The organism is Spirosoma endophyticum (assembly GCF_900112365.1).
In the GTDB taxonomy this organism is placed as follows: Bacteria; Bacteroidota; Bacteroidia; order Cytophagales; family Spirosomataceae; genus Spirosoma; species Spirosoma endophyticum.
In genome coordinates, this window is the sequence record NZ_FOLQ01000010.1 from 173,015 (window position 1) to 229,694 (window position 56,680).

Annotated in this window: 57 protein-coding genes (2 of these 57 cut by a window edge); 25 read left to right on the top strand and 32 right to left on the bottom strand. The window is 48.7% G+C overall.

Annotated features, from left to right (window positions below):
* The 4 genes from BM202_RS22800 to BM202_RS22815 all read right to left on the bottom strand — a co-directional run.
* Positions 1-314: the 5' end (the start) of a DUF1338 domain-containing protein gene (locus BM202_RS22800; RefSeq protein WP_093830451.1), read on the bottom strand. It extends 583 nt beyond the left edge of the window; only the first 314 of its 897 coding nucleotides appear in the window; it begins with the start codon at positions 312-314; its stop codon lies beyond the left edge, outside the window.
* A gap of 73 nt (positions 315-387) precedes the next feature.
* Positions 388-1,137, bottom strand: a complete 750-nt coding sequence (locus BM202_RS22805; RefSeq protein WP_093830453.1) for an acyl-[acyl-carrier-protein] thioesterase — start codon at positions 1,135-1,137, stop codon at positions 388-390.
* A gap of 94 nt (positions 1,138-1,231) precedes the next feature.
* Positions 1,232-3,424: a M28 family peptidase gene (locus BM202_RS22810; RefSeq protein ID WP_093830455.1), complete on the bottom strand. Its 2,193-nt coding sequence runs from the start codon at positions 3,422-3,424 to the stop codon at positions 1,232-1,234.
* Between the two features lie 133 nt (positions 3,425-3,557).
* Complete coding sequence (locus BM202_RS22815; protein WP_093830457.1) at positions 3,558-4,277, bottom strand: LolA family protein; 720 nt, start codon at positions 4,275-4,277, stop codon at positions 3,558-3,560.
* Positions 4,278-4,456: 179 nt separating this feature from the next.
* Between BM202_RS22815 and BM202_RS22820 the strand changes: the two genes are divergently transcribed.
* The 5 genes from BM202_RS22820 to BM202_RS22840 all read left to right on the top strand — a co-directional run bounded on the left by BM202_RS22820 (position 4,457) and on the right by BM202_RS22840 (position 9,406).
* Complete coding sequence (locus BM202_RS22820) at positions 4,457-5,677, top strand: nucleoside permease (RefSeq protein WP_093830459.1); 1,221 nt, start codon at positions 4,457-4,459, stop codon at positions 5,675-5,677.
* A 96-nt stretch (positions 5,678-5,773) separates the two neighbouring features.
* Positions 5,774-6,550, top strand: coding sequence for an exodeoxyribonuclease III (locus tag BM202_RS22825; RefSeq protein WP_093830461.1), 777 nt, complete (start codon positions 5,774-5,776; stop codon positions 6,548-6,550).
* 52 nt (positions 6,551-6,602) lie between these two features.
* Positions 6,603-7,181 carry a pseudouridine synthase gene (locus BM202_RS22830; RefSeq protein ID WP_093830463.1) on the top strand — a complete coding sequence of 193 codons (579 nt, stop codon included), beginning with the start codon at positions 6,603-6,605 and terminating at the stop codon, positions 7,179-7,181.
* Between the two features lie 120 nt (positions 7,182-7,301).
* Positions 7,302-8,351: a sensor histidine kinase gene (locus BM202_RS22835; protein ID WP_093830465.1), complete on the top strand. Its 1,050-nt coding sequence runs from the start codon at positions 7,302-7,304 to the stop codon at positions 8,349-8,351.
* The gene (locus BM202_RS22840) at positions 8,348-9,406 is read left to right on the top strand and encodes a sensor histidine kinase (protein WP_093830467.1); all 1,059 of its coding nucleotides are present in this window, start codon (positions 8,348-8,350) and stop codon (positions 9,404-9,406) included. The genes BM202_RS22835 and BM202_RS22840 overlap by 4 nt, the downstream gene beginning before the upstream one ends.
* Here the strand turns inward: BM202_RS22840 and BM202_RS22845 are convergent.
* From BM202_RS22845 to BM202_RS22860, 4 genes are all read right to left on the bottom strand, one after another.
* Positions 9,384-10,160, bottom strand: a complete 777-nt coding sequence (locus BM202_RS22845; protein ID WP_093830469.1) for a LytR/AlgR family response regulator transcription factor — start codon at positions 10,158-10,160, stop codon at positions 9,384-9,386. The genes BM202_RS22840 and BM202_RS22845 overlap by 23 nt on opposite strands.
* Positions 10,161-10,370: 210 nt before the next feature.
* Entirely contained in the window at positions 10,371-11,066 is a 696-nt protein-coding gene (gene radC / locus BM202_RS22850; protein ID WP_093830471.1) for a RadC family protein, read from the bottom strand.
* Between the two features lie 126 nt (positions 11,067-11,192).
* Positions 11,193-11,459, bottom strand: coding sequence for a 30S ribosomal protein S20 (rpsT, locus tag BM202_RS22855; RefSeq protein ID WP_093830473.1), 267 nt, complete (start codon positions 11,457-11,459; stop codon positions 11,193-11,195).
* Between the two features lie 104 nt (positions 11,460-11,563).
* Positions 11,564-11,962 carry a Dabb family protein gene (locus tag BM202_RS22860; RefSeq protein WP_093830475.1) on the bottom strand — a complete coding sequence of 133 codons (399 nt, stop codon included), beginning with the start codon at positions 11,960-11,962 and terminating at the stop codon, positions 11,564-11,566.
* 160 nt (positions 11,963-12,122) lie between these two features.
* On the opposite strand from BM202_RS22860, the gene BM202_RS22865 reads away from it, so the two are divergent.
* The gene (locus BM202_RS22865; RefSeq protein WP_394333802.1) at positions 12,123-13,169 is read left to right on the top strand and encodes a zinc dependent phospholipase C family protein; all 1,047 of its coding nucleotides are present in this window, start codon (positions 12,123-12,125) and stop codon (positions 13,167-13,169) included.
* 53 nt (positions 13,170-13,222) lie between these two features.
* On the opposite strand, the gene BM202_RS22870 is transcribed toward BM202_RS22865, so the two are convergent.
* A complete protein-coding gene (locus tag BM202_RS22870; protein WP_093830479.1) occupies positions 13,223-14,104 on the bottom strand; it encodes a sugar phosphate isomerase/epimerase family protein in 882 nt (293 codons plus the stop codon).
* Between the two features lie 169 nt (positions 14,105-14,273).
* On the opposite strand from BM202_RS22870, the gene BM202_RS22875 reads away from it, so the two are divergent.
* Together BM202_RS22875 and BM202_RS22880 are read left to right on the top strand one after the other, a co-directional pair.
* Complete coding sequence (locus BM202_RS22875; RefSeq protein ID WP_093830481.1) at positions 14,274-15,470, top strand: class I SAM-dependent rRNA methyltransferase; 1,197 nt, start codon at positions 14,274-14,276, stop codon at positions 15,468-15,470.
* Positions 15,471-15,691: 221 nt separating this feature from the next.
* A complete protein-coding gene (locus tag BM202_RS22880) occupies positions 15,692-17,440 on the top strand; it encodes a pyruvate dehydrogenase complex dihydrolipoamide acetyltransferase (protein WP_093830483.1) in 1,749 nt (582 codons plus the stop codon).
* 114 nt (positions 17,441-17,554) lie between these two features.
* Here BM202_RS22880 and trxA read toward each other — a convergent pair whose 3' ends face one another.
* A complete protein-coding gene (gene trxA / locus BM202_RS22885) occupies positions 17,555-17,899 on the bottom strand; it encodes a thioredoxin (protein WP_093830485.1) in 345 nt (114 codons plus the stop codon).
* Positions 17,900-18,176: 277 nt separating this feature from the next.
* On the opposite strand from trxA, the gene BM202_RS22890 reads away from it, so the two are divergent.
* Positions 18,177-18,668: a hypothetical protein gene (locus tag BM202_RS22890; RefSeq protein WP_093830487.1), complete on the top strand. Its 492-nt coding sequence runs from the start codon at positions 18,177-18,179 to the stop codon at positions 18,666-18,668.
* Positions 18,669-18,670: 2 nt separating this feature from the next.
* Here the strand turns inward: BM202_RS22890 and dnaE are convergent, their stop codons facing one another.
* Positions 18,671-22,306, bottom strand: a complete 3,636-nt coding sequence (gene dnaE / locus BM202_RS22895; protein WP_093830489.1) for a DNA polymerase III subunit alpha — start codon at positions 22,304-22,306, stop codon at positions 18,671-18,673.
* Positions 22,307-22,526: 220 nt separating this feature from the next.
* Between dnaE and BM202_RS22900 the strand changes: the two genes are divergently transcribed.
* Positions 22,527-23,039, top strand: coding sequence for a pyridoxamine 5'-phosphate oxidase family protein (locus BM202_RS22900; protein WP_093830491.1), 513 nt, complete (start codon positions 22,527-22,529; stop codon positions 23,037-23,039).
* 90 nt (positions 23,040-23,129) lie between these two features.
* On the opposite strand, the gene BM202_RS22905 is transcribed toward BM202_RS22900, so the two are convergent.
* From BM202_RS22905 to BM202_RS22915, 3 genes are all read right to left on the bottom strand, one after another.
* Entirely contained in the window at positions 23,130-24,422 is a 1,293-nt protein-coding gene (locus tag BM202_RS22905) for an NAD(P)/FAD-dependent oxidoreductase (RefSeq protein ID WP_093830493.1), read from the bottom strand.
* Positions 24,423-24,494: 72 nt separating this feature from the next.
* Positions 24,495-25,835 carry a TldD/PmbA family protein gene (locus BM202_RS22910; RefSeq protein ID WP_093830495.1) on the bottom strand — a complete coding sequence of 447 codons (1,341 nt, stop codon included), beginning with the start codon at positions 25,833-25,835 and terminating at the stop codon, positions 24,495-24,497.
* Between the two features lie 78 nt (positions 25,836-25,913).
* Entirely contained in the window at positions 25,914-27,554 is a 1,641-nt protein-coding gene (locus tag BM202_RS22915; protein ID WP_093830585.1) for a TldD/PmbA family protein, read from the bottom strand.
* Positions 27,555-27,996: 442 nt separating this feature from the next.
* On the opposite strand from BM202_RS22915, the gene BM202_RS22920 reads away from it, so the two are divergent.
* The 3 genes from BM202_RS22920 to BM202_RS22930 all read left to right on the top strand — a co-directional run bounded on the left by BM202_RS22920 (position 27,997) and on the right by BM202_RS22930 (position 31,208).
* On the top strand, positions 27,997-29,211 hold the full coding sequence (locus BM202_RS22920) for a PQQ-dependent sugar dehydrogenase (protein WP_093830497.1): 1,215 nt from the start codon (positions 27,997-27,999) through the stop codon (positions 29,209-29,211).
* A 146-nt stretch (positions 29,212-29,357) separates the two neighbouring features.
* Positions 29,358-29,867, top strand: coding sequence for a hypothetical protein (locus tag BM202_RS22925; protein ID WP_093830499.1), 510 nt, complete (start codon positions 29,358-29,360; stop codon positions 29,865-29,867).
* 36 nt (positions 29,868-29,903) lie between these two features.
* Complete coding sequence (locus BM202_RS22930) at positions 29,904-31,208, top strand: serine hydrolase domain-containing protein (RefSeq protein WP_093830501.1); 1,305 nt, start codon at positions 29,904-29,906, stop codon at positions 31,206-31,208.
* Positions 31,209-31,328: 120 nt separating this feature from the next.
* Here BM202_RS22930 and BM202_RS22935 read toward each other — a convergent pair whose 3' ends face one another.
* Positions 31,329-31,844 carry an acyl-CoA thioesterase gene (locus BM202_RS22935; protein WP_093830503.1) on the bottom strand — a complete coding sequence of 172 codons (516 nt, stop codon included), beginning with the start codon at positions 31,842-31,844 and terminating at the stop codon, positions 31,329-31,331.
* A gap of 246 nt (positions 31,845-32,090) precedes the next feature.
* On the opposite strand from BM202_RS22935, the gene BM202_RS22940 reads away from it, so the two are divergent.
* A complete protein-coding gene (locus BM202_RS22940) occupies positions 32,091-32,939 on the top strand; it encodes a sterol desaturase family protein (protein WP_093830505.1) in 849 nt (282 codons plus the stop codon).
* Here BM202_RS22940 and BM202_RS22945 read toward each other — a convergent pair.
* A complete protein-coding gene (locus tag BM202_RS22945) occupies positions 32,931-33,407 on the bottom strand; it encodes a hypothetical protein (RefSeq protein ID WP_093830507.1) in 477 nt (158 codons plus the stop codon). The two genes, BM202_RS22940 and BM202_RS22945, sit on opposite strands and share 9 nt — an antisense overlap.
* 204 nt (positions 33,408-33,611) lie before the next feature.
* Between BM202_RS22945 and BM202_RS22950 the strand changes: the two genes are divergently transcribed.
* Both BM202_RS22950 and polA read left to right on the top strand, forming a co-directional pair.
* Positions 33,612-34,643, top strand: coding sequence for a fasciclin domain-containing protein (locus BM202_RS22950; RefSeq protein ID WP_093830509.1), 1,032 nt, complete (start codon positions 33,612-33,614; stop codon positions 34,641-34,643).
* 213 nt (positions 34,644-34,856) lie between these two features.
* The gene (gene polA / locus BM202_RS22955; RefSeq protein ID WP_093830511.1) at positions 34,857-37,931 is read left to right on the top strand and encodes a DNA polymerase I; all 3,075 of its coding nucleotides are present in this window, start codon (positions 34,857-34,859) and stop codon (positions 37,929-37,931) included.
* 245 nt (positions 37,932-38,176) lie between these two features.
* Here the strand turns inward: polA and BM202_RS22960 are convergent, their stop codons facing one another.
* From BM202_RS22960 to BM202_RS22980, 6 genes are all read right to left on the bottom strand, one after another.
* Positions 38,177-38,770 carry a c-type cytochrome gene (locus BM202_RS22960; protein WP_093830513.1) on the bottom strand — a complete coding sequence of 198 codons (594 nt, stop codon included), beginning with the start codon at positions 38,768-38,770 and terminating at the stop codon, positions 38,177-38,179.
* Between the two features lie 135 nt (positions 38,771-38,905).
* A complete protein-coding gene (locus tag BM202_RS22965; protein ID WP_093830515.1) occupies positions 38,906-39,748 on the bottom strand; it encodes a helix-turn-helix transcriptional regulator in 843 nt (280 codons plus the stop codon).
* Between the two features lie 31 nt (positions 39,749-39,779).
* On the bottom strand, positions 39,780-40,451 hold the full coding sequence (locus tag BM202_RS22970; protein WP_093830517.1) for a hemerythrin domain-containing protein: 672 nt from the start codon (positions 40,449-40,451) through the stop codon (positions 39,780-39,782).
* Positions 40,432-40,629 (bottom strand): hypothetical protein, encoded by a 198-nt coding sequence (locus BM202_RS37340; protein ID WP_177236656.1) that lies wholly within the window; start codon positions 40,627-40,629, stop codon positions 40,432-40,434. Before BM202_RS37340 ends, BM202_RS22970 begins: the two co-directional genes overlap by 20 nt.
* Before the next feature lie 39 nt (positions 40,630-40,668).
* Positions 40,669-41,406, bottom strand: coding sequence for a VOC family protein (locus BM202_RS22975; protein WP_093830519.1), 738 nt, complete (start codon positions 41,404-41,406; stop codon positions 40,669-40,671).
* A gap of 187 nt (positions 41,407-41,593) precedes the next feature.
* Positions 41,594-41,992 carry a RidA family protein gene (locus BM202_RS22980; RefSeq protein ID WP_093830521.1) on the bottom strand — a complete coding sequence of 133 codons (399 nt, stop codon included), beginning with the start codon at positions 41,990-41,992 and terminating at the stop codon, positions 41,594-41,596.
* 195 nt (positions 41,993-42,187) lie between these two features.
* Here BM202_RS22980 and BM202_RS22985 point away from each other — a divergent pair, with 195 nt between their 5' ends.
* The 6 genes from BM202_RS22985 to BM202_RS23010 all read left to right on the top strand — a co-directional run bounded on the left by BM202_RS22985 (position 42,188) and on the right by BM202_RS23010 (position 48,086).
* On the top strand, positions 42,188-43,930 hold the full coding sequence (locus BM202_RS22985; RefSeq protein WP_093830523.1) for a serine hydrolase: 1,743 nt from the start codon (positions 42,188-42,190) through the stop codon (positions 43,928-43,930).
* Positions 43,931-44,042: 112 nt separating this feature from the next.
* Positions 44,043-44,393: a type II toxin-antitoxin system RelE/ParE family toxin gene (locus BM202_RS22990; protein ID WP_093830525.1), complete on the top strand. Its 351-nt coding sequence runs from the start codon at positions 44,043-44,045 to the stop codon at positions 44,391-44,393.
* Positions 44,374-44,679 (top strand): helix-turn-helix domain-containing protein, encoded by a 306-nt coding sequence (locus BM202_RS22995; RefSeq protein WP_093830527.1) that lies wholly within the window; start codon positions 44,374-44,376, stop codon positions 44,677-44,679. Before BM202_RS22990 ends, BM202_RS22995 begins: the two co-directional genes overlap by 20 nt.
* Positions 44,680-44,965: 286 nt before the next feature.
* Complete coding sequence (locus BM202_RS23000; RefSeq protein ID WP_093830529.1) at positions 44,966-46,180, top strand: MFS transporter; 1,215 nt, start codon at positions 44,966-44,968, stop codon at positions 46,178-46,180.
* Positions 46,181-46,266: 86 nt separating this feature from the next.
* On the top strand, positions 46,267-47,238 hold the full coding sequence (locus BM202_RS23005) for an SPFH domain-containing protein (RefSeq protein WP_093830531.1): 972 nt from the start codon (positions 46,267-46,269) through the stop codon (positions 47,236-47,238).
* Between the two features lie 119 nt (positions 47,239-47,357).
* Positions 47,358-48,086 (top strand): universal stress protein, encoded by a 729-nt coding sequence (locus BM202_RS23010; RefSeq protein WP_093830533.1) that lies wholly within the window; start codon positions 47,358-47,360, stop codon positions 48,084-48,086.
* 65 nt (positions 48,087-48,151) lie between these two features.
* Here BM202_RS23010 and BM202_RS23015 read toward each other — a convergent pair whose 3' ends face one another.
* The 4 genes from BM202_RS23015 to BM202_RS23030 are packed head-to-tail and all read right to left on the bottom strand — an operon-like array spanning position 48,152 to position 50,192.
* The gene (locus BM202_RS23015) at positions 48,152-48,637 is read right to left on the bottom strand and encodes an OsmC family protein (protein ID WP_093830535.1); all 486 of its coding nucleotides are present in this window, start codon (positions 48,635-48,637) and stop codon (positions 48,152-48,154) included.
* 12 nt (positions 48,638-48,649) lie between these two features.
* Positions 48,650-49,282 carry an FMN-binding negative transcriptional regulator gene (locus BM202_RS23020; RefSeq protein WP_093830537.1) on the bottom strand — a complete coding sequence of 211 codons (633 nt, stop codon included), beginning with the start codon at positions 49,280-49,282 and terminating at the stop codon, positions 48,650-48,652.
* Between the two features lie 28 nt (positions 49,283-49,310).
* Positions 49,311-49,535 (bottom strand): hypothetical protein, encoded by a 225-nt coding sequence (locus tag BM202_RS23025; RefSeq protein WP_177236657.1) that lies wholly within the window; start codon positions 49,533-49,535, stop codon positions 49,311-49,313.
* A gap of 24 nt (positions 49,536-49,559) precedes the next feature.
* The gene (locus BM202_RS23030) at positions 49,560-50,192 is read right to left on the bottom strand and encodes a pyridoxamine 5'-phosphate oxidase family protein (protein WP_093830539.1); all 633 of its coding nucleotides are present in this window, start codon (positions 50,190-50,192) and stop codon (positions 49,560-49,562) included.
* 86 nt (positions 50,193-50,278) lie between these two features.
* Here BM202_RS23030 and BM202_RS23035 point away from each other — a divergent pair, with 86 nt between their 5' ends.
* The gene (locus tag BM202_RS23035) at positions 50,279-51,769 is read left to right on the top strand and encodes an aminotransferase-like domain-containing protein (protein ID WP_093830541.1); all 1,491 of its coding nucleotides are present in this window, start codon (positions 50,279-50,281) and stop codon (positions 51,767-51,769) included.
* A gap of 56 nt (positions 51,770-51,825) precedes the next feature.
* Here BM202_RS23035 and BM202_RS23040 read toward each other — a convergent pair whose 3' ends face one another.
* From BM202_RS23040 to BM202_RS23055, 4 genes are all read right to left on the bottom strand, one after another.
* The gene (locus BM202_RS23040; protein ID WP_245776749.1) at positions 51,826-52,455 is read right to left on the bottom strand and encodes a Uma2 family endonuclease; all 630 of its coding nucleotides are present in this window, start codon (positions 52,453-52,455) and stop codon (positions 51,826-51,828) included.
* Between the two features lie 61 nt (positions 52,456-52,516).
* Positions 52,517-52,777: an Ada metal-binding domain-containing protein gene (locus tag BM202_RS23045; RefSeq protein ID WP_093830543.1), complete on the bottom strand. Its 261-nt coding sequence runs from the start codon at positions 52,775-52,777 to the stop codon at positions 52,517-52,519.
* Complete coding sequence (locus BM202_RS23050) at positions 52,774-53,469, bottom strand: 2OG-Fe(II) oxygenase (protein WP_093830545.1); 696 nt, start codon at positions 53,467-53,469, stop codon at positions 52,774-52,776. Before BM202_RS23050 ends, BM202_RS23045 begins: the two co-directional genes overlap by 4 nt.
* A 115-nt stretch (positions 53,470-53,584) precedes the next feature.
* Positions 53,585-54,454, bottom strand: a complete 870-nt coding sequence (locus BM202_RS23055; protein WP_093830547.1) for a bifunctional transcriptional activator/DNA repair enzyme AdaA — start codon at positions 54,452-54,454, stop codon at positions 53,585-53,587.
* 193 nt (positions 54,455-54,647) lie between these two features.
* On the opposite strand from BM202_RS23055, the gene BM202_RS23060 reads away from it, so the two are divergent.
* Positions 54,648-55,082 (top strand): hypothetical protein, encoded by a 435-nt coding sequence (locus tag BM202_RS23060; protein WP_093830549.1) that lies wholly within the window; start codon positions 54,648-54,650, stop codon positions 55,080-55,082.
* Between the two features lie 44 nt (positions 55,083-55,126).
* Here BM202_RS23060 and BM202_RS23065 read toward each other — a convergent pair whose 3' ends face one another.
* The gene (locus tag BM202_RS23065; RefSeq protein ID WP_093830589.1) at positions 55,127-55,834 is read right to left on the bottom strand and encodes a lysoplasmalogenase; all 708 of its coding nucleotides are present in this window, start codon (positions 55,832-55,834) and stop codon (positions 55,127-55,129) included.
* Between the two features lie 147 nt (positions 55,835-55,981).
* Between BM202_RS23065 and BM202_RS23070 the strand changes: the two genes are divergently transcribed.
* Positions 55,982-56,284, top strand: a complete 303-nt coding sequence (locus BM202_RS23070; RefSeq protein ID WP_093830551.1) for a hypothetical protein — start codon at positions 55,982-55,984, stop codon at positions 56,282-56,284.
* Positions 56,285-56,346: 62 nt separating this feature from the next.
* Here BM202_RS23070 and BM202_RS23075 read toward each other — a convergent pair whose 3' ends face one another.
* On the bottom strand, positions 56,347-56,680 hold the 3' portion of the coding sequence (locus tag BM202_RS23075; RefSeq protein WP_093830552.1) for a hypothetical protein. 173 nt of this gene lie beyond the right edge of the window; 334 of the gene's 507 nt are visible here — the last part of the coding sequence; its start codon lies off the right edge, out of view — the gene reads right to left on this strand; the stop codon is at positions 56,347-56,349.

Below are 56,680 nucleotides of genomic sequence, written 5' to 3' on the forward strand. Positions count from 1 at the left end.
AGTTCACTGGCGAAAATGCGGGGAAAATGCGGTTCTGGTGGACTGTACCAAAAAGCTGTTAACTTCTTCTCGATGAAGTTATATTCGTCGCGCTTTTCGTAGCCGTAGTGCAGAAAAATTTTCTCGAACGAAGCCAGTCCGAGATTTGGAACGCCCATTGTCCGGAAGGCAATGTGGTCGTTTTCGATCTCGCCCGCCGATGCGATCACGTCCCCATCAATCATGGCGTTGATTACCTTCTGCACGTCGGGAACACGTTCACTGTATCGGCGCATCAGGCCATCCATTACGGCGCCGAGGGTTGAGGTTTGCATAGAGTTTAGTTTTTAGGTTTGGCGTAGTCTCTGACTACGTCGCCGTGTTCTTCGGGATTAGATCGTAAACGGACTAATTCAATTTCCATTGGCTTCGCGCCAGCAGTACGTCTTTGCGGGATTCACTATGAATGATCCGGTGCAAAAAAGTATCCGGCGTTTCGACCGTTGATTGGACCAGTAGTCGATCCTGCCAATGGCTTTCAGTTCGGTAAACTAAATCAATTTCGGCTAATTCTTTCGTTTGCAGGGTTTCGCCATCGATCGCTTCGAGCAACCACTGCACGTACGCTACGTTATTGACATGCTGATTCTTATCAATGCTTAGCCAACCGACTTCTACCTCTTTTTCCTGCGTTGTAACAAACGGCCTGACTTGAAAATCGGGTTTGAGTGGCAGCCTTGGCAATGGATGAACATCGGTTGGCGGGGACAGACTTAGAATGAAATCTGGCAGCGGCACCATCGCCCGCTTCTCCATACTGAAAACTAACCACGTACTGGCGGCATCGGCTAACAACGTCCCTGCTTCATCAACTAACCGAAAATCCCGGTAAATGAAATATTTTTCGACGCTGGTAGGGTACGTTATTAACTGAACGGTCTGCCCATAACCTGGGTACTGATGCATCCGCAACCGGAACCGCATGAGCATCCATCCAAAGCCACGTTGTTCCAGATCGGCAACCCCAATGCCGTATTCAATGGCATTGCGGTTTGCTGATTCCTGCATCAGATTCATCAGGGCCGGGATACTCATCCGCCCAAACGCATCGCACTCGTAACCCCGTATCGTGAACGTATCGGTTTGAATAAAAGACATGGACTAACTGGAAAAGACAGGGCAAAAATAAGTTAAAATAATTGTGCCCCGATTTGAAACCGGGGCACAATTAGCTAACAAAGATAAGGCTGACTTACTTGCCACTACCGATTGCCGATGGGCTACCCATGCCCTGCGAGAGGGTTAATAATTTTTCGCTAAGGGTCTGAATCGCCTTTTTATAACGAGCTTCCAGATCCGGGAGATTGGCCGTCGATTTTATCGAGGCTTCATACAGCAAACCGGGCAGCATCCAGGACGCATACCCACTGTTAGGGTCCGATGAGGCATAGAGCGATTTATACCAGCCACCAAATGCATTGCCTTTGGGGTCAATAAAGGAGCGTTCCAGTAAGCGCAGTTCTTTGTTTAACTCCACCAACTTGTCGGTTCGACCCGATTTGATGTAGTTTAGTCGGGCCATCTCGCAGGCGTCAGCATTCTTTTTCAGGTCAGCCACTACGTTCAGTAACGGAGAAATCGAATACGAAGGCGCATAGGCCTGAATGGCTTTCTCGGCCGCTTTCAGGTGAACTTCCAGATCGGCCGGGTAGCGGGCTAGGTCGTAGGGGACAAGGTCGGCATTGGCGAGCCGGAGCGTCATTGTACCAACCACCTGCTCCATCATTGGCCCCATTTTGTAGGTCGGATCAACGAACTTGTCATAGAAGTACAGATCATCGTATTGCGAGTGGTAGAGCGTAGGCCCTTCCATACCCGCACTTAGCGACGGAATGCCGATGTGCATATAGGGCGCGATGTGATCTGAGCCACCGCCCAGGTTACCAATGGTTGGTTCGCCGGCTACCAGCGCCGGGGCCGATGAGCCCGTCACGCGGGTCGGATTACCGGCGGCTTTGTGCCCCAGCCAGTGCTGATAAACCGTTATGTTGGAATCGGGATACTGAACGGATTGCGTCGCTTCGATAATGAGTTTTTTCATGGATGGCGACGCGCTGGCGCCAAACGTCCGGCCCGAGACGGCGGCATCGTAATTCATGTAGGCAACGGCTTTGGTGGTCAACTCATCGCGAAACTGCTCACTCCACTCGGCTGAACCAATGACACCGGGTTCTTCGGCATCCCAGTTGCACACTTTAATGGTACGTCGGGGGCGTTGACCGGCCTTTGCCAGTTTGCCCATTGACTCGGTCATACTCAGCAGCATAGCCGTACCGGAGTTGGGATCGGCGGCACCATAGGACCAGGCATCGTAGTGGCAACCCGCAATAATCCACTCGTCGGGAAACTCAGACCCGGTCAACGTACCAACGACCTGATAAATCCGCTGAATGGTTTTCTCCTGTTTCACCATCAACCGCACCTTCAAAGCTGGTCCTCCTTCCAGTCGATACGTATAGGGTAAGCCGCCCTGCCAGCCCGCCGGAACGGGTTTAGCGCCGGCCATGCGTTTCAGAATTTCAGTAGCCGACCCGTAGGGGAGGGGCGTAACGGGAATTTTGTGCAGACCAACGGCATTCTGATCGAGACGTTTAGGCGTGTTTTTGGCGTCCATCGGCAGGGCCGCTTCGCCAGGGGTTAGTGGATCGCCGGTGTAAGGGGTTGTCAATAAAGAGCCACGCTGAATGACGCTTTCGCTGTAATACGGTCCTTCGGGAAAGGTCAGGCCGCGCATGTAGCCCGAATCGGCAGGGTCGGTAAAAATGATAACGCCGGCGGCTCCAGCCGCCTGGGCAAACTGGGCTTTGTAGCCCCGGAAGTTGCCGCCGTAGCGGGCCATCACTATTTTTCCGGTTACCGAAACGCCCATGGCTTTCAACTGCTCGAAGTCTTCTTTACGACCGTAGTTCGCATACACGACTTCAGCGGTGGCGTCGCCCGAACCTGACCAGGCATTGTAACCCGGCGTTAGCCGTGGATCACTGCTGTATTTGTCTTCCTTAAACAGAAATTCGCGGATGTTCAGCGGCTGACGAATCGGCTCGACCAGTTCGACGGCAATTTCGCCGGGTCCTTTGGGAAGCAACACGTCGTGCGGGTAAATGTCGACCTGCCAGCCCGCTTTACGCATCGTTTCGGCGATGTAATCGCGAACCTGTTCGTTCTCTTTCGATCCCGTAATGTGCGGTACGCTGCTGAGTTTTTCAAGGTGATTTTTAAACGCTGCCGACGATTGTTTGGCCTTAAAATCGGCTTCCATTTTAAGCTGAGCCGCCTGACGGGCTGGTATGAAGCCGGTGAGATTCGGCTGCGCCTGTGCCGCGATTACACCCAAAGCCAGCGCCAGGGCCTGACCGGTAGTTTTAAGTAGAGGGAAATGCTTCATAAATTTAGGTTGTATAGTTTCCAAATATCGGTACTTAATGTGGTAAAATAGCCGTGTTGCAAATGAATATTTGGCAATAAAAAAGAGACGTGGCTAACACGTCTCTTTTTTGTGTTGATATAAGAAGCCTTTATTACTTAGGCATCGCGAAAATAGTTGGATCTATTTTAGGGTTAAAGACAACGTTCGAAAGCGTTAACGTAACAGAGCCGGGCATGGCTGGGCTATTAAGCTCCATCGTAGAGGGGAGCGTTAGGCCCTCAATCGTTTTGTAATTGCCATACTGCTGCTTAACCTCACCCGATTGGCCTTGTACCGATACCGTTGCTTTCATCGCCAGCAACTGGTAAGTATTGGCGTCTACGTAGTAGTTGGCTACTCCTTCTGGCCGTGTTACTTTCAGATTAAAGACGTCCTTGTCATTCATTTTCTCCTTGCCCACTAGCTCAACCGGATATTTTTGCGTCCTGGCCGTAGATAAATCAGCCCCTATTAAGAAGGTATTTCCTTTCTGCATTTTTATCTGATCTTCGGGAATAGGTTGGGCACCAGACCCGCCGGTCATTGGATTAATCATCCAGCCTTTTTCGCCATCAACGACCTGTGTGATCTGCTGACCCATGGCCGAAATATCCGTTCGGGATGACTGACCGACCACTGTCGTTGTTTTGCCTGTCATTTCCATGCCCATAATGCTCATGCTCTGGTTGTACTGGAGCGTTTTTACCGAGGCAATTTTATCGGTCCCACCCAAAGCCGCTATGTTCTTGTCAATTATTTCATCGGCCGTCTGCGCAAAGGATAAAGCCGGAATTGCCACAAGGGCAACAAGGGTGATCAGTTGTTTTTTCATGAAAAAGTTTGTCAGAAACTATGTCAAAGATACTAAACCGGGCACAGCAATAATGGTTGTTCAGGGAAAAATAGCGACGTGTTAGTGAACCACCAGCAACTTTAACGGCCAACTGGTTTGCAGGGCTGAGCGCCGTTTTCTACCTTCATAAGTTGAATCCTTTACTAACTAAACCTACGATGCTCTCGACGACCCGCATTAAACTTTCCGTCATGATGTTCCTCCAGTTTTTTGTTTGGGGCGCGTGGTACGGTCAAGTAACGAAATACCTTGAGACCCAACTCCATGCCACTGGTATACAGCAGGGAGCCGCTTTTGCAACCTTTTCGATTGCGATGATCGTGGCTCCCTTTTTCGTAGGCATGATTGCCGACCGTTACTTTGCTGCCCAAAAAGTTTTAGGCGTGCTCAATCTGCTAGGGGCAGCAATTTTGTTCTATCTGATCCAAATCAATGATGCGGACCAGTTTTTTTGGGTTCTTTTGGTTTACTGTTTGACATTTGCGCCAACGCTGGCTCTGACCACGTCAATTGCCATGCAGCAGATGACCAGTCCTGAAAAAGAGTTTCCGGGTATACGCGTGTTAGGGACTGTATCTTGGATTGTTGTAACAAACATAGTTGGGTACTACGGCTTTGGGGATAAAGTAACGATTTTCCAACTATCGATGTACTCGGCTATTGCGCTGGGTATTTTCTCATTTTTCCTGCCCGACACACCTCCTAAAGCTACAACTGCCACCTCATTTGCACAGATTTTGGGACTGGATGCATTCAAATTATTTAAAGATCGATCCTTCGCCATTTTCTTTCTGTCGTCGGTACTCATTTGCATTCCGTTGTCGTTCTATTACGCTATGGCTAACCCTTCCCTGACGGATGGGGGTATGCAAAACGTGGAAAATAAAATGTCGCTGGGGCAGGCATCAGAAGTGATTTTTATGCTACTGATTCCGCTGGCATACACGCGCTTAGGCGTTAAGAAAATGCTCATTGTAGGCTTGGTTGCCTGGATTATCCGGTTCATTGGTTTTGGTTATGGCGATGGTGGTTCGGGCGAATGGATGCTCTATCTGGCTATCATACTACACGGCGTTTGCTATGATTTCTTCTTTGTAACGGGCCAGATTTATACGGATAATAAGGCGGGCGAGAAAATAAAATCGTCGGCACAGGGACTGATTTCACTCGCTACGTATGGTATCGGTATGGGTATCGGCTCTTATCTTTCTGGCATTGTGAAAGATATGTTCAAGACTGGAAATAGTGTTAACTGGACTGATTTCTGGCTTGTCCCAGCAGGTATCGCGGCTGTGGTCCTGATTGTGTTTGTGTTTTTGTTTACTGACAATAAGCAAATTCGGGCGAAAGAAGACGAGTTAGTGCCAGGAAATTTATAAACTTATTTCAAACACAGCGTTACGGAGGCATCACGGAGAACACGGAAAATGCTCAGTGTTCTCCGTGATGCCTCCGTAACGCTGTGTTTACCTCCTATGCAACTCATTTCCTATAATATCAACGGCATTCGGGCCGCTCTACGTAACGGACTGTCCGACTGGCTTGCCCAGCACCAATTCGATATTCTCTGCTTTCAGGAAGTTAAAGCCACCGCCGACGTAGTGGATCTAGCTGTTTTTGAACAGCTTGGTTATCAGTACCACTGGCATGCGGCCGAAAAGAAAGGCTATTCGGGCGTAGCGACATTCTCTAAAATTGCGCCAACCAACGTAGTGCTGGGTTGTGGCCTGCCGGTTTATGATTGCGAAGGCCGTATCCTGCGCACCGATTTTGACGACCTGACACTGCTCAACTGTTACTTTCCATCCGGCACGTCCGGGGAAATACGGCAGGGTGTGAAGATGGAGTTCCTGCGCGACTTTTATGACTACGTAGTGGAATTGCGGAAAACCCGCCCGAAACTTATCGTCGTTGGCGATTACAACATTGCCCATAACGCCATCGACATTCACGACCCGATACGTAACAAAAACTCGACTGGCTTTTTGCCCGAAGAACGGGCCTGGATGGACCAATGGTTTGGGAATAATATGATCGATACGTTCCGATACAAACATCCCCAGGACGTAGCGTATAGCTGGTGGAGTTACCGCGCTGGTGCCCGCAGCAATAACAAAGGCTGGCGTATCGACTACGCATCGGTGACGGACAATCTCCGCGATCAGATCGTAGACTGCCAGATGCTATCCGATGCCGTTCACGCCGACCATTGCCCGGTCTGGTTATCAATGAGTGAGAGAGCGAATGAGTGAAAGAGCGATGCCACAGTATACGCTCTTTCACTCATTCGCTTTCTCACTCATTATGTATTTCCTCGTCTACAAACCGTACCTCATGCTCTCGCAGTTTTCGCGTGAGGGTAACAAACCAACGCTGGCTGATTTAGAATTCGATTTTCCGACGGATGTGTATCCTGTTGGGCGGCTGGATGCAGATAGCGAAGGATTACTGTTGCTGACCAATGACAAACAACTCAACCATCGTTTGCTAAATCCGAAATTCCGGCATAATCGAACGTATTACGTGCAGGTCGAGGGCGCACTGACCAGCGAGGCTTGTCAATTGCTGGCCGATGGTGTCACGATTTCGGTAGACGGAAAACCGTATCATACGCTTGCCGCCCATGCTCAGTCCATTGACGAACCACCCTTGCCCGCTCGTAATCCTCCCATTCGTTACCGGGCCAATATTCCAACTTCCTGGTTATCCATCGCGCTCCACGAAGGTAAAAACCGGCAGGTTCGCAAGATGACGGCCGCGGTAGGTTTCCCAACCCTCCGGCTCGTGCGCTGGGCTATTGAGACCTTCACGGCGGAAGGCATGGAACCGGGTCAGGTGCGTGAGTTAAGCCGGGCAGACGTACTACGTGGGCTGCGGCTTTGACTAGCCTGAGAAATTTTAAAAATCTGAGAGTAGCCCTCCAGGAAATGTTTCCTGGAGGGCTTTTTACGTTCCTGTCGTCATGTGTTATCTTTACACGTACGCAATCAACCCCAACTGGCTTTGAAGACGCTCAACGACAGGCGACTACGTATTTTCGGACCATTTGTTGTCTTTGTGGTCGGAACGCTGTTTTTTCGCCTGAACTGGTACTTTGAGGAACCGTTATCCACTGTGTTGCGCAGCGACCTGATAGCATTAGGGGCGGGTTATATTTGCTGGAATCTGGCTCGCTGGGTGGTTCTTTCGCTACAAAATCGCTATCCTGGTCTGGCCAGTACCCGTCGTCGTCTGCAATGGATGGCGTTGTTGCTTCCTGTGCTGGTAAATATCGCCTGGATAATTCGGCGAGTAGGACATATGGCCTTCAACGGACTGGATACGTTCTGGGCACCGTTGCCCGAATACACATATGCGCTTGGTATTCAGTTGTTTTATCACGCCGTCTATTTTGTCATTTACGAAGTCAGCTACGTGATGCAGGCCTGGCAGCAAACTTATGAACGAAACGAAGGGCTCAAAAAGGACAAGCTACAGCACCAGCTTGATCGGTTAAAAAGCCAGATAAATCCACACTTTCTATTTAATAGTCTGAACATACTGTCGTCGCTTATTTATGAAGATCCCCGAAAGGCAGAAGACGTAGTGGATGAAATTAGTATTGTATATCGCTATCTTTTGCGCGTCAATGATGGCGAATTGACGACGCTTGGCGCCGAACTTCAATTTATTCAATCCTATTTCCACCTGTTGCAAACCCGGTATGGTGTAGGGCTCGATTTGCAGATTCGGGTTGAAGCGGAGAAACGTGATTTCAAACTACCCGCGTTGACGTTGCAGCTGTTGCTGGAAAATGCAGTCAAGCACAATGTCATGATGCCCGACCGGCCGTTGAAGATTGTTATCGAGACCCAGGGCCAGTCGTTACTCGTTCGGAATAATCTTCAGCGGAAAAATACGCCCGTATTATCGAACAAGGTGGGACTGACTAACATCGCTACTAAATATAGATTGCTGGGTAAGGGTGATGTGTCCATTCAGGAAATTGACGGGCAGTTTATTGTTACCTTGCCGTTGCTGGCGAATCAGCCCGAATTAATTGTTCGTTCATGAAGCCACTTAACGACACCCGTCTGCGTTTACTGGGGCCGGTAGCCTTGTTTGCGTTTGTGGCTCTGTTTTTTCGGCTCGACTGGTATCTTAAGCTCCCGATTAAGACGGCCTTGTTCAATGATGCAATTGGTTTAACGGCGGGTCTGATTTGCTGGCAGATTGCCCGCTGGGTGGTGCTAAGGCTTCAAAAGCAGTATCCGGGTCTGGCCAATACGCGTCGGCGTCTACTTTGGCTGTTAGCGGTTTTGCCCGTACTGGTAACGTTCGCCTGGTTGTTGCGTCACACCGTTCGTTTCTTGATCGAAGGGCAATTTCTATACTTCACCAGTGCTGTAGAACTGAGCCGAACGCTCGGGATGCAGGTCTTCTACCATTTCATCTATTTTGTAGTGTATGAAGGCTGGTACATTTCGCGCCAGTGGCAACGCGCAACCGTAGAGACCAATGACTTACAGAAGGTGTCGCTGCAAAGCCAGCTTACATCGTTACAAAGTCAGGTCAATCCTCATTTTTTGTTTAACTGCCTCAATTCGCTGTCATCACTGATTCGGGAAGATCCCGTAGCTGCCGACCAGTTTCTGGAAGAACTCACCAGCGTTTTCCGTTATCAACTGCAAGCGAGTGAAGACCGCCTGATAGCCTTGCGCGAGGAGATGTCATTCATTCATGCCTACATTCACCTCTTGCAAACCCGTTATCCAACGGGGCTGGTGTTTGACCTTGCCGTCGATGAGTCGTTGCTGGCTTTATTCATCCCCCCGCTGGCGATTCAGGTGCTGGTCGAAAATGCAGTACGGTATAATGTGATTTTGGCCACAAAACCCCTGACCATTCGAATAAGTACTACGTCTGATCGGTGGTTATTGGTCGAGAATACACTTCAACGAAAGTCTATTCGGATCGACACTGTTGGAGAGGGTCTGACAAATCTGGCGGCAACTTACGCGTTACTGGGCCAGGAGACGATTCAGATTGACGAGCAGAAAGGCCGATATATGGTGAGCCTTCCTTTGTTGAGTCAAGAGTCCGTGGCTATTTCCCCATCCATTTCTTAAACTCCGTTGCCCGCTCCCGGCTGACCAATACCTCGTCGGTTGTTGCTGGTTTGAGCACTAATTTGAGTTTATTATTAAAATACGGATGAATCTGCTGGACCGCATTGACGGCTACGATAAATTGCCGGTTGGCCCGGAAGAACTCCGTAGGGTCGAGCATGGTGTCAAGCTCATCGAGCGTATAATCCAGCGAAAACTTCTGGTTGGTATAAGTTCGAAACAAACTGACGCCTTCCTCGGAAAAGAAATAAGCAATGTCACCCACTTCGACAGGCAACCACTGCGAAAGGTGACGTACCAGAAAACGCTTGCGGTGTTCGGTTGGCTTAAGTTGCTGCCGAAGTTGTTGCACAAAGGCATCAATCGCTACGTGTCCGTCCGTTTCTGTCTCTGGTTGTCTCGTGAGCCGTTTGTGTTTAGCCAGACTTGCTTCCAGTTCAGTACGTTTGATAGGTTTAAGTAAGTAATCAATGCTATTGACCTTAAATGCCTTCAGGGCATATTCATCGTATGAGGTCGTGAAGATGACGGGTGATGCAACGGGTGTCTGCTCGAAAATTTCGAAGCTTTGCCCATCGGCCAGTTCAATATCCATCAAAATCAGATCGGGAGCGGGGTGATTCTGCAAATAATTTACCGATGCCTGCACACTGGCGGCTGTAGCTATAACCTGAATGGTCGGATCTACCTCTTGTAGCAGCCGGGTTAGCTTACGAGCAGCTAGCTCTTCATCTTCGATCACGAATACGTTCATAACAGGATGGGCAATTTCAAGCTAAAAAAGAGAAAGGTTTCCTCTATTCGATTCTATAAAATTACGCATTGACGTTGCTTTTGTTAGAAGCATGTTCTTTCAACCGGTAAAACTAGTTTATGAAGTGATATTTAGGTCGTATCAAACAGATGATGGGGTAGTGCAACGCCACTGAATGCCCAGATCCTATTTCGCTTAAGTAAAATTCATTTACAAAATCCCCTCATCGGCGAAGCTGAAATAAGATTTGTCGGTGAAAATCAAATGATCGAGGACGGGAATATCCAGTAGCCGCCCTGCATCCCGAAGTTTTTTGGTAAGGTCTTTATCCGCTTGTGAAGGCGTCAGATTGCCCGATGGATGGTTGTGCAACAGGATCATGGACGAAGCAAGATGCTCGATGGCCTGTTTGAAAATGAGTTTCGGATCGGCCACCGTACCCGAAACGCCCCCCGTGCTGATTTGCACGGGTCGCAAAATCTCATTGGCGCGATTCATCAGCAAAATCCAGAACTCCTCATGAGGTTTATCCATCAAATGGGGTATCATTTCGTTGTAGGCATCGCGGGAGCACGTAACGCGGGCTCGTTGCGGACGATCCTGTTCTTTGCGCCGACGGCCCAGTTCGAGGGCAGCTATGATGGTAATGCTCCTTGCTTCGCCGATACCCCGAAATTTAGAAAGGTCTTTAATGCTCAGTTTTGCCAGATCATTGAGGTTATTATTGACACTCTTAAGAATAATTCGGGCGACGTCTACGGCTGTTAAATCGACCGTACCAGAATTGATCAAAATGGCAATCAGTTCGGCTTCTGATAGGGCGGCTTTGCCCTTAAGCATTAATTTTTCGCGGGGGCGATCCTCTTCGGCCCAGCTTTGAATGGTGCCGGAAGTCTGGTACGTCATAGAGATAAGTAGGTTACGGGGCTATTTTGGTTTACAAAATGCACAAAAAAACCTTACCCGCAAAAAGGTAAGGTTTCAGATAGGTATAGCACCCGCAACAAAGAGTGAACCAAAACCAGGCTACGACTAAGCCGATGCGGTTTTCAGGCCATTTACCAAACGAGCCAGTTTCGACTTGTTGTTAGAGGCTTTATTCTTATGGATGATATTGCGCTTAGCGAGTTTGTCAAGAGCAGATGAAACCGTTTTGAACAGTTCAACGGCCATTGCGTGGTCGGTAGTGGTACGGAGTCTTTTTACCATGTTCCGAGTCGTTACGTGCTGGTAACGGTTCATCAGACGCTTCTTGGCACTCGACCGGATTGCTTTTTTTGATGACTTATGATTTGCCATTGGTATATAAAATGAGATCGTTGTCGCGATATGAGGGCGCAAAAATAAGAATTTCGGTTGGAACAATCAAGAGTCCCACCCGAAATTCTTTGTGTTTCACGACTTTACTGACGAATATCAGCGTTGACAATCAACGTTTTTTCCCATATTCCTTTATTCTCAGTCACAAATTCTTTGTAGGCGTCGCTCTTCTCAAAAGTTTTTATGTCGGCTTCGTTCTGAAACGTAAGGTAATGTACTACGTCATAATCAGAAACGGCTCCATTTGGCAAAATTGTCTTGCCGGATGTGTAACCAACGACCTGTGGAATTTCATGCTTTAAGGCAGCAAAACCGCTCATATGCTGCTCAATAGCTCCATTTTCGACCCCATTTTTGAATTTTATGCACACAATTTGCTGTTTCTGGGCTTTTCTGGCTGGTGAGTACGCACCATATATTGTTAAAGCAAATGCGCATAAAAGCACAACGATTAATGTATACCCTTTTGATTTTGCATTCATGATTATTTGTAATTTATCTTTTTGGCCAAATTTTGTTCTGAATAACAAGGCTTTTTAAATGAATAATTAATTATTTTCCCTTTAAAGTACCATGTTTTGTCAAATGTACAACTGTTTTATTTGGTTGTTAGTTTCATCCAATATTTTATTTGGAAGTTTAGTGAACGATGGTAGCCTCTGGCCGGAAAAACCATCTGGTCAACGGCGTATCAGTATCTATTTATACGGACAATACTCTGTCGAAGGGCGACCAGATGGAGACTACTCAGCCAAGCGTCGACCCGACTGGCAGCATCCAGCGTGGGGATTTTTTGCGCACCAGCAAATTAATCGACTGGCGGTTTTTACACTTCCTGTCGATATGATGCCGTTCTTCAAAAAGCATATAAATTTTCTGACCGACAATGCGGTGAATCCCGATAAACGCCGATACGCCGTTGTGGGAGAAGCACCCCGGCATTTCATTGACCTCGACGCGTATCCTGATACGTTGTCCACGACACTTCCACGCTATTACAAAGAGGCAACGGATCGCTATGGCGACGATACGTTGGCGCTGCACGGGTTGGTGCCGTGGCAAATTCAACTAACGAAATATCAGTTAACCGAAGCGTTCAAACAACGTAACGTCCGACGGATTCTGCGCGTCGCGGCTGATTTGGGGCACTACATCGCCGATGCTAACGTGCCGTTACACACGACACGCAACTACAACGGGCAATTAACGAACCAGCAGGGCATTCATGGATTCTGGGAGTCGCGTTTGCCAGAGTTATTCAGTACGGAGTATGATTTCCTGACGGGGCAGGCCGAGTACCTTTATTCACCGCAAAAGGCAGCCTGGCGAGCGGTTTTCAATGCGAATGCAGCGCTGGACTCGGTGTTGCATTTCGAGCAGCAATTGACAGATGAATTAGGCGAAACGCGAAAATTTGGTTTCGAGGAACGTAATAGTATTACCACGAAGGTATATTCCTCCGATTTTTCGCGACAATACCACGAACGTCTTCACGGTCAGGTGGAGCGCCAGATGCGGGCGTCCGTTAAAATGGTTGGCGATTTCTGGTATACCTGCTGGGTCGATGCTGGCCAGCCCGATTTGCGGGCATTAGCGAAATACCAGCTTACCGAGGATGAACAAAAAGAAGAAGCCGAGGAAAAGAAAAGCTGGTTGAAGCGGCTGTTTTCGGCGAGGGAGGAGAATTGATAATTTTATCATACTGACGAAGCCGGCCGGCCGGCTTCGTCAGTATGATAAAATTAGACGGAAAGCATTTTCATGTATTCCGCATCGTTCTTTAGACTGGCGAGCGACGATTCTGGGTACTCTTCCTGCTCAACAAGGAAATACTTGATACCACTATCCAAAGCAATACGTAGTGTTTTCTTGAAATCTACGCTGCCCTTGCCAATGTCATTCTGTACGGGCTTGCCATCCTTAACGGTGTAGTCTTTTACATGACACAGTTCGTACCGTTTGCCGTATTTTTTAAGGTGATCGGCGGTGTTTACGCCTGCTACGTCAATCCAGCACAGATCCAGTTCGAACATCACATTTTTAGGATCTGTATTATCCAGCAGAAATTCCTGCGGGAGTTTTCCGTCGAGTGGCCGGAACGAATAGTCGTGGTTGTGGTAACCGAATTTAAGCCCAGCTTTTCTTACTTCTTCACCTACCACATTGAACTGATCGGCAATTTTTTTCCATTCGTCCCACGTTTTTTGCGGACCGATGTGTGGGCAAAGCAGGTACGATAATCCCGCTCCCTGCGCCATTTCGATACTTTTCTTGATCTCGTCGGGCTTGTCGGCCTGTGCTCTATAATTGAAGTGTGTACTGATCATCTTCACGCCCAGACCGTCGAGAAATGATTTCATTTCTTTGGGTTGCAGGCCCCACAAAAAGCCCTGTGGTCCGCTGAAACTCTCGAACTGTTTATACCCCATTTGAGCCAGTTGCGTCATAACACCTTTTGGATCTTTGGGCATGACATCGCGAGCGCTGTAAAGCTGAACGCCAAATGGACTAATATTTTTGGCGGGTGCGCTGGCGAATAAATTGGCCATCGACTCGGTCTGGCTCAGGGCGAACGTACCAGCGGTTAGCAGAGCAGACTGTTTTAAGAAACTGCGTCGTTGCATAGGTAGAAAATAGTTTCGGGTTTGAATCGTAAAGATAGGGACTAAGAAGGGAGAAATGGGAGGAGAGAAAAATGAATGAGCCGATAATTAATCCCTTTCTTTCACCACGTCCCTTTCTTCCCATTTCTCCCCACTTACTACGTATCTTTGCGGCCTTTCCCGCATACGGATGACATTTTCGAAAATATATTTACAAGCCGGTCGCGATGAGGCTGTCCGGCGATTTCACCCCTGGGTTTTTTCAAGAGCGATTAGCCGTTTTGACGGTGACCTGAACGATGGCGATGTGGTTGAGGTGTTCGATAGTAAAAATAAATACCTGGCCACTGGTCATTATCATAATGGGAGTATTGCAGTACGTATCTTCTCGTTTGGTGCTATGGCCGGTGGTCCTGTTACACCCGATTTACCGTATTGGACGCAGAAACTAACGCACATTCGAAGCATCCGTCAGGCCATTGTAACCGGCGATACGAACTGTTACCGGCTCGTTCACGGCGAAGGCGACGGCTGCACAGGCCTTATTCTGGATATGTACAATGGCGTGGCCGTACTGCAAGCGCATTCCATTGGCATGCACCGTGAACGGGATACTATTACCGACGCTTTAAAGGCCGTTTTTGGTGATGAACTGAAGGCGGTCTATGATAAAAGTGCCGATACCGTACCTGATGAATACGGGGCCACCGTTACAAACGGTTACCTCTTTGGTCGGACATCCGTACCACATCCGGTAAAGGAAAATGGCAATACGTTTCTGGTCGACTGGATAACGGGTCAGAAAACCGGCTTTTTCCTCGATCAGCGCGACAATCGGACACTGCTGGCTAAGTATGCACAAGGCAAGAACATATTGAATGCCTTTTGTTATTCGGGCGGATTCTCGGTCTATGCGCTGGAAGCAGGTGCTAGCCTGGTTCACTCGGTTGATGTGTCGCAGAAAGCAATTGACCTGACAAATCAGAACATAGCGGCCAATTTTGGTAACGATGACGCAAGGCATGAGGCTTATGCCGAAGACGTGATGCACTACTTGAAAGCGCATGACCATAAATACGACGTAGTGGTATTGGACCCACCGGCTTTTGCCAAGAGTTTATCCGCGCGACATCGGGCGGTTCAGGGCTACAAGCGCTTAAATGCGGAAGGGCTTCGTCGGGTAGCGAAGGGGGGGATTCTATTTACGTTCTCCTGTTCGCAGGTGGTAGATCGGGAGTTATTCTATAACACGATTGTAGCGGCTGCCATCGAAGCCGGACGACAGGTCCGCGTTTTGCACCATTTGAGTCAACCCGCCGATCACCCCGTTAGTTTGTTCCATCCGGAAGGGGGCTATCTGAAAGGATTGGTGTTGTGGGTAGAGTAATTTTTTGCGACTGCTACGAAGTAAAGACGGGGCATTTGTCGCTTAACGAAATGGCCGTGTTAGTTGTTACGCTAATACAGCAATCAGAATTGTAGCTGTTTTAGAGTAAGATTAATTGCTTTACGCTAATTTTGGGTCGCAACCGTTAGGCACGGTCCTGTACCGGCCGTTAAGGGCTTGGTCAATCCTTTCGTATAACTCGATTACATACATAGCTACTTATGGCTGAATTAATCCGAATGCCCAAGATGAGCGACACAATGACTGAAGGCGTCATTGCGGAGTGGCACAAGAAAGTGGGCGATAAAGTAAAATCCGGCGACGTACTGGCCGAAGTTGAAACCGATAAAGCCACCATGGACCTTGAGGCCTATGATGAAGGGACCTTGCTGTATATCGGGGTTGAAAAAGGTGCATCCGTTCCTATTGATGGCGTTTTAGCTGTAATCGGAGCCGACGGCGAAGATTATCAGGCTTTGCTTAACGGGTCAAGCGGAGGAAGTCAGGACGCTCCTGCTCCGGCAGCTCCGAAACCAGAAGCGGCTCCTGCGCCTACGGGTTCGGCCAGCAGCGAAACGGAAACCAAGCTGCCAGACCCAAAAGCAGTAGCTGCTGCCCCGGCAGAAAATGTTAACGCGTCGATCATTCGGATGCCGAAAATGAGCGACACCATGACGGAAGGAACTATTGTTGCCTGGCATAAAAAAGAAGGCGATACGGTGAAATCCGGTGATGTGCTGGCTGAAGTCGAGACCGATAAGGCCACGATGGACCTCGAAGCCTACGAAGAAGGTACCCTGCTCTATATCGGCGTAAAAGAAGGCGCATCCGTTGCCGTAGATGATATTATTGCCGTCGTTGGCGAAAAAGGTGCAAATTTTAAAGTGCTGCTGGATGGCGGTGGCAGCGTACCGGCTCCTGCCGGTCAGGAGGCTGCAACAGGCGAAGGTGGCAGTGCAACGGCTCAGCAAAACCCGCAGGCTGACGTCCCTGCTAATGCTGATACGGATTTGTCGTATGGTGGTGGCGAAGGCGCTATTTTGGAATCGAATGGTCGCGTGAAAGCCTCGCCATTAGCCAAGCGTATTGCTGAAGACAAAGGAATTAACCTGGCGCAGGTTCATGGTAGTGGTCCCGAAGGACGTATCGTAAAGAGTGATGTTGAGTCGTTTGTGCCCGGTCCTGCTAAACCGGCACCGGCTGCACCAGCCGCTCAGCCTGCTGCGCCATCGACTCAGTCGGCTCCAGCGCCAGCTCCTGTCCCAGCACAGCCAGCTCCGACGCCAACGGGTGAGTACGAAGATGTTCCGGTTAGTCAGATGCGCAAGACAATTGCCCGTCGGTTGAGCGAGAGCCTGTTTACTGCCCCGCATTTCTACCTGACCATGGAAATCAACATGGACAAGGCGATGGAACTGCGCGGCACGGTTAACGGACTTAGCCCGGTTAAGATATCCTTCAACGATTTTGTGATTAAAGCCGCTGCGTTGGCTTTGAAGCAACATCCGAATGTGAACTCATCCTGGTTGGGCGATAAAATTCGTAAGTACAAATACGTCAATATCGGTGTAGCTGTAGCGGTTGACGAGGGCTTACTCGTGCCGGTAGTACGCAATGCCGATCAGAAAACGCTGTCGACCATTTCGGGTGAGGTGAAAGATCTGGCGGGTAAGGCCAAAGACAAGAAGCTTCAGCCTAAAGATTGGGAAGGCAGTACGTTCTCGATCTCGAATCTTGGTATGTTCGGCATTGAAGAGTTCACGGCAATCATTAACCCACCCGACTCCTGCATCCTGGCCGTGGGTGCCATTAAGCAGACGGTGAAATTTGAAGGCGACATAGCCAAGCCAACAAACGTGATGAAAGTGACGCTCTCCTGCGATCACCGCGTTGTTGACGGCGCAACGGGATCGGCTTTCCTGCAAACCGTGAAGCAATTGCTCGAAGATCCGATGCGAATGTTGGTGTAAACCACCTAGTTCACGGTATTCGGTCAGTTAACACTGACCGAATACCGTGAACATATAAAAAAAGGCCGCTCCCGAATATTCGGGAGCGGCCTTTTTGTTAGGAATCTGGGGAAGTTAAACCGTTGCTGGTTCCAGAGCAGCTTGCAGCTTTTGCTCCAGTACGTTTTTGGGAACGGCACCAATTACTTTATCGACCAACTGACCATTTTTGAAGATCATCAGGGTAGGGATGCTGCGAATACCAAATTTAGCGGGGACGGCAGAGTTCTGGTCAACGTCCATTTTTGCGATTGTGGCTTTCCCTTCATATTCACCGGCGAGTTGTTCAACAACGGGCCCGATCATCTTACAGGGGCCGCACCACTCGGCCCAAAAATCTACTAAAACGGGTTTATCGGAATTTATAAGTTCGCTAAAGTTAGCGTCTGTTGCTTCTACGGCATGTGTTCCTGCTGCCATGACTGAAATGAGTTTATTAGTTGAACTTGTTTCATCCACATAAACCGTTTTCAACCCGATTAGTTCCGAAATCTACGCCACCTTGCACGTCATCCCATCAATTGATTCCATCGCTTGCAGATGAAGCCTTTAATCGTTCAAGATGTCAAAGAACAACGTAGTGACCACTATTGTGGCAGAATAAATTTAGTGAAACAAAACTTATACATCTAATCCTCATATAGTTACTTGTATATTTGAAACGCAAATTATGCCCCATTAAAATGAATCCACCTTTATGAAAATTAGTCATCTATTAGTAAGAACCTTTGTGGTTCTAATAGTTTCTGCTGTTTTATCCTGTCAAGAACGGAAAACCATACCACCCAATACGTTACCTTGCCCAGACGCTGTTGTATCTAAAACGCCGGAGCAGATATTAATAGGTAATTCATGGAAGGTAGAGGATTTGCGGTATGTACAAAATAATACGTTTCGCTATTACAAGCGGGGAATAGAGTACAATACAGCTAATTATGATGGAGAATACACAGAGTTTTTTAGTGACAATACGGGCGTGAACCACGGTTGGGATTTGACTAATACACCACTCACGTGGAGTTTTACTAATACTGAAAAAACGACCATCAAGTACACGCTTAAATATGCTACGCCCTTAACCGTAACGTGGGATAATATGATTTTCTCTGAAAAATCAATCCGCTATACGGAGTCTTACACTAAAGAGGGAACTAATTTTTTAGTAGCTGGCATCAGGACACCTAGATAATCCTACGCCACTTTACACGTCACTCCTTCAATAGCCTCCAGCGCCCGCAGAAAACTATTGGCGGGTGAGACTTTCAATGTCCGGGATTGCAAACTGACCTCGATGCGTTCAGCATGATCCACTACGTTGAGCGAGAGCGTACAGGTGCCGGGGTGAGCGTTCACAAGCTCATTGATTTTGGCGACGAGTTGAGCGTTCAACGAGTCGATGGTTAAAGACACACGTAGTTCCTTACAGAATTTCTCGCGCATGTCGTTTAGTAACCGAATGCTCGTCGGCTTGAACTCCAGTTGCTCAGAACCCCATTTGTTTTGGGTCTTGCCCGTAATATGCAGGAAGCGCCCCACCTCAATGTACTGCACTAACCGGACGTAGTCGTCGCCGAAAAGAGCCATTTCGAGCGATGAATTGTAGTCCTCAAATTTGAAGATACAGAAAGGATTACCACTTTTTGTGATACGCATTTGCACCGCCGATACGATACCTCCAACTTTAATTTCAGGCTGTTTCGTCTCAAAAATATTCGCTAACGTGGTATTGCAGAAGCCCTCCATTTCGAGCTTGAACTCATCGAGCGGGTGGCCAGTGATGTAAAAGCCGACGACGTCTTTCTCGAATTTAAGTTTCTCGATCTGGTTCCACTCCGTAACGGTAGGTGCCTTAGGTCGGTTGAGCATGGGTTCACCGCCCATCATGGCACCGAACAGCGACTGTTGTGCCGCTGCTTTTTCGGCGTGGTAGTTGTTAGCATACCGGATAACCTTATCCAGAAATGGCGACGTATCACCCTCGCCCATCTCGAAATATTGCGCCCGATGGTACTCGTCAATGCTGTCAAACGCACCGGCATAGGCCAGCGATTCCCACGTTTTTTTGTTCACCGTCCGCAGGTTAACCCGAACGGCAAAATCGAAAATATCTTTAAACGGGCCTCCCGCCTTACGTTCCTCAATAATGGCTTCTACGGCGGCATCACCTGCGCCTTTGATACCACCTAATCCAAATCGGATTTCGCCCTTTTGGTTAACCCCAAAGAATCGTTCTGATTCGTTTACGTCCGGGCCAAGAACCGGAATATTTATGTTCTTACATTCCTCCATGAAGAACGTAATCTTGTCGATCGTGCCCAGGCAACTGGTCAAAACGGCCGCCATGTACTCAGGACGGTAATGGGCTTTGAGGTAAGCTGTTTGGTAAGCGACGAAGGCGTAGCAGGTCGAGTGCGATTTGTTGAAGGCGTACGACGCAAAGGCTTCCCAGTCGGTCCAGACTTTCTCGCAGACTTTCAGAGGCAAATTATTGGACGCACAACCATCCATAAACTTCCCCTTCATTTTATCCAGGGTCGCTTTGTCCTTCTTGCCCATCGCCTTTCGCAGTACGTCGGCGTCACCTTTAGTGAAATTGCCAAGCTTTTGCGACAGCAGCATCAACTGTTCCTGATACACCGTAATGCCATACGTATCAGCCAGATACTCTTCCATTTCTGGCATGTCGTATTTGACTTCCTCGCGGCCGTGTTTCCGGTTAATGTAGTTTGGAATGTAGGCAATCGGGCCAGGTCGGTAGAGGGCATTCATGGCAATGAGGTCACCGAAGCGGTCGGGCTTCAGGTCCTTCATGTGCTTCTTCATGCCGTCGGATTCAAACTGGAACACGGCATTGGTTTCCCCCCGTTGGAACAGTTTGTAGGTTTCCTCGTCGTCCAGCGGAATATCATCAATGCCTGTTTCAACGCCATTAATTAAGAAACCTCCATGATTTTGTCTGATGAGCCGCAGACATTCCTTGATAATCGTAAGGTTGCGCAGGCCCAGAAAGTCCATCTTGATGACGCCCGCATCCTCGATTACTTTACCTTCATACTGGGTGATAATCAGGTTCGTATCCTTGGAGGTTGACACCGGAACAATGTCCGATAAATCACTTGGAGCGATGATAATGCCGGCCGCGTGTAAGCCCGTGTTACGTACCGTGCCTTCGAGTTTTCGGGCCTGCTTGAGTACCGCCGACACCTTTTCGTAGTCGACAATCCGCATGGCCTGAGCCGCACTCCGATCGCCGGATTCGAGGGCCCGCATGCGCTTCACGTTATCCAGTTCTTCCGGCTGTATGACATTCGACAAACCACCCGGCCCTTCGAGCGGATCTTCGAAAATACGCTTGAGGGTCATGTTATATGTCGGCTTATCGGGCACGAGTTTCACGACGGCGTTAGCGTCCTGCAAGGGCAAATCCATGACCCGCGCTACGTCCTTGATGGACGATTTTGAAGCCATCGTACCATACGTAACGATCTGTGCTACCTGCGATTTGCCGTATTTCTGCACAACATAGTCGATCACTTTCTGCCGGCCTTCGTCATCAAAGTCCGTGTCAATATCGGGCATCGATTTCCGGTCGGGGTTCAAGAACCGCTCGAACAGCAAGTCGTATTTGATGGGGTCGATATTGGTAATACCCGTGCAATAGGCCACCGCGCTACCAGCCGCCGACCCGCGTCCCGGCCCAATCATAACGCCCAGATCGCGACCCGCTTTGATGAAGTCAGCCACGATCAGGAAGTACCCGGCGAAACCCATCGTTTTGATGGTAAATAACTCGAAGTCAAGACGTTCCTGGATATGCGGAAGAATATCAACGTAGCGTTCTTTGGCGCCTTCGTAGGTTAAGTGGCGCAGGTATTCCCACTGATTCAGTACGTCGTCGGTATGCTGCTGAAACTCCTGCGGAATCGGGAAATTGGGCAGCATGATGTCACGCTTCAACTTCAGCGTTTCGACCTTACCAACAATCTCGTTGGTGTTGTCGATGGCTTCGGGCAGGTCATGGAAAAGCGTGGTCATCTCCTGCGTGTTCTTGAAATAGAACTGATCGCTGAAGAAGGCGAAGCGCGTATTTTTTGGCATCACATCGTCGTCGCTGAAATCCTTCATCGACGGTGTGCTTTGCTTTTCGTTGGTGTTCACGCACAGCAGAATATCGTGCGCTACCCAGTCGTCCTGATCGACGTAGTGGGAATCATTGGACGCAATAATTTTGACATTATATTTCCGGGCGAACTTAATCAATACCTCATTGGCTTTGATCTGATCGGGAATCTCGTGGCGCTGTAATTCAACGTAGTAATCCTCGCCGAAACGGTCGAGCCACCACTTGAACTCGATTTCACCCGCTTCCTCGCCTTTCTTGAGAATTGTTTTCGGTACAGAAGCGCCGATGCAGCACGTAGAGGCAATCAGACCCTCTTTGTACTTGTCAATCAGTTCCTTCGTAACGCGGGGATACTTGCCGTAAAGCCCCTCCATATAGCCCAGCGAGCAGAGTTTCGCCAGATTTTTATACCCCTGCGCGTTTTTGGCCAGCAGCAGCTGGTGATACCGAACGTCCTTTTTCTCCTTCGTAAACTGCTTAATGGTATGGTCTTCCACCACGTAGAATTCGCAACCGACAATCGGCTTGATCCCCTGTTTGCTGGCTTCGGCGACAAACTCGAATACACCGAACATATTGCCATGATCGGTAATGGCAACGGCGGGCATATTATCGGCTTTGGCCTTCTTAATCAGCTTTTTAATATCCGCCTGACCGTCGAGCAGCGAGTATTGAGTGTGGCAGTGGAGATGAGAGAATTGCATAGGTTCCGCAGATTACTGGCTTAAAAATAGCCACTTTCAGTGGGTTACGGGTAAGGAGGAAGCGAGAATTTTAATAAGAATTCGCTAACAAGTTGATGGTGAAAGAGAACGTAGCTCAACTTGCAAAAACTATTGACTGACTTATGAAAGATTTATGAAAAACTTGTAAACCCTATGCTTTAACACAAGATTTTGATAAAACAACGAAAACACAAATCACATGCAAACTCAACGTACACTGAATCCAGTTGAACTGGAAAAGCTTAAAGATAAAATCAAGGACATTCGCATTGCCATGTTAACGACGCTTGAGCCGGATGGTGATTTTCATACAAGACCTATGGCAACTCACGAGATAGAGGCCGATGGCACGATGTGGTTCTTCACATACGACAACTCGAATAAAGTAAACGAAATTCGGCAAAACGATCGCATTTCGCTTGGTTTTGCAGACCCTGACTCAGAAGTATTCGTGTCAACATCAGGGTATGCCGAAGTGGTAAAAGACCAAGCTAAAATAGACCAGCTATGGAGTGACATACTTAAAACGTGGTTTCCCAATGGTAAAGACGATCCTAACCTAGCTCTGCTGAAAGTTACCACCCATGCCGGTGAATACTGGGATCGTCCGGGTGGGAAAATGGTGAAATTATTTGAGATGGCGAAAGGAGCTCTGACGGGAAATACCGATAAAACGGGTCGTAACGAAAAGTTCGGCGATGAGCCACAATAGTAAGTTTACGCTATAGAAACGGCGTTGGAAAGGTGACATTTTGCCTAGCTTTCCAACGCCGTTTTGTGTTTTTATAATTAGCTATTTAACTCATCCAATCAGCCGTTTCAAGGCAAACTTCTTCAGCTTCTCCTTTTCGCCAGCTACGGTATTCGCGGCCAGTTCGCCGAAGGAAGCGCCCTGCTTGTAGCCGTGACCCGAATCACCACCCATGACCCATAGATTGTCGGCTTCAGGGTGTGTATCCAGAATAAAATCCGAATCGGGGGTCATCGTGACTTGACAAACGCGCTGCTCGATCAGCGGCTGGCCCACCATTTTCGGGAACCGCCGTTTGATAACCCCTAACGCCAACTCAAATTCTTCTGGTTTTACGAAACGGTTATACGTATCAAATCGATCCGTTACGTCGTTGTCCGGGGGCGTTAACCCCAACTTGAACCCCCTGAAATCGCTCCCCGGTACGCCGAACGAACGGAACGGCCCACTCATATCCCGGTCCATCCAGGTCGGCAGTTTGTTTTCCATCAGATTGGATTGACCTACTGGTGAGGCAAAGAAGAAAACCACGGCTCGGGTCACTATGAGTTTCTTCGTGAGTTCCGGAAAAAGGCGGACCGCCCAAGGACCACAGGCAAATATGAACTGATCGGCTTCCAATACGGTGCCATTGGCCAGGGTAATGGCTGTTGCTTTCCCTCCCTTGATGGTTTCCTGTTTTACCTGTTGTTGCAGAAACGTACCCCCTTCTTTAACGAATAAATCGCAAACGGCCTGGCACCCCTTTCGAGCATTCAGAAACCCGGCTGTTGGGTCGTACATGACATGATCCAGCCCTTCCGTTCCGATTTGTGGCCACCGCTTTAGGGCATCATCCAGACTTACTTTTTCGAGTGGAAGGCCCAGCCTCTTATAGATCGAAACGGCGGCTTCGGCTTCAGTCTTACTGGAGGGATAATTAAAGAGCAATAGACCATTCTGATTCAGTATTTTCTGCCCCATCTTCGGCTCATTCTCCTTCCAGAGCGCCAGGGCACGTATTGCCATATCGGCATAAACAGGATCGGCATAATAAGCTCGGATCAGGCGAGTTTCTCCACCCGAACTTGACTGATTATTGCCCGCCCCAAATTGATCAATGAGTGTTACGTTGTAGCCCTTACGTAGCAAATGCAGAGCCGTCCAGCCACCAAATGCACCGGCGCCAACAACCACGATTTTGCCATTTTTCGCGGGCTCTTTAATGAACGTAGCAACACCGGCTTGCGAAGAAACAGGAAGGGCCGATTCTAAAGCACTTAATGCCGTCCCCTGAACGCCAAACTTTAATAATTGGCGTCGGTTGATACGTCCCTTATTTTCGTTCTGCTCACTGGTTGCCATGTTGCTGATAATTAATGGATTGTAAAAAAGAGGAAGGTATTGTTGCTGGCGCGGGTGAATACCCACGCCAAATTACACCGCATCCGAAAGCGAGGTGAATGTAAATTCCCGAATTTTCATCGCCGGAATGAGGTAATTTGTGAAGGAGCCTTCACTGCTCACTACGCGCTCCACTTTGCCCAATGTTTCCAGATTGTTGAGCATAATGACCGGACTTTCGTTGAAGCGGAAGTTCTTGACCGGATGCTTGATCTTGCCGTTTTCGATGTAGAACGTACCATCTCGGGTGAGGCCGGTAACTAATAATGATTGCGGATCAACGGAGCGGATATACCAGAATTTAGTGACCAAGACCCCGCGTTGTGTAGATTTTATAAGCTCATCCAGCGTAGCATTTCCCCCAACCATCATGAAATTGTTAGGCGCTGGAATAGCCTTTACGCCTTTTTTCTCGGCCCAGTAGCGCGAATACGACAGGTTTTTAATGACGCCTTTTTCAATCCAGTTGATTTTCTCCTGTGCCCGACCATCGGCTCCCCAGGGTGATGCAGGTAGTTCTGGATTCGTTGGGTCTGAATAGATCGTAACGCGCTCGTCGACAATACGTTCGCCAAGCTTTGTTTTGCCGCCGGATTTGCTCAGAAACGAACGACCTTCGTCGGCGCTACGGGCATCCAGACTTCGGAACAGGTGTTCCAGCATCACCGCAGCCGCCAGCGGTTCCAGAATAACGGTGTATTTGCCCGGCTCAATCGCTCTGGCGCCCACGGTGCCAAGAGCTTTCGTCAGGGCAACCTGTGTGGCCGATGCTGTATTGAGCTTCGAAAAATCACTTACACCCTGAGCGGCAAAACCCGAGCCGGTTCCGTTGTCGGTACGTATCGTTGCGCTGAAGTTGATTTTCGTACTCGGATAATACGCAAATAACTCTTTGCTGTTCATCATGGCGGAAAAACCCGTGCGGTCTTCCAGATAACCCGCCACGGTCTGCTTTTGCGAACGGGCAATCTGAATACTCTGAGCAACGGCTTTGGCGCGGTCAACGGCCTCCATACTGGCGGTCGAATCGAAAAAGCCGGTTGCTGGCAGGTATTTTTGTGGGCCAACGAGACCGACGTACTCTGGATTTTCTGGAGCTAGTTGAGCCAGTTCTTCCGACCGACGTACTACTTTTTCCAGCGATGCATCGTCGAATTCGTCGATGGTAGCCACGCCAACTTTTGTGCCAAATGCCGATTGAACCGAGAGCGTTTTATAGACTTTCGAGCCGCAGGTTGAGACTTTGTTGAGGGCATACCGGATGTTGCTCCACTCTTCGCCCTGCAAATTGACTTCACACTCGTTGGCCTTTGAGTACGTCAACGCCTTCTGTAATAGCGTTTTTGCTTCTGCTTCGCTTAAGATTATAGACATGGTTGATAGTAAATAGTCGTGAGTCAATAGTAGCCAAGCGTTATTAACTAGCGACTAACGACTGACGACTAGCGACTTTTAAATTTTACGACCAGTATTTATCACATTGACACCGTTGAAACGAGCCGTTGCGCTGCCGTGTGACACCGCGTTGCTCTGAATGGGTTGTCCTTTTCCATCAAAAAATGAGCCGCCCAGCCGGAAATCGCGCTCGTCGCATACCTTCACACAAGAGTTCCAGAATTCCTGCGTGTTCGATTGATACGCTACGTCCTTTAGCATGCCAGCGATCTGTCCATTCTTGATTTCGTAGGCGAGTTGACCGCTGAATTGAAAGTTATAGCGTTGTTGATCAATCGAATAAGAACTATCGCCGATGATGTAAATCCCTTTTTTGACATCTTTGATCAATTCATCAACCGATAAGGGTTCTTTGCCAGCCGCCAGCGATACGTTGGCCATGCGTTGAAACTGAACCGTTCCCCAGCTATCGGCGTAGGAGCAACCCTGCGATTCGTTCTCGCCCACAATGTGCACCTGATCGCGGGTGGCCATGTAGTTGACCAGTGTGCCATCTTTAACCAGATCCCAGCGCTTGGTCTGAACGCCTTCGTCGTCATAACCAACGGCGCCCAGCGAACCAACTTGCGTTTTGTCGGCGAAGAGATCGACTTGTTTGCTGCCGTAATTAAAGTTTTTGCTTTTCCACTTGTCTAACGTAGCGAAGGAGGTTCCGGCGAAGTTGGCTTCGTAACCCAATACGCGATCCAGTTCCAGCGGGTGACCCACCGATTCGTGGATGGTGAGCCAGGTGTGCGACGGATCGAGGACCAGATCGTATTTACCCGCTTCGACAGATTTTGCAGAGAGTTTTTGCTTGGCCTGCTTGGCGGCTGCCACTACGTCTTCCAGCATGTCGTAGCCTTTATTGTAGCGGGTCGTGATGCCCGTTATTTTGTCGGACGGATTGACTTGCAGGTATTCGTAACCCATTCCTACCGGGGCACTCAACGCGTCTCTTGTTTCGAATTTGCCCGTTTTTGGGTCGATGGCCGTTACTGTGAAACCGGGCCATTGCCGATGGACGTCCTGATCGATGTACGACCCATCCGTAGACGCGAAATACTTCTGCTCATTCACAAAAAAGAACTGCGAGTTCACAAAATTGGCCCCGTTGTTCATGGCGGCCCCGTTGACGGTCATCAGCAGATCTACCTTCTCTTTTATAGGTATTTCAAATGCATTTTTCTGAATCGGTGTTTTCCAGGTTATTTCCCCGAAACCTTTCTGCGGAGCCAGTTGAACGGGTTCGTCGGATAGCAGTACGTTCGCTTTGGCCATCGCGACCGCTTTCTCGGCGGCTTTGGCCAACTCGGCTTCTGTTTTGGCATCGCTAACAGCCGCAAATCCCCAGCAACCATCCACGATAACGCGGACGCCCACACCATACGATTCTGTATTGATGATGCTCTGAACTTTGTTTTCTCGGGTGATGATGAACTGATTCAGGTAGCGACCAATACGTACGTCGGCATAAGACGCACCTTTCGATTTCGCGGCATTGAGGGCGGCATCGGCCAGGCGCTTCTTAACCGCTACGTCCAGACCCGGCGCGAGCAGGGCTTCCGCCGAAACCGGGCGGCCGAACGTGGGAAGTTGGGCAAGCATGAGGGCGCTGGCACCCTTACCCACCACGTGCATAAAATCTCGTCGATTCAAGGACATTTCCTGCGTATAGATTTATAACGTATTGATTTGTCGGGCTTCAGTTTTAAGGAGGAAAAGGCTTTGCCGAACAGGGAAAATTGTAACGATGCAGGAAAGTATGTATTTATTTGCTTATTCGGAATATAATTTTGATAATATATGGAAAATTGTAATTATAGTTCTACTATTTATTCGTAGGGTAAAATAATAGTTTGTTTGAGTAGTAGTCATATTTTCTATATAACCGAAGATTTTGCCGGGATATGGCTACAGAAAGCCTAGTGAGTGCTATAGTTATTAGGCTAAAAAGCGAAGCAAATTGCTACGTTGTACCGTTACCCGATTAAAAAGGGAGATTCATAACAAGAACCAAAAACAAGTGGTTACAACACTGATTCTGAATAGACAGCTTTAGCTACAGGTATAAATCCGTCTATTTTTTTACACTCAACTTATGAAAGGTCAATACATTTTCTCCTCCATTACCCTGGCACTTTTGCTGGGTACGTTGCCGTCTATGGCACAGAATGATTACCAAAATACAGTTAAAGATGGTTTTCCGGTTAATGTTTTCAAACCGCAGCAGGTTGAAGCTACGGATGCCCGAATAGCGCAACTGAAAGCACCAGCTGGTTTTACGGTGACCAAATTTGCCGAGAAAGCCGGAAATCCACGTATGCTGGCCGTAGCACCCAACGGCGACGTTTATGTATCTGATCGGACAAAAGGTACGGTTATGCTGGTACGCGATGCCAACAAAGACGGGAAAGCGGAACTCATTAAGGACGTCGCTCAAAAGCCCGACCTGCATGGATTAGCAATACGCGACGGCAAACTGTACATAGCGGCTATTCGTGATCTGTATGTGGCTGATATTAAGGGGGATGGTACGTTGGGCGACCTGAAAACGCTGTATAGTGACCTGCCCGACGCCGGACAGCATCCTAATCGAACCATCCATTTTAGTCCCGATGGAAAGCTTTATCTATCGGCCGGAAGCTCGTGCAATGCCTGCGATGAGCGTAATAAAGAGTCTGCTACGTTACTGCAGGTCAGTACAGATGGGTCGGGTCGGAAGGTTTTTGCCAAAGGACTCCGCAACACGATCGGATTCGGCTGGCACCCACGTACCAAAGCCTTGTGGGGATTTGATCATGGCATCGACTGGCTGGGCGACGAAGACCAGCGCGAAGAACTGAATGAAATCAAAGAAGGGTCAGATTATGGCTGGCCGTACGTCTATGCGAACGGTAAACTTCCTCCCCATCCACAACCTGCCGGTGAAACGCCTGAACAGTACGCAGCTAAAACTACCAAGCCCGTTCAATTATACGATGCTCATGCGGCACCCTTGGGGCTGGTTTTCAATGCCAGTACGACAAATAATTTTCCGAAAGAATACCAGAATGATGCGTTCGTAACCATGCATGGTTCCTGGAATCGGGCCAAACCATCGGGATACAAAATTGTACGGGTACATTTTGATGAACAGGGGCGGGCAACGAGTATCGAGGATTTTGTTTCGGGTTGGCTGGTCAGTAATAATAAGGAACAATTTGGTCGGGTTTGTGGTATTGCGCAGCATACCGACGGCTCGTTGCTGGTTACTGACGATGCAAACGGTGTGATTTATCGGGTAGCATATACCGGACGTTTGAAAGCTCAATAAGCCCTTACCTTTGAGGATTTTCAGGGTGTGTTCTAGCGCCTGACACTACGTATGTCTGTCTTCTTTTCGCTGTATGTATATTGGAAAAACCCAATCCGGCGTTTGATAGATAATTTGTCAACGCAAACTATCGACTAAACGCAAACATGGCTAAATCATACACCGTCCGATCATTCCGTCAGCTGCTTCTTGTCATGCTGGTGATGGGTGGTCTAACGACGGCCTGCAAGAAATCGGGCGGGTCCGATCCCGATATTGACCTCCGCGATCAGTACGTTGGTACGTATGTGGGTACGTATCGAAATTCAATTTATAATGTCGAAGATTTGTATGACGAGCCAAAAGCTGGGACGGCTACGGCGACAATTACGAAAGGGTCGAATCCCAAGGAAATTTATATCCAACTCGTGACAACGGGTGATCGTACCGGTGACCGTACGCTGAACGTTACCGCCGATTTAGACGGGGTTAATTTTGCGGTTATTGATAAAAATACGGACACAATTCCGTTACCTAGACCTGCCGATTCCGATTACAGTGCCACTGGCGTGTTCGATCCCAGCACCAAACTGTTTTCATATTCATCAGTCGCGCGGGCAACACGTAACGGCGCACAATACAAGCAAACGTATGAGATTGTAGCGACGAAGAAATAAGTATCTTCGCAGGTATTCCCTAAGGCTACTTTTCTTATGAAACGTTTTCTACTAACCGGTCTGTTGACCGGTTTTTTTCTGACTGGCTATGCACAGTCGACAGTCACGCAAAGCTCCGTTTCCGTTCTCAAGGAAGCGTCGGCTGAAACGGTTGGCATGAGCACGACCCGCCTTCAGCGAATGGATGCCGTTATCAATGACTACATCGCCAAAGGTCGGCAGGCAGGAGTCAGTGTTTTGATTGCCCGTAATGGTCGAATCGTTTATCACAAAGCCTACGGGCAGGATGATATGGAGGCAAAAACACCCCTCAAGCGTGATGCAATTGTGCGCATTGCTTCGCAAACCAAAGCCATCACGAGTATTGGGGCAATGCTGTTGTTTGAAGAAGGAAAATTCCTGCTCGATGATCCCGTTTCGAAATACATCCCGTCTTTCAGGAACCCGAAGGTGCTTGACAAGTTCAACGAAAAAGACAGCACGTTTACGACCGTTCCGGCCAAGCGCGAGATCACGATTCGGCAACTGATGACCCACACATCGGGCGTTGGCTATCCGGTTATCGGTAGCAAAGAAATGAATGCGATCTACGCGAAACATAATATTCCAAGCGGTATTGGTACGCCAAACCGGAAACTCGATGAGGTAATGAACACCCTCGGTACGTTGCCATTGGCGCACCAGCCCGGCGAACGCTGGACGTACAGCCTAGGCGACGATGTGCTGGGGTATCTAATCGAAATCTGGTCTGGCCAGCCACTCGACCAGTTTCTGAAAACCCGATTATTTGAGCCGCTGGGTATGAATGATACGTATTTCTATGTGCCTGCCGCTAAGCAAAACCGGCTGGCCGTCCTCTATACCGAAGATTCGACCAGAACCGTTCGGCGACAGGCCACGCGATTGGGGATATCGCCTGATTACCCGAAGGTCAACGGTACGTATTTTTCCGGCGGAGCGGGTCTGTCATCTACCTTGTATGACTACGCTATTTTTCTGCAAATGCTGCTCAACGGGGGCGAGTACAATGGAAAACAACTCCTCAGCCCAACAACGATCCGGCTTATAACGACTAACCAGATTGGCGATCTGAATCAGGGGGCCGATAAGTTCGGTTTAGGATTTGGTATTACGTCGGCCAGGAGCGCTGCCCGCCTACCTGTTTCGGCAGGTAGTTTCGACTGGGGTGGCATCTTCGGAACGACCTACTGGGTTGACCCGAAAGAAGGAATCGTGGCGCTGCTTTATACGCAAAAATTTCCGAACAGCCACGGGGATCTAACCGATAAATTTAAAGTATTGGTCTATCAGGCCATTACCCGGATGCAGGAGATTAAGTAGATGAACCGCAGGAACGGCCCTGCGGGATTTTTATGATTTTATTGACTGACCATGATTGAGCTTTCGGAGAAAGCCTATTGTTAAAATCATAGTCAGTCAATAAAATCATAAAAATCCTGGTCACACTTTCAAATACGCCCGCAACTCGGTTGCTTCTTCGGGGTTCATGCGACCGGCCAGGACCAGACGCAACTGTCGCCGACGTAATGCGCTGACGTAGCGGTCTTTCTCTTCGTCGGTTTCGGGTATAACGGCTGGCACCTCAATAGGTCGGCCGCTCTGGTCAACGGCCACAAAGGTGTAAAAAGCGCTGTTGGTACTGACCCGAATACCTGCCGGAATGTCTTCCGCCCACACTTCAATAAATACTTCCATGGAGGAACTGAACGCCCGCGTCACCTGAGCTTTCATGGTAACGATATTGCCTAGTTTGATCGGTTCGGCGAAGGAAACGTTATCGACGGAGGCCGTTACGACAATGCGATTGGAGTGTTTTTGGGCGGCAATGGCGGCCGCAATATCCATGAAGTGCAGGAGTCGCCCACCCATCAAATTATGAAGTGTATTAGTATCGTTGGGTAGCACCATTTCGGTCATAACCGTTATGGACTCGCTGGCACGTTTGGGTTGAGGCATAATTTTTTAGTTATCAGTAACCAGTTATCAGTCATCAATACTTTATCGGTTCTCCGGTTATTGCTACCTGGTTACTGATAACGGCTAACTGTTCACTGTTTTGCAAACCAACCATTGAAAACCGACATGGGCAAGTGAACCATGAACTTTGCTGGATTTTGGTCGAAAAACCCGTTTGTGCTACGTTCTATCTTCATCCTTTCCGTGTAAATTTGTATAATACCTGTAAAAAACAAGACAACGTTTATGGAGAGGTTGGTAAATTATTTCGAGCATATTCCGTCGTCGCACCGAAGTTTGATTCTGGTAGGGGGCATGGCTATTTTCTGGCTCATTGAGAGTGCGGTGCCTCTGTTTCAATTCAACTACAGAAAGCTCCATCACGCAGGTATCAATATATTCTTTACGCTGACCACCATTGTCGTCAACTTCCTACTAGCCTTTATTTTGCTTCAAACCAGTGATTGGGCCATTCGCCACCAGATTGGGCTGCTGCAGATGATTGCTCTGCCGCTTTGGGCCCAGACGGTTGTAGGATTGCTTGGGTTAGATCTCATGGGTGCCTGGCTGGCGCACTGGACCCAGCATAAGACTAAATTCCTGTGGCGCTTTCACTTGATTCATCATAGTGATACCTACGTCGATACAACAACGGCCAATCGTCACCATCCCGGCGAAAGCGTAGTCCGGTTCGCGTTCACTACGTTGGCGGTGCTTATTATGGGCGCTCCCATGTGGCTCGTCTTTCTGTATCAGGCGCTATCGGTTTTGCTCTCGCAGTTCAACCACGCCAATATCGAGCTACCTCGCTGGGCTGACCGATTGCTGGGATTAGTGATCGTAACGCCCAATATGCACCATGTGCATCATCACTACGTACTGCCCGTTACGAATACCAACTACGGCAATATCTTCCCGTATTGGGACCGGCTCTTTGGTACGTATCACGAAATGGCCGGTAACGAGTTGCACTACGGTATCGATACGCATCCTGATACCCATGAACATTCCCACCTTGGCAGTCTGCTGAAAATGCCCTTTCAAACGTATCGTCCGCCCGTAGGGGAGAAGGTGCCCGACGAAACGCTATCGTGATGGATTGGGCAGACAGTCGGTTTTTGTCAATACGTATTGATAGCCAGTATTGGGTTGCTTGAGTACCCATTTACCTTCTTTTTCAATACGTTCGCCCTCATACCATATAATGGCATCGCCCTTGAGCGTCAGGTCGAGAGTGTAGGGCTGCGTAACGCCTTCTCCCGCCCGCTGCCAGTCTGCCTGAATGTGTTTGCCCTCGACGATTCCGGCGAATGACCCCCGCGCCCGATCTTTCTCGAAAGGCTTGATATCAACGTAGCCAGTGGCTTGCTTTCCGTTGACCACCAGTTGAAGGGTCGTTGTGTCGCGGTTCATCACTTGCTGAAAACATAACGTATCGGCGGCCGGTAACGTAGTGGTTTCAGGTGGCTGAGAGGTGGATGACTTGCTGTCGGTTTGGTCTGATGACGTGTTTCGACAGCCAACCGTTAGTATCAGTAGAAGTCCGATAAGAGTAAGGCGCATCGCATTTTAACCAATTTTCAATACAATAGTTTTTGAGGACGATCGGTTATTAAACCAGCTATTGAGCCCATGGGAAGGCTCCGTTTCAACCGCTGGGTAAATTGCAGTACATTTGGCCGGGATTCGTAAACCAAATAGTCTTAGGCCGGTTCTTCTACCAGAGGATGTAACACGCACCTTCTTGTCTCTTATTAACCAAATTCTATGCAACTCAACTCAATTCTGCCCGCCGGGCGAAAAGCAGGCTTCTTACTAGCCACACTCACTGCACTGACGTTATCGTTTTCGTCCTGCAAAAAGGAAGACAATCCACCAATAGTGGTCCCAACGATTAAAGAGACGATTGATCAGGGGAGTCAGTTTACCCTACTCAGAGCCGCTCTCAAAAAAGCAGGCCTGGATGTGACGCTCGCTGCCTCTGGCACATACACCTTACTGGCCCCAACAGATGATGCATTCAAGGCCTTCGGACTTAGTAGCGAAGCTGTTATTGGTTTAGCACCCGTTGATTTAGTAAAATCGGTCATGCAGTACCATGTGCTTGGCAGTACGTTAACAGCCTCGGCGATTCCATCCGCAACCAATACCGCTCAGCAAACACTATTCCCACTAGGGTCAGTATACTTCACAAAGCCTGTAGCTCTAACAACCGCTACTTCATCTGGTACGGCTGTATCGGTCAATGGGGCGCATATTTTACAAGCCGACCAGCAGGCCAGTAACGGCGTTATTCATGTGATAGATCGTATTCTGTTGCCACCCGTTTACGGCACGATTCCGAATACCATTGCCCAGATTCCGACAATTTATGCCTTACTGGCTCCAACGGCAGGTATTTCGTTTAAGCTGCTTCAACAGGCTGTAACGCGAGCTGGTGCAACTACCGCGAGTTCGCTGAGCGCTACAGGCCCACTAACGGTATTTGCGCCAACGGATAATGCATTCAAGGCCGAAGGGTTTGATTCGACAAAGATTGCGAATACACCAGTCGCTACGTTACAAGCGGTTTTAGCGTATCACGTCGTTCCCGCTCGCGTCTACACACCCATGGTAACGAGTGGGTCCAGCCTGACAACAGCCGCAACAGGAGCAACCGTTACCATTGGGACAAGTACAACATCCATAACGGTTACGGGTAAAGGAAACGGTACCAGAGCGTCGAATGTCATCGGCCCTGATGTGACGGCGACTAACGGTGTTATTCAGATTATCGACCGACTTTTATTGCCGCAATAAGGAAACTGTTCGAAGTTATACCTGAGCTGCCCAGATTTGGGTAGCTCTTTTTTTGCCCGATGCAAACCAGTCTGGCAGGAATCAAAAAGCGCCTATGCCTGTTCTATTAGTACGGGATTCCGCCCGTGCTACATAGTAATTTGTCGGCCCGAAAGCGCGTGATTGTCCGCAAGACTTTCGACCTTTGGCGCATTGACACGTGACCTATATCCAATGGCCAAACCACAGAAAAAACTCTTTTTGTTAGACGCGCTGGCGCTCATCTACCGCGCTCATTTCGCCTTCAGTAAAGCGCCCCGCATTTCGTCGCGCGGCACCAATACCTCCGCCGTTTTTGGCTTCATGAACGCTATGATTGAGGTGCTGACCAAGGAAAAGCCTACCCATATCGGCGTAGCGTTCGACTCGGCGAAGAAGACATTCCGGCACGAACAGTTCCCGATGTACAAGGCCAATCGGCAGTCGCAGCCGGAAGATATCAGTGTGGCGATGCCTTATATCAAACAGATTGTGGAGGCTATGCATATTCCCATCCTGATCCTGGACGGGTATGAGGCCGACGACATCATCGGAACCATTGCTAAGAAAGCGTCGCTGGCTGATTTTGAGGTCTATATGATGACGCCCGACAAGGATTACGGGCAACTGGTGGAAGAGCATATTCACATTTACAAGCCCGCGTTCATGGGAAAGCCCGCCGAAAAGCTGGGTGTGAACGAAGTGTTAGAACGCTGGCAAATCGAACGTATTGATCAGGTGACGGATATGCTCGGGTTGATGGGTGATTCGGTCGATAATATTCCGGGAATTCCGGGCATTGGCGAAAAAACAGCGCAGAAACTCATTGCTGACTTTGGATCGGTTGAAAATCTGATTGCCCGTGCTGAAGAGTTGAAGGGAAAGCTCAAAGAAAACGTCGTCAATTTCGCGCAGCAGGGCTTGCTCTCTAAACAGCTGGCTACTATTCATCTGGACGTGCCCGTGCCATTCGATGAGGAACATTTGCGCCATACCGAGTATGACAAACCCCGGCTGGCTGCCCTGTTGGATGAACTGGAGTTTCGCCAAATGAAAACCCGGTTGCTGGGTGGCGATTATGACGAAAAACCACTGCCTGATGCGTTTAAAACTCCAGGGTCGTCGCAAATGAATCTGTTCGATTCGCCCGGTGGTGATTCGCCCGCGTTTCTGCCTTTTTCGAACATGGGCTCTTCCAATCCATCCGGCGCGGACGACTTGCCCTTTGATTTTGGGTCCGGTACTACGTCGACGGCGGTACCCGTCGAGAAACCCAAAGGCAAACGGACGCCCGTAAAAGCGCCCATTGCATCGGCCTCAGAAGCTACGCCCAACGTAGTAAGCGAGACAGTCACGACCGATGATGCGGTTGGCGCTGACGTGACCGAAACCGATCAGCCGGCTTATCTGGATGTTTATCCCGACTACGAACTGGACGAAAACCAACCTGAACGACGCAAGACAATTTTATCGGTCAAACACGATTACCGACTGGTTGATACGTTCGAGTTGCGGGCTAGTCTGGTGCATTACCTAAGTCTTCAGGAAAGTATCTGTTTTGATTCAGAGACCACGGCCCTCGACCCGGTTGAAGCTGATTTAGTGGGCCTTTCGTTTGCTTACCGCACCGGTGAAGCGTACTACGTACCCGTACCCGCAGACCGAGACGAAGCCCAAGCCATTGTGGATCAGTTTAAACCTGTATTCGAAAATCCGTCGATTGGCAAGATTGGTCAGAATTTGAAGTACGATCTGCTGATGCTAAAAAAATACGGTGTGGAAGTGCAGGGCAAGCTATTCGATACGATGATTGCCCACTACCTGATTGAGCCCGAAATGCGCCATAATATGGACATGATGGCCATGACGTATCTGAATTATAGCCCGGTCGAAATTGAATCGCTGATTGGTAAAAAAGGCAAAGGCCAACTGACGATGCGTGATGTGGACATCCAGAAAGTAGTCGATTATGCGGCCGAGGATGCTGATATTACGCTCCAACTCAAAGAAACGTTTGCCCCTAGGCTTGAAAAAGATAACCTCCATAAACTATTCGATCAGGTTGAGATGCCGCTCGTCCAGGTGCTGACCGATCTGGAGCTGGAAGGTATAACGATTGACACCGCTGCCCTTGCCGAACTTTCGGCTACGCTTGATATTGATATGAAGCAGGTGCAGCAGGAGATTTTCAACATCGCGGGTGAGCCGTTCAATATTGGTTCGCCGAAGCAGTTGGGCGAAGTCCTGTTCGAAAAACTAAAGCTCGATAAGAACGCAAAAAAGACCAAAACAGGCCAGTATGCAACGGGGGAGGAGATTCTCTCCAAGCTCGAAGCTGAGCACGAAATTGCTCGTAAGATTCTGGACTACCGCGAGTTAATCAAGCTGAAGAATACCTACGTCGATGCATTGCCCTTGCTGATAAGTAAGCGTACCAACCGAATTCACACGTCCTTTAATCAGGCCGTAGCGGCTACGGGTCGCCTGTCATCTACCAATCCGAACCTGCAAAATATTCCGATCCGCACACCACGAGGTCAGGAAATTCGCAAGGCGTTTGTGCCACGCGGACCGGAGTTTCTGATTATGTCAGCTGACTATTCGCAGATCGAACTACGTATCATGGCGGCTTTCAGTGGCGACCAAACGATGCTTGAAGCCTTCAATAATGGGGTAGACATTCACACCCAAACGGCCAGTAAGGTGTTCCACGTACCGATCAGCGAGGTAACGGGTGATATGCGTCGGAAAGCAAAAACTATCAACTTTGGTATTATCTACGGCATTTCCTCGTTCGGGTTGTCGCAGCGGTTAAAGATTCCGCGTAAAGAAGCGTCTCAGATTATTGAGGAGTATTTTGCAGGGTTCCCAGCCGTGAAAGACTACATCGATCAATGTATCGAGAAAGCGCGGGGATTTGGCTATGCCGAAACGATTCTGGGTCGGCGTCGGTATCTGCGCGACATCAACTCCCGCAACCAGACCGACCGGATGTTTGCCGAACGTAACGCCGTTAATGCGCCCATTCAGGGTAGTGCCGCCGACATGCTCAAAATTGCCATGATTCGTATTCACGAGTTTATGCAGCGGGAGCGATTGAAGTCGAAAATGATCCTGACCGTCCACGATGAATTGGTGTTTGACGCGCACCGCGATGAGATTGAGTTGCTACGTGTGCATATTGACGACATCATGAAAAATGCAATTCCAATGGCCGTGAAAATGGAAACCGGCATTGGTGTTGGCGAAAACTGGTTGCTGGCGCATTAAATAGTGACGTTCATGGGTTCGGCCGGTCCGCCGGTGCGGTAGTCTCTGACTACGCCGTCGTGTTGTCCGGTCTCCGACCGGCCTGTTGTTCCAAAAGCCATTCTAGTAAAAACGGTTATTCCGGTCGGAGACCGGATAACGCTGCGACCTAGTCAGAGACTACGCCGAACATGCATCACTAAAAAGCCGTATCAAATTCAAATTTGATACGGCTTTTTAGTGATGCATGCCAATGAGTTAATGCATCAGGGAGCTGGTGGAATTGGCGCAGGCACTACGTTAGCTATCGGTTTAAGCGATTTCAGGTAGGTGAAAATAGCTTTCATATCGGCGTCGGCCAGCCCGACGTAATTTGGCCAGGGCATCGGCGGCAGCAGGTTGCGATTATTGATCAATCCTTTCGACTTGCCTTTCCGCATCGCCGTGTTAAATTGCTCGAATGACCAATTACCAATGCCCGTCGCGTCGGGCGTCAGGTTAGCGGCAAACGATACACCCCAGGGACCGATGGCTGCAGTATTCTGGCCATTAAACAGCACCCATTGGCCCGTTTTAACCACATTTTTGTCATAGGCCCCCAGCGGCTCGGCGCTATTGTAACCAGAGAGGAAGCGATCCATATCGGGTTCCGGCCCTTGTGGCGTCAGCTTCTTGGGGGCGTGGCAATCACCGCAACCCATGGTCATGACCAGGTACTGGCCCCGTTTAATGAGTTCGCCCTTGGCCGGGTCCTGATGAATTGAAGTCGTTCGTTTCACTGGCGTGGGCGTATCATGTCGGGGTGTAAAAGCGCACAGCAGGCCGATCGCGGCTGTAGCCGTCAGGTAAATCCATTTCATCTTGTTTGTTTTTGGTTTAGTGAAAAAAGGAAGGGTCGGTTGGCGTAATTAGAGACTACGCCAAACCCTGAATTTGCCTTAAACTAATAAAAATAAATTAGTCTTTAGTGTCTGGTTTTCAACGATTTATCAATACTAAGCCCTAGCGCTGAGTCGCTTTCTGTCGGGCCGTCGAAAATACTGTCCGCTATCCTGAAACACGAGGGTCGGCACATCATTAGAAAATTCTTTGAAGTCCCGGATAAAATGGGCCTGATCCGAATAGCCGAAGTTGTAGGATACATCCAGCCAGTTGGGTGTTGTTGTTTGCTCGAACGACTCATAAGCATTTCGGAAGCGAATGATGCGCTGGTATAACTTTGGCGTGGTGCCGTAATTGTCTTTGAAACTACGTTCCAATTGTCGCTTGCTGACGTACAGATGTTCACTCAGTGCTTCAATCGACAGATTTCCTTTTGCTTGTCGAATCAATCGAGTGGCTTCAAACAAATAATTTCGCTCGGTGCTGACATTCCGCAAGTGCATTAGCAGAAACGTTTCCACTACGTTGATCACGGCGTTTGTATCCGGTAAACTATGTACGTTGTCGATCAGGTGATTGATCTCCCGGCCGAAGAAAGTTTCCAGATCGGTAAACTGGTTGAATAGCGAAGCGATAGGCATCTTGAAGAGTTGAGGTATACTTTCCGGCTTGAGCCGGATGCCGAATTTGCGGCCTGTTCCCACGGCTTTCCAATGGACCGTACCCCGGTAAAGCCCCACAAAGAATGCCTGTGGTAGTTTCTGCCAAAGGTTGTCAAACAGGGCATAAGCCCGATTGTCGTCCAGGTGCAGGATCAATTCCAGGGCACCGAAGGGCAGGCAGCGCTGAATGGGTGACTCTGCGCTCGTGCTGGCTTCAAACTGATGGAGCCAGTAACATTCCACGTAAGGCTGTAAAGCTTGAGATGGCTTAAACTCCTGGTAGCTCGTGTTCATGGGTTGCCGATAGCCTTATTTCCTCTATGAGTTATGCAAGCGCTAAGGCCGCATGCACATTTGCCCGTCGATTGGTCGGTAATTCCTCGTTTGCCATTTGTAAAAAGGTCTCGAATACTTCTGCCGGAGCGCCCTGTCTCATGCCTGACAGCCACCCAATCACTTCTTTGTTATTAATGGACCGCATCATCCAGCGACTTTCGGCTAACAGCGTCTGGGGCGGAATGGCGTGCAGGATCTGGTCTTCCATCTGCCGGATTTCTTCGTCGGTGTAATGTTTCCAGAGGAGATACATCAGTACGTTCTCTTCCTTATTCATGTGGTAGAGGTTAAAGGCGATGAACTCACTAAAGGCAAAAGCGATACGTTGGCTGATGGCTTCCTGCTGGGCCGGTAAGTCAGCCGCTTTCCATTCCCGAATGTGATCGAAGAGCGTCTGCGTCAAGCGGTGGTCGATGTCGTGGTCTTTCTCCAGTTCGTCAATGAGTTGGGCATTGTGCTTGCGAATGTGAGGTAGAATAAACTGATCCTCATTGTCGGCATGTTCATCGAAATAAATAAGTATCTGCTCTAGCTGGTCAACAACGTCGAGGGCTTCTGGCTGAGAGAAATCGGTTTGTTGCAGACGGAGAGCGGTATTGTAGAGCATACCCCGCAAACCTTTGTGAATTTGATTAAACACGTTATAGCGTTGTTCCTGCATGATTTTTATAGTTTTGAAAGGAGGGTTTTGTAGGCTTTTGACTTAGTTTTTGTGCAGGCAACAGTTCGGTTCTCACCGGAATTGCACTGTCGGCTGACTGTTTGCTGGCGCACTGGTGTCGGCGGAGGCACAGGGCGCAACCGGCAGATGGTACGTGATGACTGATGGCTTTGTTCATGAGTTTGTTGGTTGAAAAAATACGTAGCATCCGGTTGGCTCAGTAAGCAAAATCCTTTATTCGACCGGGCATCTGTTGGTTGAGACCAGATCCGGGTTTTCCGATAGGCAACCGGTTCACTTCATATGAATACAGCTCCTGCACCTCCTCCTCAATCCCGTTCATGAATTGAATGCGGAAATAGTTGAGCCCCGCGGGGGTATTCGTGAACAACCAGGGACGGCCCGTCTCTGCCAGGATGAACAGCCCATTGTCATCCCCTAAGGCATTGAAATCCGGCTGGGGTATGGTTCTACTAAACTGTGCTACGTTGAAACGCCGTTGAAGTTGTTCCGCGGTGTAAAGTACATCCTCAGTTGCCAGACCAACCTCGCTAATGCCCTGAAACATATCACTTAAGGTCAGGTTGGGGTTGTCCAGATTCAGATCAGTACGTGCGATAAATTCAAGTATATTACCCGCAGGGTCGTAGAAATAGCAGGCTTTTGCCCGCCAGTTGGGAAAGTAAGCAATAGTTTGTTCGGGTGCCTGCGTCGCTAGGTAATCGAGATCATAGTAGTACATGAGTACGTCAAGTGAGCCGCGCGGTACGTTGATTGCCAGATGATACGGCGCCACTACCATTTCAACTTTCCGGAACGTCAGGCGGGTGTAGCCGACCAATACCGTCAGATGGGCAGACGAATGAGACAACATAGGCAATCCTAACCGGCGAACGTAGAACCGTTGTATGGTCTCAAGGTTATTACAGTAAAGTTCAAGATCGAGGATTTTCATAAAAGAGGTTGCCGTATCAGGCGATTTGAATCAGCTTTGCTTTGTTGTTTACCGTACCAAAACTGCCTGGACTTACTCCTGTAACCAACGTAAGTCTGCATGAACCGTCAAAAGCAACGCGTGAAGTGCTGATTAATAATGTGCTACCCGTCTTCCCTGCTCCGGAGTGGGTTGTATAGGACGGAATTTATTTAACTGCCGTCGCTTCGATTTCGACCATGAGTTCGGGAAATGCCAGCGCTTTTACTTCAATCAGTGTACTGGATGGCGTGCAGCCAGTGGGCTTCAGACGGCCAATGACCTGACCATAATTTGCAAAAAACTGCGCAATCGAGGTAGTGTAAAAATTGAGCCGTACTACGTTACCCAGGGTATAGCCAGCCTGCTTCAATAAGGTTTCCAGGTTATCGAAACTCAGGCTGATTTGCCCACCCATATCGTCCGTAACCGGGCGGCCTTCCGCATCCATGGCGGCTTGTCCAGCGCAGTAAAGGGTGTGCGTTGAGTGGTCGGTTTCTACCGCCTGGGCATAACCTAATTGATCCTGCCATTTCCAGGGATTGATAATCGTTTTGTTTGTGTTCATGACGATTGTTGTTAAAAAAGAGGTGATTGTTCTTGATTCCTACGCAAAAGTAGAGCGGGCTACAAGTCTGGTATTGAAGAAATGCGACATGGGTAAAAAATGACTAAAAAATGTAGACAGCGGAAAGGGCCATTCTGAAGGCCGCTGAAGGGTTTATGCTCTATCTTGCACATGATTTTTCTTACTCCCTCTTGTATGCTACCGCTAACTTCGTTCCGTCTTCTTAATGTTTTTATCTGTGTTTTTTGGTTAACAATAACTACTGGGTTTGCCCAAACGAAAGCCGAGAAAATTGATGCGCTTGTTCGTCAGTACGTAGCCAACCGACAGTTTAACGGAGCTATTTTAGTCGCCGACAAGGGAAAAGTGATTATCAAAAAAGGCTATGGCATGGCCAATATGGAATGGAACATTGCCAATACGTCGACCACAAAATTTCGGCTTGGGTCGGTGACGAAGCAGTTTACCGCCATGCTCATCATGCAATTGGTGGAACAGGGTAAACTGAAGTTAAATGGGAAAGTGACAACCTACTTGCCCGACTACCCGAAAGCAACCGGCGACAACATCACGATTCATCACCTGCTCACGCACACGTCGGGCATTCCTAACTATACCAATTTCCCCAAATTTTTCGAGACGACGGCCCGTAACCCGTATACGCCTGAAGTGTTTGTGAAAGAGTTTTCTAGCTTGCCCTTGGAATTTACCCCCGGTTCGACATTTTCATACAGTAACTCCGGTTATTTTCTGCTGGGTGTCATCATCGAAAAAGTGACGGGCAAATCCTATGCCGATGTATTGCAGGAGAATATTCTTACGCCCCTGGAACTGAAAGACACGGGCTATGACCTGTTCAGCCCGATTATTTCCAAGCGGGCAACAGGTTATGAAAAGCGGAGCAGCGGCTATGTGAATGCGCCTTATCTGGATATGTCGATTCCTTATGCGGCCGGGTCTATGTACTCAACCGTAGAGGATTTGAATCGCTGGAGTCAGGCTCTGTCTGGTGATAAACTCCTGTCAGATAGTTTGAAGACAATTATGTTTACCCCCTTTCTGAGCAATTATGCCTATGGTTGGGGCGTAGCGAAAACGAAGGTTGGGCAACTCAGGGACAGTTTGTTGGTGATCGAGCATGGCGGGGGAATCAACGGATTCAATACGTTAATTAGCCGGATGCCTGATGATAAACAGTTGGTCGTCCTGCTCAACAATACAGGCAGTGCTCCACTCGAAGCCATACGAAAGAACATTCTCAGCATTCTTCACGGTCAGGCGGTTGAGCCACCGAAGAAATCCATTGCCGATTTGCTTCGGAAATCAGTGTTGTCGGAATCCATTGAACAGTCGCGGCAAAAGTTCACTGTCTGGCGAGGTGGCAAAGCTTATAATCTGGACGAAAGCGAGATGAACAGCGTGGGCTATGAATTACTGCGCGACGGAAAAACGACCGAAGCCCTGACCGTATTCACGCTCAACGCCGAATCGTTTCCAGCTTCCTACAATGTCTACGATAGTCGGGGAGAGGCTTATATGAAAGCGGGCGATAAAGTAGCGGCCATCAAAGACTATAAAAAGTCGGTAGACATCAATCCACGGAATGCCAACGGGTTTGCCAAGTTGAAAGAGTTGGGTGAAAAGGTAGAAGCGCCTAAAGAACCCACGGTTTCGGTCGATGCTGCTACGTTGGATTCATACGTTGGTACCTATCAACTTGCTCCAACCTTTTCGATTGTGATCACAAAAGACGGGAGCAAACTTTTCGGGCAAGCCACGGGTCAACCTAAGTTTGAGCTGTTCGCCGAGTCGAAAACCAAGTTTTACCTTAAAGTTGTCGATGCGCAGATAACGTTTACGAGCAATGCCAAAGGCGACGTGGAGCAACTGATTCTTCACCAAAACGGGAAAGACATGCCAGGAAAACGGGTTCATTGATGGCCTGGTAGGACTTGGAGTTATGTTTTATTAAATGACAATCGTCAAAAGATAATATTTTTGCTTGAATTAGAAAGTTTCACTTTAGGGCAACTTCTATTATCTTTGCTACGTGAAGGGGAATCATAAATACCGTACTGTTATTTTTTACAAGGACTATTTCCAAGAGTTTTTTGTAGAGCAGAAAGACAAAGTGAAAGATAAAATTATCTGGACTTTCGAATTGATTGAGCAACTTCAACGGGTTCCTGAAACGTACTTAAAACACATTGAGAATACAGAAGGTCTTTTTGAAATTAGAGTGCAGGTAGGCAGTAATATTTTTCGAATTTTCTGTTTTTTCGATCAAGGTCAATTGGTGGTTTTAGCCAATGGGTTTCAAAAGAAAACACAAAAGACACCGAAACAAGAAATTGAAAAGGCACTAAGAATAAAGGAAGAATATGAAAACGAAAAAGAGTGATATAATGACACTTGACCAATTCAAGGATAAACATTACGGCAAGCGCGGAACAGCAAAGCGTGATGAACTTGAGGCAGGCTACAAAAACTTTAAAATTGGTGCTCTAATTCACGAAGCCCGACTTGAGAAAGGGTTGACCCAAAAAGAACTGGCTGAGAAAATCGGTACGTCAAAATCCTATATTTCAAAAATTGAGAATAATATTAAAGAAGTACGAATTTCGACACTTCAAAAAATTGTCGAACTTGGTTTTGAAGGAACATTACACCTATCAATAAAACTTTGATAATGAAAGCAAAGTCATAGACTCCAATTCATGGGCAATGCCAAAAGCGAAATAGAGTGACTGATTCTTCACTTGCCCCTTAGCGTTTATTATTTCACTACGTTATCCTACGCCAGCTCTCACCCTTAATTGCACCGGCGAACTAATAAATTAGAACATTCTTAGAGTGAGGAACAATTTTGCACTTTTTTTATTTGCCTGATAGAATACCCACTGTTTTAAGGGGATTCGTGTGAGTTTTCCAAGTTGGCCAAACTCGCGAGCTGTCAGAAAATAGTACGCTGCAATGAAAAAAAGTTTGTTACCTCTCGCAATGGGCGGCTTCGGCATCGGAATGACCGAGTTCGTCATCATGGGCGTTCTGCCTGATATTGCCAATACACTACACATCTCGATTCCGGTCGCCGGTCACCTGATTTCCTCCTACGCGCTTGGCGTGGTATTAGGCGCTCCATTGCTGGTCGGCATTGCCGGAAACTATCCGCCCAAGAAAATTCTGCTGGGCCTGATGGCCATTTTTACAGTCTTCAATGCGCTGTCGGCTTTTGCACCTACTTACGAAATCATGATGTTTACCCGGTTGCTATCGGGCTTGCCGCATGGTGCTTTTTTTGGTGTAGGTGCCGTAGTGGCCAGTCGATTAGCGGGTAAAGGCAAAGAGGCTCAGGCCATTTCTATGATGTTTGCCGGGCTTACAGTAGCCAATATTATCGGTGTACCACTGGGGACCTACATAGGCCATACCATGAGCTGGCGGATCACGTTTGTAATCATTGGCGCTGTTGGTCTGGTTACCCTATTTTGTATTCATAAACTGCTGCCCGTGATGCCAGTCGTGGGTGAATCCAACCTCCGCAAAGACCTGAAACTCTTTACACGGGTAGAGCCCTGGCTGATTCTGGGCATTACGGCCATTGGTACAGGCGGGTTGTTTGCCTGGTTCAGCTATATCGCTCCGTTGTTAACTGAAGTGGCTCATTTTAGCAGTGATCAGCTAATGTGGATTCTAGTGCTGGCAGGTTTGGGCATGGCGACCGGGAATCTGATTTCCGGACGTATCGCCGACCTTATTTCGCCCATTAAGGCCACGGCTCTATTTTTGGCCCTGATGTCCATTTCGCTGGTGGCTGTCTATTTTGTCGCTCCGTTCAAAATACCGCTGCTGGTTATGACTTTCATCACGGGCGCCATCGCTTTCTCACTGGGAGCGCCCATCCAAATCCTGATGATTCGGGCTGCGAATGGGTCCGAAATGCTGGCGTCGTCGGTGAGTCAGGCTGGCTTTAACATTGGTAATGCATTGGGTGCTTTTCTGGGTGGACTGCCCATTGCCGCCGGTCTGGGCTATGCGTCGCCTGAATGGGTGGGGGCTATACTGGCGTTCAGCGGTTTCATGCTGGCTGTGGTCGTGTATTTCAGGCAGAAGAATGCCACCGTCAACGTTACTCAGGATGTGGCTAACGAAGAGGTCGTTGGCTATGAGTTAGCGTCTGGACACTAAGCTAATCAGACAAAAAATTAATCGTCATATTAATGGATTCCGTACCTTACACGGAATCCATTTTTTGTCTTAACTACCTTACCTGCATGAGTTTTCTGGCTATATTTTTTTTGCTGGCGGTTATTATTGTCTACCTCTCCGTCGTTATTGTGCAACAGGGCACAGTGGCCGTTATTACCATTTTTGGGAAATATGCCCGCGTCATGACGCCGGGCTTAAACTTTAAAATCCCGTTTATTGAGTTCATTTACCGGCGCATCTCGATTCAGAATCGCTCCGTTGAGCTGGCGTTTCAGGCCATTACAGCCGACCAGGCTAACGTTAATTTCAAAGCCATGCTGGTCTATTCGGTGCTGAATCAGGGGGAAGAAACAATCAAGAACGTAGCGTTCAAATTCATCGACGAAGCGTCGTTTATGCAGGCACTGATACGTACCATCGAAGGCTCGATCCGTAGTTTTGTGGCGACCAAGCGGCAGTCCGAAATTCTGGCGCTACGTTCCGAAATCATTGAGCACGTAAAATCTCAACTCGATGTCCTGCTCGAAACCTGGGGCTACCACCTCACCGATCTGCAACTGAACGATATTGCGTTCGATGAAGTCATTATGCGTTCCATGGCGCAGGTTGTAGCCTCATCGAACCTGAAAGCGGCTGCCGAAAACGAAGGGCAGGCGCTGTTAATTACGAAAACCAAAGCCGCTGAAGCCGAAGGGAATGCCATTCAGATTTCGGCCGAAGCGGAGAAAAAAGCATCACAATTGCGCGGTCAGGGCGTGGCATTGTTTCGGGAGGAAGTCGCCAAAGGGATGGCCGAATCAGCCAAAGTAATGACCGAAGCCAAACTGGATGCCTCGCTGATTCTGTTCTCGATCTGGACCGAAGCCATCAAACATTTTGCTGAAAACGGAAAAGGAAATGTCATTTTTCTGGATGGCTCAACCGAGGGAATGGAGAAAACCATGAAGCAGATGCTGGCCGTTGAAACCATGAATACGGGGGCTGGTGCTGGTTCGAGCAGTATCATTACGCCCCCGCCAGCCCCAGGGAAGCGGTAAACATAGTGGTCGGTAAACGGTTTATAGTTTACGGTTTTTGGTAGCTGACCGACGTCAACAATCATGCATTTATGACTTTTTGACCGTATACTACAGACCGAAAACCTTATTCACTACGTATGACAAACCTACTTTTCCCCACAGACTTCTCGACCAGTAACGCTGCTGCTCTGGATTGGGTACGACTTTTTGCCCGAAAAACCGGTGCAACCGTTACGTTATTACACGTGTATATGCCTATGATCCCCGACACGACCTTTCCATCTGTGGGCGATACAGGACTGGGCATAATGGCGTCACAGGAAATTGAAGACATTAGTCGCCAGCGATTGAGCGCACTGGCCAGCGAATTGCAGTCGGAAGGCCTGTCCGCCCGCGTTGACTGGCGTATTGGCTCCGTAGAAGATAGTATTTTAGACGCAGCTAAAGATCACTTAGCCGACCTGATCGTAATGGGACGTAGTGATCTGAGCACCTTCTTTGACCGATTGGCGGGTACGTCTGTCACTGAAGTCGCCGATGAAGCGCGCTGCCCGGTATTGATTGTGCCAACCACACCCGAAGGACACGCCATTCGACCGGCGCAGGTACATACGATTGCCTATGCGATGCAGCCCCAGACCACAAATGCGCAGGTAACCTTTCAGACTGAATCGATCGTAGAGGCTTTTGACGCGAAGCTCGTTATATTGACTGAGGATCAGATGGATACAACGCATGCTGACCTGATTGTGATGCAACTGTACCCACAATCAGGCTTCCTGGATAAATTATTTCACCCGAATCACACGGCTGGCTTAGTCGAAAAGTCAGATGTGCCGGTGTTGATTTATCACGAAAAAGAATAAGACGAACAGCTGAGGCCTTATAGCCGGGCCGCCGGAACGGTTTCAAAACTGCTCTGGCGGCCCGGCTATAAGGCCTTTATGTCAACTGCATGACAAGACGGTTTATGGTGAACCGGAAAATTGCAGGAGTTAGCAATAAAGCACAGTGTGTTAGCCTGCTGGTGTAATGCATTGGCTTTCTCCACCATCGATGGCTCCGCGACAATAACAACCGGATACAGTGTAACCTCACTAAAGTGCCCGCCACCATCTAGTGTCTCAACCATTGTGCCCGTAGCTGTATCGGTATAGTCAAGAACGACAACGCCCGCTACAGCACACAAATGCAAATACGATAGCATGTGGCAGCTTGACAGTGAGGCAACCAGCAACTCCTCCGGATTATACCTGGTCTTGTCACCCCGAAACGATGGGTCCGATGAGGCCAGAATCTCTGGCTTATTTTCGGCTGAGATCGTATGGCTACGTTCATAGGAGCGATAACTATTCGTTCCCGTTCCGGTGTTGCCCGTCCAACGGGTTGTTAATGCGTACTGGTGTTCTCTGGCCATACTGTATGCTGGTTATTTGTCAATGTCTGATCGTCGGGCTTCCATTTCGTTAGCCGTCGCATCCGCGTTTTCATTTCCTTGCTGACGTAGTTCGGAGATGATGTTTCTGTAATTTTTGTCATCGCGATTTTGACTCAGTTTGGCAGTCCCCTGTAGGCTGTCAATGGTCATTGTAAACGCAACAACACCCCGCATTTCCTTTCGCACGTATCCCTCGGTCATGCTGTCGACAGACACAGGACATTTTGAATGGACTTCATATTTATCTACTTGCTGGCGCAACAAGTCCAGCGTTTCGTCCTCGGTCAATATACGCGTTCGGCCCGTAATTTGCACCGACAGATAATTCCAGGTGGGTACGTTAACGTGATCATACCAGGAGGAAGAAATGTAGCTATGAGCGCCCGAAAATACGGCCAGTGCCGGTGTGTCATGACCCAGCAATTTCCATTGTGAGTTGGCTTTGGCCAAGTGCCCGGTCAACTGAAACTGCCCGTCGGCGCTGGGTAGGAGTTCGATAGGCAAGTGTGTCGCAACCGGAACGCCATCGTCGCCAGTCGTAATCAGCAACGCAAATGAGTGATCCCGCACGAACTGAAACAACGTATCGCGGTCGGTTTCCTGAAAGATTTTGGGTGTGTACATGGTAGGAGCGTGAATGGTTAATTATCAATTAGTTTCCTTTGTCAACCGCCATCCGTACGGTCAGGCTGGTCAGAATGCCCGCCATAACCCATTTTTGTGGCTGGATGTAGGCCGATCGGGTCTGAAACCAATGTGCCATTCGAGCCTCGGATAAAACAATAAACAGGTTCACCGTGGCACTTGACAGGATCAGTTGAGCGTTGGTCAGGAATCCCATCTGAAACAGCTGCCGATTTGAATCGAGCGTGTTCAACTCAAATTTCGGTATACAATAGTTCTACAAGTCTCCTGATAAATAATCGGGCAGTGGTGTTTCCATGCTATTTTCTGCCGAAACTGGCGCCAGGCGGACGGTTTGCAGTGGAATCACGCCCGCCCAGGTAGGCAGGTCTTCATCTTCAGGATCATCATTTGGGCCACCCATGCGCACTTTGGCCGAGGCTTCAGCCAGCGAAAATGCCAGCACGGTTGTTCTGCGCATTTCGCTGTCGGTCGTTGGACGAAGGTCGTCCCAGCGGCCCGGAATCAGGTGGTCTGTAATCAGCGCCAGTGCTTCCATGCGCTCCGCTTCATCCATCACTTTTTCGGCCTGGGCGAAGATAACCACCGACCGGTAATTAACCGAGTGATGGAAGGCCGATTTCGCCAAAACAAGACCATCGGCCAGCATAACCGAAATGCAGGCCGTGCCACCCTGCTCGATGGTACGAATAAAATGACTCCCTACCGAGCCGTGAATGTAAAGTTTATCACCCTTTCGGGCGAAGGCCGTTGGAATCGCCATTGGTTGTCCTTCAAGGACGTAGCTGACGGTGCAGAAGAGGGCTTCGTCCAGAATAGGATGGATCGTTTCGGCGTCGTAATGAGCACGTTTGGCTGAACGACTGGGCGTTGTGCGGGCAGTTTGCATGGATTTACTTGCTTTTTGTACGTCAAATGTCTTGCTTTAGTGGTCTATGTAAATCGTCCAGTTTTAATAATTCACCTAGTCCGGTTATGGTCCCGTTTAAGTCATTGATCCAGCTTGATAAAGCGTCCAATACGCCCATCTTCGTTCAGTTGAGTAATCAACTCGGTCAATTTATACGTACTGGGTTATTGACGCCGGGGCAGCGATTACCCGGTACGCGTCAACTGGCTGAGCTGCTCGATTTAAATCGACAGACTGTTGTAGCGGCCTACGACGAAGGGTTAGCACAAGGCTTGCTCGAAAGCCGGACAGGCAGTGGTACGTATGTAGCAACGCACTTTCCTGAAATTCGCCCGCAACGGTTGGACATTGAAGCACGCGACCCGGCAATAGGTATGCCGTCTGCCGAACATTCGCCCGGTAACCAACCCGGCTATCCATTTGACTCACTCGATTTTCTGGTTCGACCTGTATTGACGCAATCCGTTGGTTTACATTTAGATGATGGTTTTCCCGATGTTCGACTGGCACCGATGGAGGAATTGAGCCGGGCCTATCGTTCCTATTTTCGCTGGGGCAATCCGCAGCAGCACTTCGGTTACGGCGACACAAAAGGCCATTTGCTGCTACGGGAACAGCTTTCAATACATCTGAACGAAACGCGTGGTCTGCAAACAACACCCAATAACATACTCATTACGAGGGGTAGTATAATGGGTCTTCACCTGGTTAGTCAGGTTTTACTACGTCCGGGCGATATAGTGGTGACGGGGGAGACAAACTGGGCGGGAGCCGGGATGAATATTCGAAAAACAGGTGCAACCTTACTCACCGTCCCGGTTGATCAACACGGCATGAATGTCGATGCGCTTACTGTCCTTTGCAAGAATCAGCGGGTCAGGATGGTGTTTGTAACGCCCCATCACCATTATCCAACGACCGTAACCCTACGGGCGGATCGACGTGTTCAGTTGCTTCAACTGGCTGAACAATATGGATTCGCCATTCTGGAAGATGACTACGATTATGATTTTCACTACCTGAGCCGCCCGATTCTGCCGCTGGCCAGCGCCGACCGTCAGGGTATGGTTGTGTATGTCGGGTCATTAACGAAATCGGTCGCCCCCGCTTTCCGAATTGGCTATGTCGTGGCTCCCACGGCGCTCATCGATGAACTGGCCCGTCTTCGACGCATCATTGATCGGCAGGGCGATCCGATGCTCGAATTTTCTATTGGTCAGTTACTTAAAACCGGCGATCTGAAACGACACTTTCGCAAGGCACTACGTACCTATCACGCTCGTCGCGACCGATTCTGCGAATTGCTGACAACAGAATTATCGGATACTATACACTTTACAAAGCCCGATGGTGGTATGGCCGTTTGGGCTTCGTTCGATCCCGCGATTGATATGGATGCACTGGCACAGCGAGCAGCCAGCAAAGGGCTATTTCTGTCGAGTGGGGTAGGGCATAATCCGCCCGGTCAGCGGCTCAACGGAACGCGACTGGGTTTCGCATCGAGTACAGAAGAGGAACTGGAAAAGAGTGTGATAGTACTGAAAAGCGTTATTTGATAGTATCACGAACTTCAATTAGCTCTAAAAATGGACTTTAGCCCGTGATCCCTTACTTAATATTCAATTTCTTCGTCGTCGAGCAATTGCTTGATATTCAGAATGCAACCACCCATTATGGTAATATTCTCCGACCAGTTCACTACGTACCAGGTTGGATCATTGCGGTCAATAACATAGACTTTCTGAGCGGCTGTAATGACCCAAATCACTTTTTCTACGCCGAAGTCGATCAGTTTCTGAGATTTCTGAATAAGGTAACCGTCCAGTTGGCCTTCAAAGTCAGATACGTCCGCTTTAATATCGACTTCGATTACGATTTTAGGCGGTACGTCGAAATATTTCCCCTTGAGTTTGCCTACTTTTTCTTTTTCAAAGATGACTAGATCATTGCCCAAATTATCATTCTGTGCTAAGTGAAGGCCTGATTCGTTTGAGCTGATCAAATACTTTTTTCGGTTGATTGTGTTGCCAATATATAAACCTAATAAATAAACCAGAACTCCCTGTAAATCAGAACATGATATAACTTCTTCGATGGTCTTTTTTCCTGCCAGCACATCCTGATAGCCTCGATAATAAACCGGTTTACCCTGCCATGTTTCATAGACAAGAGCAGGTGGAATGTTGCGGGCAGAAATACGACCAGTCCGCTGGCGTGGTTTTTTCTCAGCAACTATATTCATAACGGCATTTAATTTAATTCTTAACAAGATTAACGAAAAAGAGGCAGACTGGCAAGCCGAGTTAAAACCTTCCCCGCCATACTTTATACGCCTTCGGCATACATACCGCGCAGGGGCGATACCCTTGCGCAATAGCCTCCGTTTCATCCCGAAAAAAGACCCGATTTTCGGAATTCATACGCTTGCCCGCCCGGCAATTGAGCTGCCCATAGATTTTGCTGGGACGGTGACCACCTAGCGTAATGGCTCTACTTTTCACCAACGTAACGAGTATTCGCAGTTGACCATAGCGCGTTGGGCCTAAATCGAGGTGACGAATCATGCCGCATCATGAAAAATCAGGCCGAGGTTTACCCGAGTGCCATGTTTGACTTCACTAACGCCATGTCGCATGGTCACGCGATAATACCCCCGGCTTCCTTTTACGGGCCGAAACTTGGTCGTAAAAATCAGAATCTGGCCTTGTTCCGGTCGCAAGACAATCGGTTTTGACTGCATACGAGGACGCTGTTCAAGTAGTACAAACTCGCCACCAATATAGTCCTGATCCGGTTGATTTAGAAACAGAACTGCCTGAAATGGGAAGTACAGCTCACCATACATATCCTGATGCATCGCGTTCCAGTCACCGGCGCCATATTTCAGGATCAGGGGTGTTGGACGAGTTTGCCCGGCTGTATGACAGGTCGCTAACCATTCGTTCAGCTCATTCGGGTAACGTAATGATATCCCTAATTTTTCGTTCCAGTCGTTGGCAACAGACGCGATATTCGTAAATAATTCATGGCGAAGCGCATCGACAACGGGCGGCAGCGGATAATTAAAATACTTGTATTCACCACTGCCATATCCATGATTTTGCATCACAATGGCCTTCCGGTACAGGCTCGCTTCATCGAATAGATTGGCCACTTCCTGGCATTCACTGCTGGATAGGAGGGACGGTAATAAAGCGAAACCCGTTTCTGAGAGGGTATTTTGGTACGTCGGCCAGTCGAGAGTGAGTTGTTTCATAGTGATTAAATGTCATAACACAGGGATCACAGAGGAATCACGGAGATACACAGAGTTTTTTGATAAATTTCTTTACGTATCTCCGTATTTTCTCTCTGTGATCTCTGTGTTTAAGCTACTTTTCAACGCGGGCGGCTTCCCAGCCTAACATGGCTTGCTTACGCTCGACTCCCCACCGATACCCGCCAAACAGACCGGTTTTTTTAATGACCCGGTGGCAGGGAATCAGATAGCCAACGGGGTTGCTACCGATAGCCGTTCCAACGGCACGCGAAGCCGTAGGTTGTCCAATAGCTTCAGCAATCTGATCGTAGCTAGCCAGTTGCCCTTCAGGGATTTTTAACAGCGCTTCCCACACTTTGAGCTGAAAGGCCGACCCGCGTAGTAGAATCGGTAGTTGCTGGGCCGGTTTGGTGTTTAACGCTACGTTGGTTGCCGGAAAAATCTGATTGGCCAGCGATTGCACGGAAGCTGGTTCATACCGTAGCGCGACTTCGGGCCAGGCGGTTTTTACAATCATTTCGGGTTCGTCGCCATCGCTCAGGAAGTGCAGCAGCGCAATTTTATCGGCAACGGACGTAGCATTGATAGCTCCCAGCACATAGGGACCGAATGGACTGTCGAATAGGCCATACGAAAGCGTAAGCCCGGAACCTAACTGCTTAAACTGGCCAGGTGTTACGCCCTCAATGCTCACGAACAGATCGTGTAATCGACCCGTGCCGGAAAGTCCGGCATCATGGGCTGCGTCGGTCAGGGGAGCGCCGGTACGTAGTCGGGTTTTGGCATGTTCGAGCGTCAGGTACTGCCCAAACTTTTTGGGGCTAACACCCGCCCATTCTGTGAATAACCGCTGAAAATGAAACTCACTTAGGTTTGCTTTCTCAGCCAGTTCGCTCAGAGAGGGTTGATCCCGGAAATTGGTCGTTAAGTGCTCAATGGCCTGGGCAATTTGCTGATAGGTGTATGTGCTGTTGGTGTTCATGGTATTCGTGTTGTTTGACCTATACAAATGTCGCCAGAACCCCAGCCCTTACAAACCCGATTCTTGCGGAGTTTGGACTTGATAACAGAGCCGCCAGAAAGTGGTACTATTGCTTTCCTGTAACTTCTTGGTAGGTTGCAGGGGTAAATTTAACGGGTTAGAACCCTGTTCGACTACTGTCAGGAAACACATAATGGAATTATCAACAATACGTCAACTTGACCAATGGATGACCGAAAATTGCTATAACGATACGTATGCCGTTGGAAGCCGAAGTATTCACGAAGGGTATGGTCTCAGCCAGTCAGGTAGCCAATACGTTTGGTATTACACAGAACGTGGTGAATGCCAGAATCTACACTATTTTCTAACAGAACAGGAAGCCGTTGACTTTGCTTTCAAAACAATAACGGCCGACAAATTCGCCAACCGGCATCTCGTCGGTTTCATAAAAGATAAGGCATCAGAAACGGAATTAGTAGCTGAACTTGACAAAAGAAACGTAGTGTTTTGGAAAGATGACATTCCTTACGGCGGACTTACTGACAGAAGAACCAGAATCTTTGTGTTCGGATGCGATGTTGAAAGGGTTTTAGATTTGCAAACGAAGTATGACATTCGATCATAAGCGCAGCTGACATACTGAATCCATCCATTTACAATTATCGAAAATCAATGCTCAGGCACCGACGCACCCGATTGTAACATGCCGACAACGATCAGGTATTGGGCGGCAGCGTACGTACTCATAATCCAGAAGGCAGCCCCACTGAGAGGATGCAGGAACTTGTCAATGGCGATGAGTGAATCGGATAGAATGAACAGCAGGGCCCCCATGACAACCCCGCCCGCATAAGGCAGACTCCGCCGTTGGGTAGAGAGAAGTCCCATGGTACTCAGGCAAATGACGTAGAATACAACGGGCCACCACAAAGCCGTCAGGGATGGGTTACTATCGAACGTGGGTTTGAGTACGACCAGAAACGTACCGGAATAGAGGGCAAACAGCGTCGCGTTAAGCAACAGCGAGCGCCGATTACTACGCAGTTCATTCTGGCGTGTAGATTGCCAGAAAACCACACTATAGCACACTTGCATCACCAGAAAGGCCCCCAGTCCTGGCGCGAATAAATCAACTTCTTGGATCATCAGAAAAACGTCGCCTGCCAGTGCGAAAACCATCCCGACCAGCAACCAGCGGATAGACATGGGTGCACCCATTGACCGATAACATTGCCAGCCGTAGAGTAGCAACAACGCCATAATCAACGGTTTACAGCCGTAATGCAGGATGCGGATAGACAACGTATCGCCCACTATTTCGAGCAACGTAACGATGGCGAACGTAAGCGTGAAGATGTGGGTGGGTTTCGCAGACATGACCGTTAGAATGGGTGGCCGAAGGTAGCCAAAACTAACTAAATGCCTGCGAACAGGGTTGGGCGGTCGAACGGCTAACCAGCAACGAAATAAAACCATTTGCCCGTCAGGACGTTTATCCTATATTATTTAACCAAAACAAATCCAATGGACAAGTTACAGAAGCTCGAGTTGATGAATAAAGTTGTCAATGAGTTGGAAGACTTACAGAACAGCCAGACAGCCTTGATCGAAAAAATCGGTAAGATTGAAGTCGATAACATGAACGGCTTGAACGACTCGCGTCTGGAAAAAGATTTGGGTGACATGCATTCGAAGATTGCCGCCAACCTGGATGCAATCACCAGTATCTTTGCTTACTTCGAAACCAAACGTGACGAATACAACGAGAAAAATCGTTCCGCCATTGAAGCCATCGAAGCAGCCGCAGCCATTGAAGCCGCTAACTAGATACGAAAGTTAGTCCATAATCAAAAAAGGGAATCTGATTCAGATTCCCTTTTTTGATTATGCTACGTAAAAGCGATAAAGCGAAATGTCTTTGTATCACTACGATCGTTAATGAAGCTATACGAGCGTAAAATCAACTGATCGTTTACAATCTCGCCCATATAACCAACCACGCCTTCTGCTGAAACCACCGCAAAATGGAGCTTTTCCTCCCGGTCATCCCGGTAAGGCATTCCATGGTAATAAAGCCCCTTAGAGTTTGCTGGATTTTCTTTGTGAAACCACGTAGTAAGCTGATCGGGTGTTCCGGACGAAGTTACCTGGATAACAAATCCGTCTTCATAAAAACGCAGATAGCTAAAATAACTGATTTCCGTTGAATCAATCCAGGGCTTA

Bases quoted from the DNA above. Each gene is read 5' to 3' on its own strand.
- BM202_RS22995 (WP_093830527.1), top strand. From the start codon at position 44,374: ATGAAAACGAAAAAGAGTGATATAATGACACTTGACCAATTCAAGGAT.
- BM202_RS23040 (WP_245776749.1), bottom strand. From the start codon at position 52,455: ATGAATATAGTTGCTGAGAAAAAACCACGCCAGCGGACTGGTCGTATT.
- BM202_RS22805 (WP_093830453.1), bottom strand. From the start codon at position 1,137: ATGTCTTTTATTCAAACCGATACGTTCACGATACGGGGTTACGAGTGC.
- BM202_RS22975 (WP_093830519.1), bottom strand. From the start codon at position 41,406: ATGAAAATCCTCGATCTTGAACTTTACTGTAATAACCTTGAGACCATA.
- BM202_RS22840 (WP_093830467.1), top strand. From the start codon at position 8,348: ATGAAGCCACTTAACGACACCCGTCTGCGTTTACTGGGGCCGGTAGCC.
- BM202_RS22945 (WP_093830507.1), bottom strand. From the start codon at position 33,407: ATGCGCCTTACTCTTATCGGACTTCTACTGATACTAACGGTTGGCTGT.
- BM202_RS22950 (WP_093830509.1), top strand. From the start codon at position 33,612: ATGCAACTCAACTCAATTCTGCCCGCCGGGCGAAAAGCAGGCTTCTTA.
- BM202_RS23060 (WP_093830549.1), top strand. From the start codon at position 54,648: ATGGAATTATCAACAATACGTCAACTTGACCAATGGATGACCGAAAAT.
- BM202_RS22920 (WP_093830497.1), top strand. From the start codon at position 27,997: ATGAAAGGTCAATACATTTTCTCCTCCATTACCCTGGCACTTTTGCTG.
- BM202_RS22900 (WP_093830491.1), top strand. From the start codon at position 22,527: ATGCAAACTCAACGTACACTGAATCCAGTTGAACTGGAAAAGCTTAAA.
- BM202_RS23045 (WP_093830543.1), bottom strand. From the start codon at position 52,777: ATGATTCGTCACCTCGATTTAGGCCCAACGCGCTATGGTCAACTGCGA.
- BM202_RS22905 (WP_093830493.1), bottom strand. From the start codon at position 24,422: ATGGCAACCAGTGAGCAGAACGAAAATAAGGGACGTATCAACCGACGC.
- BM202_RS22845 (WP_093830469.1), bottom strand. From the start codon at position 10,160: ATGAACGTATTCGTGATCGAAGATGAAGAGCTAGCTGCTCGTAAGCTA.
- BM202_RS22820 (WP_093830459.1), top strand. From the start codon at position 4,457: ATGCTCTCGACGACCCGCATTAAACTTTCCGTCATGATGTTCCTCCAG.
- BM202_RS22970 (WP_093830517.1), bottom strand. From the start codon at position 40,451: ATGCAGGAACAACGCTATAACGTGTTTAATCAAATTCACAAAGGTTTG.
- BM202_RS22925 (WP_093830499.1), top strand. From the start codon at position 29,358: ATGGCTAAATCATACACCGTCCGATCATTCCGTCAGCTGCTTCTTGTC.
- BM202_RS23000 (WP_093830529.1), top strand. From the start codon at position 44,966: ATGAAAAAAAGTTTGTTACCTCTCGCAATGGGCGGCTTCGGCATCGGA.
- BM202_RS22910 (WP_093830495.1), bottom strand. From the start codon at position 25,835: ATGTCTATAATCTTAAGCGAAGCAGAAGCAAAAACGCTATTACAGAAG.
- BM202_RS23005 (WP_093830531.1), top strand. From the start codon at position 46,267: ATGAGTTTTCTGGCTATATTTTTTTTGCTGGCGGTTATTATTGTCTAC.
- rpsT (WP_093830473.1), bottom strand. From the start codon at position 11,459: ATGGCAAATCATAAGTCATCAAAAAAAGCAATCCGGTCGAGTGCCAAG.
- BM202_RS22815 (WP_093830457.1), bottom strand. From the start codon at position 4,277: ATGAAAAAACAACTGATCACCCTTGTTGCCCTTGTGGCAATTCCGGCT.
- BM202_RS23055 (WP_093830547.1), bottom strand. From the start codon at position 54,454: ATGAACACCAACAGCACATACACCTATCAGCAAATTGCCCAGGCCATT.
- BM202_RS22825 (WP_093830461.1), top strand. From the start codon at position 5,774: ATGCAACTCATTTCCTATAATATCAACGGCATTCGGGCCGCTCTACGT.
- BM202_RS23020 (WP_093830537.1), bottom strand. From the start codon at position 49,282: ATGTACACACCCAAAATCTTTCAGGAAACCGACCGCGATACGTTGTTT.
- BM202_RS22875 (WP_093830481.1), top strand. From the start codon at position 14,274: ATGACATTTTCGAAAATATATTTACAAGCCGGTCGCGATGAGGCTGTC.
- trxA (WP_093830485.1), bottom strand. From the start codon at position 17,899: ATGGCAGCAGGAACACATGCCGTAGAAGCAACAGACGCTAACTTTAGC.
- dnaE (WP_093830489.1), bottom strand. From the start codon at position 22,306: ATGCAATTCTCTCATCTCCACTGCCACACTCAATACTCGCTGCTCGAC.
- BM202_RS22935 (WP_093830503.1), bottom strand. From the start codon at position 31,844: ATGCCTCAACCCAAACGTGCCAGCGAGTCCATAACGGTTATGACCGAA.
- BM202_RS22810 (WP_093830455.1), bottom strand. From the start codon at position 3,424: ATGAAGCATTTCCCTCTACTTAAAACTACCGGTCAGGCCCTGGCGCTG.
- BM202_RS37340 (WP_177236656.1), bottom strand. From the start codon at position 40,629: ATGAACAAAGCCATCAGTCATCACGTACCATCTGCCGGTTGCGCCCTG.
- BM202_RS22985 (WP_093830523.1), top strand. From the start codon at position 42,188: ATGCTACCGCTAACTTCGTTCCGTCTTCTTAATGTTTTTATCTGTGTT.
- BM202_RS23050 (WP_093830545.1), bottom strand. From the start codon at position 53,469: ATGAAACAACTCACTCTCGACTGGCCGACGTACCAAAATACCCTCTCA.
- BM202_RS23035 (WP_093830541.1), top strand. From the start codon at position 50,279: ATGGTCCCGTTTAAGTCATTGATCCAGCTTGATAAAGCGTCCAATACG.
- BM202_RS23030 (WP_093830539.1), bottom strand. From the start codon at position 50,192: ATGCAAACTGCCCGCACAACGCCCAGTCGTTCAGCCAAACGTGCTCAT.
- BM202_RS22870 (WP_093830479.1), bottom strand. From the start codon at position 14,104: ATGCAACGACGCAGTTTCTTAAAACAGTCTGCTCTGCTAACCGCTGGT.
- BM202_RS22830 (WP_093830463.1), top strand. From the start codon at position 6,603: ATGTATTTCCTCGTCTACAAACCGTACCTCATGCTCTCGCAGTTTTCG.
- BM202_RS23010 (WP_093830533.1), top strand. From the start codon at position 47,358: ATGACAAACCTACTTTTCCCCACAGACTTCTCGACCAGTAACGCTGCT.
- BM202_RS22860 (WP_093830475.1), bottom strand. From the start codon at position 11,962: ATGAATGCAAAATCAAAAGGGTATACATTAATCGTTGTGCTTTTATGC.
- BM202_RS22940 (WP_093830505.1), top strand. From the start codon at position 32,091: ATGGAGAGGTTGGTAAATTATTTCGAGCATATTCCGTCGTCGCACCGA.
- BM202_RS22930 (WP_093830501.1), top strand. From the start codon at position 29,904: ATGAAACGTTTTCTACTAACCGGTCTGTTGACCGGTTTTTTTCTGACT.
- BM202_RS23070 (WP_093830551.1), top strand. From the start codon at position 55,982: ATGGACAAGTTACAGAAGCTCGAGTTGATGAATAAAGTTGTCAATGAG.
- BM202_RS22960 (WP_093830513.1), bottom strand. From the start codon at position 38,770: ATGAAATGGATTTACCTGACGGCTACAGCCGCGATCGGCCTGCTGTGC.
- BM202_RS22965 (WP_093830515.1), bottom strand. From the start codon at position 39,748: ATGAACACGAGCTACCAGGAGTTTAAGCCATCTCAAGCTTTACAGCCT.
- BM202_RS22980 (WP_093830521.1), bottom strand. From the start codon at position 41,992: ATGAACACAAACAAAACGATTATCAATCCCTGGAAATGGCAGGATCAA.
- radC (WP_093830471.1), bottom strand. From the start codon at position 11,066: ATGACGTACCAGACTTCCGGCACCATTCAAAGCTGGGCCGAAGAGGAT.
- BM202_RS23015 (WP_093830535.1), bottom strand. From the start codon at position 48,637: ATGGCCAGAGAACACCAGTACGCATTAACAACCCGTTGGACGGGCAAC.
- BM202_RS22880 (WP_093830483.1), top strand. From the start codon at position 15,692: ATGGCTGAATTAATCCGAATGCCCAAGATGAGCGACACAATGACTGAA.
- polA (WP_093830511.1), top strand. From the start codon at position 34,857: ATGGCCAAACCACAGAAAAAACTCTTTTTGTTAGACGCGCTGGCGCTC.
- BM202_RS22890 (WP_093830487.1), top strand. From the start codon at position 18,177: ATGAAAATTAGTCATCTATTAGTAAGAACCTTTGTGGTTCTAATAGTT.
- BM202_RS23065 (WP_093830589.1), bottom strand. From the start codon at position 55,834: ATGTCTGCGAAACCCACCCACATCTTCACGCTTACGTTCGCCATCGTT.